This is a genomic window from Nonomuraea sp. NPDC003727, assembly GCF_053586935.1.
Map to the genome: position 1 here is coordinate 1 of NZ_JBSFNE010000017.1, position 53,768 is coordinate 53,768.

Below are 53,768 nucleotides of genomic sequence, written 5' to 3' on the forward strand. Positions count from 1 at the left end.
CTGCGCCGATGGTACTGCACTCGAAGGGGTGTGGGAGAGTAGGTCGCCGCCGCGCAATCTTTACAGTAAGGGCCATCCCGGTTGGGGTGGCCCTTACTGCTTTTCCGGGCCGTTTCGAGGGCGCGCCGTACCGGTCGCTCGAGCACCGGCACGGGCCAGTGAAGGGAGCGCGGCGCGCTCCAGGCGACCGCTCGGCGTCCGCAGGGTGCCGGCCGACCGGCCAGGTCAGGAGGCCGGCGGTTCGCGGTCGGTGAGGAGCGGCTCGATGCGGTACGGGATCTGGGTGGACAGCGCGATGGTGGTGTCCGTGCGCTGGACGCCTGGCGAGGCGAGGACGCGCGCGATGACCTCCTGCAGGTGGTCGGTGCTGCGGGCGACGACGCGGCAGAGCAGGTCGTGCTGGCCGCTGGTGCCGTACACCTCGAGGATCTGCGGGACGTCCCGCAGGGCCTGTACGGCCTCGGTGAGGCGGCCCTGGGCGATCTGCAGGGAGACGAACGCGAGGATCGGGTAGCCGGCTCCGGCGGCGGAGACCGTGGGGCCGAAGTCGAGGATCACCCCGCGCGCGGTCAGCTTCTCGACGCGGGCCTGCACGGTGCCTCTGGCCACGCCGAGCAGGCGGGCCAGCTCGGTCAGGCCGACGCGTGGGTGGGCACGCATGGTCACCAGGAGTCTGGCGTCGAGCTCGTCCATGGCCCCTCCGGGTGATCTGTGCGATTCGCCTAGCTTGAGGCCAGTATGGCAGTGCGATAGTGCGCGGATCGACCAGGAAAATTGGTCACTCTTGCCAAGGAAAGCCGGAATTGCTGTCATTCAGGCATGTTCGAGGAAGCGCAGTACTTCGCGCCCGTCGCCGAGCAGGGCGACGGGTCCGTGGTGGTCGAGTTGGCGGCGTCGCACCCCGGGTTCGCCGACCAGGTCTACCGGGCCAGGCGTAACGCCATCGCCGCCCTGGCCGTCAACTACCGGCGGGGCGAGCCCATCCCCGCGGCGGAGTACACCGAGCAGGAGCACGAGATCTGGGCCCTGGTCGCCGGCGAGCTGGCGATCAAGCACAGGAAGTACGCCACGGCGGAGTACCTCGACGGCGCGGCCCGGCTGGGCCTGCCCGCCGAGCGGATCCCGCAGCTGGAGGAGGTCAGCGAGCTGCTGGAGCCGCTGACCGGGTTCAGGTACCTCCCCGCGGCCGGTCTGGTGCCGCTGAGGGACTTCTACGGGGTGCTGGCCGACGGCTACTTCCACTCCACGCAGTACATCCGCCACCACTCGGTGCCGTTCTACACGCCGGAGCCCGACGTCATCCACGAGGTGATCGGCCACGCGAACGCGCTGGCCAACGACAGGTTCGCGGCGCTCTACCGGCTGGCGGGCGCCGCGGCGCGGCGCGTGGAGAGCGAGGAGGCGCTGGAGTTCGTCTCCAAGGTCTTCTGGTTCACCCTGGAGTTCGGCGTCATGGCCGAGAGCGGCGAGCTGCGCGCGTACGGGGCGGGCATCCTGTCCTCGTACGGCGAGGTCGAGGAGTTCAGGGGAATGGACATCCGGCCGCTGGACCTGAAGATGATGGGCCAGACCCAGTACGACATCACGAAGTACCAGGACGTGCTGTTCCGGGCCGAGTCCATGCAGCACCTGGAGGACGTGGTCGGCGCCTTCTGGGAGACCTGCGACGACGAGTCCATCGCCGCTCTGGCGTGAGCGGGAGCGAGCCGGGAGACGAGAACGAGCCGGGAGAAACGGTGGCGCCCGGGAACGCGGGCCGCGGCGCCACCCGACGGCCGGCCCTCACCGTCAGCCGACGGCCGAGGAGGGGCCCTCGACCGGCGTGATGAGCCGGTAACCCACCCCGCGCACCGTCTGGATCAGCCGGTCGTCGTCGTCACCCAGCCGCGCCCTCAACCGCTTGACGTGCACGGCGATGGTGTTGGTCGAGGTCCCGTCGGCCGAGTTCCACACATGCTTCATGATCTGCTCGCGCGTGACCGTCCGGTCGGCGTTGCGCATCAGGTAGTGGAGCAGCTCGAACTCCCGCAACGGCAGATGCACGGCCCTGCCGCCGACCCGCACCTGGTAGGCGTTGACGTCGAGCTCGACGCCGCCCACGGTCAGCACCTTGCGGTTCTCGACGCCGCCGTGGGAGGCCGCCTGGATGAACGGCAGCAGCTCGAGCACCCGGTACGGCCTGGCCACGCACGCCGACGCGCCCGCGGCCAGCGCCTGGACCGCCTGTTCGGCATGCCCCTCGCCGACGCCGAGCAGAACGGGTACCGACCGCGAGAGCCGTACGGCACGCACGAAGTCCACCGCGTCGATGGTCGGCAGCGTGGCGCCGACGAGCACGACGTCAGGCTGGAGCGCGCCCGCCTGCAGCAGCGCCTGGGCTCCGTCGGTCACCCCGGTGACCACGACGCCCTCGCGCCCCAGCGCGACCGCCAGCTCGTGGATGACGTCCTGGTCGGGATCGGCCACCAGCAGGGTGGGAACTGTCGGGGCGTCCCCGTTCGCCGCGACGACCATCAGCCGAAACGCCCCGTGATGTAGTCCTCGGTGGCCTTCTGGGAGGGGTTGGTGAACATCCGGGAGGTGTCGTCCATCTCGACCACCTTGCCGGGCTGCCCCTGGGCGGCGAGGTTGAAGAACGCCGTGCGGTCGCTCACCCGGGCGGCCTGCTGCATGTTGTGGGTGACGATGACGATCGTGTACTCGTCCTTGAGCTTGGTCATGAGGTCCTCGATCGCCAGCGTGGAGATCGGGTCGAGCGCGGAGCAGGGCTCGTCCATGAGCAGCACCTGGGGCTTGACCGCGATCGCGCGGGCGATGCAGAGACGCTGCTGCTGGCCGCCCGACAGGCCGGCGCCGGGCTTGTTGAGGCGGTCCTTGACCTCGTTCCAGAGGTTGGCGCCCTTGAGCGACTCCTCGACGATGCCGTCGGTCTGCGACTTGGAGACGCGGCCGTTGAGCCTGAGGCCCGCGGCCACGTTCTCGTAGATCGACATGGTGGGGAACGGGTTGGGCCGCTGGAAGACCATGCCGATGGAGCGGCGCACCGAGACGGGCTCGACGCCGGGGCCGTAGAGGTCCTCGCCGTCGAGCAGCACCTTGCCCTCGACACGCGCGCCGGGGATGACCTCGTGCATGCGGTTGAGCGTGCGGAGGAAGGTGGACTTCCCGCATCCGGACGGCCCGATGAACGCGGTGATCGAACGCGGCTCGATGGTCATCGAGACGTCCTCGATGGCCTTGTGCGATCCGTAGTACGCGTCGAGGCCCGAGACCTGGATCTGCTTGGACATGGGAGCGGATACCTCCTATCGGGCCCTGGAAGGCGAGCGCCACCAGGCGATGAGGCGCGCGACCAGGTTCAGCAGCATGACGATCAGGATGAGCGTGAGGGCTCCGGCCCACGCGCGGTCGATGGCGGTGTCGTTGGGGCGCGCCGCCTGGTCGAACACGTAGAGGGGAAGCCCCATCTGCGGCCCGTTGAACGGATCGTTGTTGATGGAGTCGGTGAAGAACACGGTCAGCAGCAGCGGCGCGGTCTCACCTGTCACGCGGGCGATGGCGAGCATGACACCGGTGACGATGCCCGTGAACGCGGTGGGCAGCACGACCTTCACGATCGTCCGCCACTTGGGGACGCCCAGGGCGTAGGAGGCTTCGCGCAGGTCGTTCGGGACCAGCTTGAGCATCTCCTCGGCCGCGCGGACCACTGTGGGCATCATCAGGATCGACAGCGCGAGCGCGCCGGCGAACCCGGAGAACGGCATGCCGAGGAAGAGGATCCAGAAGGCGAAGACGAACAGGCCGGAAACGATCGAGGGGACGCCGGTCATGACGTCCACGAAGAAGCTGATCGTACGGCTGAGCCGCCCGCCGTTGCCGTACTCGACCAGGTAGATGGCGGTGAGAACGCCGATGGGCACCGCGATGACCGAGGCCAGCAGGACCTGCTCAAGGGTGCCGATGATGGCGTGGTAGGCGCCGCCGTTCGCGTCGCGGGCGCCGATGCCGCGCATCGAGTGGGTCAGGAAGTCGAGGTCGAGACGGGCCAGGCCGTTCTTGATGACCAGCCACAGGACGGAGATCAGCGGCACGACGGCCAGCGCGAAGGCCAGATACACAAGACCCTGGACGACGCGGTCCTTGACCCGCCGTCCAGTGGAGATGTGCTGGATCGTGGTCATTCGACCTCCTCCGTCGGTCGGTTGGCCACGACGTGGCTGTGGGTGATGGGGGCGCTCATGCCGCTGCCCCCGCGTATTCCTTGCGGCGGGCGATCACCATGCGGGCGCCCATGTTGACCAGCAGCGTGATGACGAACAGCACCAGGCCCGAGGCGATGAGCGCGCCGCGGCCGACGGGGGTGGCCTCGCCGAAGCCGTTGGCGATGTTGGCCGCGATGCTGTTGGCGTGCGGGGTGAGGATCTGGAAGCTGATGTCGAAGGTGGCGGGGAAGATCAGCGCGACCGCGATGGTCTCGCCCATCGCCCGGCCGAGGCCGAGCATCGCCGCGCTGATGACGCCGGGGCGGCCGAACGGCAGCACCGCCATCCTGATCATCTCCCAGCGGGTCGCGCCGAGCGCGAGTGCCGCCTCCTCGTGCATCTTGGGCGCCTGCAGGAAGACCTCACGGGAGATCGCCGCGATGATCGGCAGGATCATGATCGCCAGGACGATGCCGCCCGCCAGCATGGTCTTGCCGCCGATGACGCCCTCGCCGGCGAACAGCGGGAACCAGCCGAGGTGCTCGTTGAGCCACTCGGACGGCGTCTTGAGGATGGGGACGAGGAAGACCAGGCCCCACAGGCCGTAGATGACGCTGGGCACCGCGGCGAGCAGGTCGACGAGGTAGCCGAGGGGCCCCGCGAGCCGGCGGGGCGCGTAGTGGGAGATGAACAGCGCGACGCCCACCGCGACCGGGGTCGCGATGACCAGCGCGAGGGCCGAGCTGAGCACGGTCCCGAACGCCAGGGCGGCGATGCCGAAGACCTGGCTGCTGTTGGGCTCCCAGATGAGCTCGGTGAAGAAGTTCCCCTTGTTCGCCTGCAACGCGGGGATCGCCTCGCTGATCAGGAAGACGGCGATGGCCGCCATGATCGCCAGCAGGACGATGCCCGCACCGGTGGAGGCGTAGCGGAAGGGTCCCTCACCATGGGTGCGCCGGGAGGCGGCCCGGCGCATGGCCGGGTCGCCTCCTCGGGTGCGAACGTCGGTGGACATGGGTTAGGAGATCGCCTCGACGGCCGCGCGAACCTTGGTGAGCAGAGCCGCGGGCAGCGGGGCGTAGCCCAGGTCCTTCAGGGAGGCCTGGCCCTCGTCGCTCGCGGTGTAGCCGAGGAAGGACTTGACCAGCGGCACCTGGTCGGCGGGCAGGCCCTTCTCGCAGGTGATCTCGTAGGTCACCAGGACGATCGGGTAGGCGCCCGCGGCCTTGGTGGCGTAGTCGATGCTCAGCTTGAGGTCGTTGCCGGTGCCCTTGATCTCGGCGGCCTCGACGGTCTTGGCGGCGCTGTCGGCGGTCAGCTCGACGAACTCACCCGAGCCGTTGGCGACCTTGGCCTTCTGCAACTGGGAGTTGTCGGCGTAGGAGAGCTCGACGTAGCCGATGGCGCCCTCGGCGCCCTTCACCGAGGCGGCGACCTGGTCGGAGCCCTTGGCGCCCTGGCCCTTGGCCTCGGCGGGCCACGCCTTGGCCGGCTCGTACGGCCACTCGGCGGTGGCCTTGAGGAACTTGGTGAAGTTGTCGCTGGTGCCGGACTCGTCCGAGCGGTGGAAAGCCTGGATGGGGGTGGACGGCAGCTTCGCGTCGGGGTTGTCGGCCTTGATGGCGGCGTCGTCCCACTTGGTGATCTGGCTGTTGAAGATGCCGGCGATCGTCTTGGGCGACAGCTGCAGGCCGTCGACACCGGGCAGGTTGTAGACCACGGCGACGGGGCCGGTCACCATCGGGAGGTTGATGGCCTTGCCGGTCTTGCAGCGGGCGTCGGCCTGGGCGGGCTCGCCCTTGTCGTCCTTCAGCGCCGAGTCGGAACCGGCGAAGGAGATCGTGCCCTGGATGAACGCCTGGACACCAGCGCCGGAGCCGCTCGGCTGGTAGTTCAGGTTGACGTTCGCGTTCTTGGCCTGGAAGTCCTTCTTCCACTGGTCGATCGCGTTGGCCTGAGCCGAGGACCCAGCCGCGTTGATCGTGCCGGAAAGGGCGTTGTCGTTGCCCGGGGCGGCGGCGGACGCGGACGCGGTGCCCGCGGGGGCACCAGTGTTGTTATCGGTGCCGCACGCAGCGAGCGAGAGCGCGCCGACGACGGCGACGGCGGCGAGCCGGCCTGCATACTTCACGGTTGGGTTTCCTCCCACTTGGTCCTTAGTCGCCTCAGACGTTAAGCAGTGAAGGTGACTCGACTCCCGAATCGGGGTGAACGTTCGGTGAACGACCCAGGTCAGCATCATGATGGGATGCATGACGTATCGCGTATCTCTGGTGTGTATGGGCAACATCTGCCGCTCCCCGATGGCCGAGGTCGTGGTCAGGCAGGCCCTTGAGGAGCACGGACTGTCCGGCAAGGTGGCGCTGGACAGCGCCGGAACGGGCGGCTGGCACGTCGGCAACCCGATGGACGAGCGCGCCGCCGAGATGCTCGCCCAGCACGGCTACGACGGTTCTCTCCACCGTGCCAGGCAGTTCGACTTCGACCGCTATGACCTGGTCCTCGCCATGGACAAGGAGAACCTCAGGGCGCTGCGCAGGGTCGTTCCCGCCGGGACGGACCTGCGGCTGTTCCGCTCGTTCGACCCCGCGGCGCCCGAGGGCGCCGAGGTGCCCGACCCCTACTACGGCGGCCGCGACGGCTTCGAGATCGTGCTCGGCCAGGTGAAGGCGGCCGCCGAAGGGCTGGCGAAGTACCTTGTCGATCGTCTGGACTGAGGACCTGGGCTCCTCGCACGCCTGGCGGCTGCGCAAGGGGACGCTGGACGGCAGGCCGGTGTTCGGCAAGTACGGTCCCGTTTCCCCGCTGTTCACCTCCGAGGCGGCGGGGCTACGGTGGCTGGGCCCGATCGCCGCCACCGTGGTGGCGTCGGGCGACGACGGCCTGGTGCTCGACTGGGTGGACACCGAGCCGCCCACCCGTGCCGCCGCCGAGCGTTTCGGCCGCGAGCTCGCCCGGACGCACCTGCGTGGCGCCGACGGCTTCGGCGCCCCCTGGCCGGGGTTCATCGCCGACCTGCCCATGCCCAACGAGCCGGCCGCCGACTGGCCGTCCTTCTACGCCGCCGACCGCGTGCTGCCCTTCGTACGGCAGGCGCGGCTGGCGGCCGGCGACGTGCGGCTGATCGAGAGGGCGGTCGCCAGGTTCCCCGAGATCGCGGGGCCCGCCGAGCCGCCGTCCCGGATCCACGGCGACCTGTGGGGCGGGAACGTGCTCTGGGCGGACGGCCGCGCGGTGCTCATCGACCCCGCGGCGCACGGCGGGCACAGGGAGACCGACCTGGCGATGCTGGCGCTGTTCGGCGCGCCGTACCTGGACACGATCCTCGGCGCCTACCGCGAGGAGGCGCCGCCGGCCGAGGGCTGGCGCGAACGCGTGCCGCTGCACCAGCTCCACCCGCTGCTCGTGCACGTCTGCCTCTACGGCACCGCCTACCGCGACGCGTTGATGACCGCGGTCTCCCGGGTGCTGGCCCTCTGAGCGCAGCCGGGTCGCTCGGCGGGTGAGGCCTTGTGGGGTCGGGTGGGGTCGGGTGGGGTCGGGTGGGGTCAGCGGGTGGTGAGGCGGGTGAGGACCTCGTCGTGCAGCGTGCCGTTGGTGCACACCAGCCCGCCCGCGTCCAGGCCGCGGCCGCCGTCGAGGCCGCTCCACCGGCCGCCCGCCTCCTCGACGATCACCGTCAGCGCGGCGATGTCCCACGGGGACAGCTCGGGCTCCGCCGACAGGTCCACGGACCCCTCGGCGACCATCATGTGCGACCAGAAGTCGCCGTAGGCCCGGGTACGCCAGCACGCCCGGCCCAGGTCGAGGAACGGCTCGAGGCGCCCGGCCTTCTCCCATTCCTCGATGTCGGAGTAGGAGAAGGAGGCGTCCTCCAGCTTGCCGACCGCCGAGACCCGCATGCGGGTGGCCTTGGTCAGGCTCTTGCCGGTCCACGCGCCGCTGTCGCGGGCCGCCCACCAGCGGCGGCCGAGCGCGGGCGCCGACACGAGGCCCACCACGACCTCGCCCTGGTCCATGAGCGCGATCAGGGTCGCCCACACCGGGACCCCGCGCACGTAGTTCTTGGTGCCGTCGATCGGGTCGACGATCCACGACCGGGCGCCGTGACCGGTGGTGCCGAACTCCTCGCCCACGATCGCGTCACGGGGCCTGGCCCTGCGCAGCGTGCCCCTGATCGCCTCCTCCACCGCTCGGTCGGCGTCGCTGACCGGGGTGAGGTCGGGCTTGGTCTCGACCTTGAGGTCGACCGCCTTGAACCGGCGCATGGTCAGGTCGTCGGCGGCGTCCGCCATGACATGCGCGAGGCGCAGATCGTCGCTGTAACCCGTCACGAAGAGCCACGCTATCGCGTCGGACATCGCTTCCATCAAACGGCTGCATCCCAATTGTGGGTTACTCGCCAGTAGCATGGCGGCATGTCATTCGACACCGGCGAGTTCCTGCTGCAGACCGTGCCGTTCGCCCGCACGCTGGACATCTCATTCGACAAGGTGGAGGAGGGGCTGGCCCTCTGCCGCCTGCCCGACCGCCCCGATCTGCACAACCACGTCGGCGGTCCGCACGCGGGCGCGCTGTTCACCCTCGCCGAGACGGCCTCGGGGGCGGCGACGCTGTCGGCGTTCGGCGACCAGCTGTCGCGGGCGGTGCCGCTGCCCACCACCTCGACGATCCGCTATCGCAAGGTGGCGATGGGGGAGGTGGTGGCCGAGGCGCGGTTGCAGGCCTCCAGAGAGGAGGTCGTCGCCCTGCTGGACGCGGGACAGCGGCCCGAGTTCGACGTCGCGGTCGAGATCCGCAACGCGGAGGGCGTCATCGTCGCGGAACTGACCGTCCGCTGGACCCTCCGCCCCAACCGGTAGCCGTCCGCCGGTCAGTCGTCGGAGTCGGGGGCGCCTTCCCGGCTGGCGAGCAGCCGTCTGAGCGACTTCAGCCGGACCGGATCGGCGTGGCCGTCGGCGACCCACGCGTCCAGCGCGCACTCCTCGCCCCGGTGGGTGCAGCCCTTGGGGCAGTGGACGGTGCCCTCGACCAGGTCGGGGAAGCCGGCCAGCACGGTCTCGACGGACACGTGGGCCAGCCCGAAGCTGCGCACCCCCGGCGTGTCGATGATCCAGCCGCCCTCGGGCAGCTCCAGCGCCACCGCCGAGGTGGAGGTGTGGCGGCCGCGCCCGGTGACCGCGTTGACGTGGGAGACCGCCCGGTTGGCGTCCGGGACCAGCGCGTTGACCAGCGTGGACTTGCCGACGCCCGAATGGCCGACGAGGACGCTGACGCGGCCGGTCAGCCGCTCGCGCAGCTCGTCGAGCTCGCCGCCCTTCTGGACGACCGTGTAGGGGACCCCGAGCGGCTCGTAGAGCGAGACCAGCTCGTCGGGCGGGGCGAGGTCGCGCTTGGTCAGGCACAGCAGCGGGTCGATCTCGGCGTCGAAGGCCGCGACCAGCATCCTGTCGATCATCCTGGGTCGCGGCGGCGGGTCGGCCAGCGCGGTGACGATGACGAGCTGCTCGGCGTTGGCGACGACCGGACGCTCGATGCCGTCGGTGTCGTCGGTGTCGTCGGCGCTGCGCCGCAGCATCGAGGAGCGCGGCTCGACCCTGACCACCCTGGCGAGGGTGTCGGCCCGGCCCGAGACGTCGCCGACCAACGCGACCCTGTCACCCACGATGATGCCCTTGCGGCCCAGCTCGCGGGCCTTCATCGCAGTGACGAGCCGGCGCTCGCGCTTCTTCCTGCGGCCCTCGGTCTCGACCAGGCAGGTGTAGCGGCCCCGGTCGACGGCGATCACGAAGCCTTCGACGGCGTCCTCGTGGGCAGGACGGATCCTGGTCCGCGGCCGGGAGCCCTTGCCCGGTCTGACCCTGACGTCGTCCTCGTCGTACTCCCGCTTTCTCAGCGGTCCGCTCCTTGCCCCGAGAAGCCGGTCACGACTGCTCACTTCCCAGCATCTGCGCCCACATCCGGGCGAACTCCGGAAGCGTCTTTCCGGTCGTCGCGATGTCCTCCACCTCGACTCCGGGGACCGCGAGGCCGACGACGGCGCCCGCGGTGGCCATGCGGTGGTCGGCGTAGCTGTGGAAGGTGCCGCCGTGAAGCGTGGCGGGGCGGACGAGGATGCCGTCGGCCGTCTCCTCCGCGTCGCCGCCCAGCCGGTTGATCTCGGTGACGAGGGCGGCGAGCCGGTCGGTCTCGTGGCCCCGCAGGTGGGCGATGCCGCGCAGCGTGCTCGGCGAGGTGGCCAGGGCGGCGAGGGCGGCGATCGTGGGGGTGAGCTCGCCCACCTCGTGGAGGTCGGCGTCGATGCCCGCGATCTCGCCCGTGCCCGTGACCGTCAGGCCGTCCTCTGTCAGCGACACGGTGGCGCCCATCGCGGCGAGCAGCGGGCGGAGGTGGTCGCCCGGCTGGGTGGTCACGGCCGGCCAGCCGGGGATGGTGACCGTGCCGCCGGTGATGAGGGCGGCCGCCAGGAACGGCGCGGCGTTGGACAGGTCGGGCTCGACGACCAGGTCGGTGGCGGTGATCGGCCCCGGCTCGACGCGCCACACGTCGGGCTCGCCGTCGTCGATCCGCACGCCCGCGGCGCGCAGCATCTGGACGGTCATCTCGATGTGCGGCATGGACGGCACGGGCGGGCCCTCGTGGCGGATCGTGACGCCCTTCTCGAACCTGGCGGCCGTCAGCAGCAGACCCGAGATCAGCTGGGAGGAGGCGGAGGCGTCGATCGTGACCTCGCCCCCGGTGATCGGGCCCCTGATCGTGAACGGCAGGGCGTCGTTGTCGACCTCGGCGCCGAGCGCGCGCAGGGCGGCGAGGATCGGGCCCATGGGCCGGGTGCGGGCGTGGGGGTCGCCGTCGAAGAAGACCTCGCCGTCGGCCAGCGCCGCCATGGGCGGCACGAAGCGCATCACCGTGCCGGCCAGGCCGACGTCGATGCGCGCGCCGCCGCGGACGGGGCCGGGCGTGACCTGCCAGTCGACGCCGGAGGCGCTCTCGTTGGACGGGGTCAGGTCGGTGCCGAGCGCGCGCATGGCCGCGGCCATGAGGTCGGCGTCGCGGCTGCGCAGCGCCTGCCGTACGGTGCCCGGGCCGTCGGCGAGCGCGGCCAGCAGCAGCGCCCTGTTGGTCACGGACTTGGAGCCGGGCAGGGGGACGGTCGCGGAGACCGGAGCGGACGCCGTCGGGGCCGGCCAGAGCGGAGCGGGCATGGTGCAAGCCTATCGGCAGCCGGCGCCTGACCCGCAGAGCGCACGACCAGGGAGCTCGGGGCCCGGCCTCGCGTGGTGTGCGGGGCAAGATGGGTGCCGGGCGGTGTGGGGTGCGGGGCGACATGGTGGGCGAATCGGCCGATCGCGTGGCAGGGTGGAGGCATGTGCGGCAGATACGCCTCAGCGCGCAAGAAGCACGAGCTTCTGGAGGAGTTCCAGGTCGAGCAGGACGCCTCGCCCGACGAGGAGTTGTCGCCCGACTACAACGTGGCGCCGACCAAACGGGTCTACGCGGTGCTCAGCCGGGTGCCCAAGGACACCGAGCGCGGCGACTCGGGCGGGGAGAGCGAGGCGCGAGCCGCCAACCGGGCGGTGCGCCAGCTGCGCGTCCTGCGGTGGGGCCTGGTGCCGGTGTGGGCCAAGGACCCCTCCATCGGCTCCCGCATGATCAACGCCAGGCTCGAGACGGTCGCGGAGAAGCCGGCCTTCAAGAAGGCGTTCGCCTCCCGCAGGTGCCTGCTGCCTGCCGACGGCTACTTCGAGTGGATGCCCGTCGAAGGCGAAAAGAAGAAGAAGCAGCCCTTCTACATCCACCCCGAGGACGGCGGGGTGCTCGCGATGGCCGGGCTGTACGAGTTCTGGAAGGACCCGACCAGGGCCGCCGACGATCCGCTGAAGTGGCTGGTGACCTGCACGGTGATCACCACGCAGGCCGAGGACGACCTCGGGCACATCCACGACCGGATGCCGATGATGATCGAGCGGGAGCGCTGGGCCGAATGGCTCGACCCCAAGCTCACCGACACCGAGCAGGCCTCCAGGCTGCTGGTGCCCGCCGACTCCGGCAGGCTGGTCGCCTATCCCGTCTCCACCGACGTCAACAACGTCCGCAACAACGGCCCGCACCTGATCGAGCCGCAACAACCGGAGGAAGAAAGCGCACTTTTCTAGCGGGTCGGTGTAAGAACCTCGCCTGATGGGCATCCGGTGAGGAAAGCGATGCTCTTCGTCAACTGCGAGTCATCGCTCCATTCACCACCCCCCGAACGCGCCGGGCGGGACCTCCGGGGAGTTCCGCTGCCGGCTGCCCCCGCCTACCCGGAGGTGCGGACGTGGACGACACGACCGCTCGCGAGCGCCTGGAAGGCATGCTCGCCGAGCTCGACAGGTCGATCGGCGTGCTGCGTGGAGACCCGGTGGCCGTGGCCGACCGCTCGGCGGCCGACGCGGGCTCCGACCTGACCGACTCCGACCGCGCCCAGGCCATGCTGTCCGTGGCGACCGCCCATCGTGGCGCGATCGTGGCCGCGCTCAAGCGGCTCGACGAGGGCACCTACGGCGACTGCGTCGACTGCGGCAGGCCGGTGCCCGAAGGAAGGCTGGAGGCCCGTCCGGAAGCCGCCAGATGCGTCCAGTGCCAGGCGAAGCGGGAGAGAAGGCGCTGACCCTCACTTCTTGAGCGCGCTGGCCACCAGGTGGATGCCTACGGTGTCGTCGTCGTCGGGGTGGGCGTCGAGCTCCGTGCGCACCAGCCAGGCCAGCGCCCGGGTGTCGGTGGCCAGCACGTGGTCGACGGTGGAGGGGGACAGGACCGTGCGCGGCCTGATCCACTCCACCTCGAGGCCCGCTCCCGTGAGCAGCTCGCGCAGCTGGCCGCTGCTGAAGCAGCGGGTGATGCTGCCGTCGGGCCAGGGCACCAGCATGACCTCGCCGGTCTGGCGCAGGTGGGCCCAGTAGTTCTGCTCGGCGAGTATCGCCATGCCCAGCACCAGGGAGTCGACGCACACCAGGGCGCGACCACCGGGGCGCAGCACGCGGACCACGTCGTCCATCGCCGACTCGGCCATCAGCTCGATGGACAGCGCCCGCTCCTCCGCCACCACCGCGTCGACGCAGCCGTCAGGCAGGAACCCCAGGTCGTCGGCGCGGACCTGGCGCACCCGGTCGGCATCGCGCAGCAGCTGCTGCCCCTCCAGCGCCCGGCGGAAGTCGACGACCTCGATCACCTTGTGGCCCGCCTTGGCGGCGTGGCCCGACCAGCGCCCGCGGCCGCCGGAAAGATCGAGGATGGTGGAGGGACGACCGGGAAGCCAGCGATCGAGCTGCTCGGCGACGACTGCACGATAGAACGTCCAGTACGGCCCGAGCGTGCCTGAGCCGTTCAGTTCCTCGGCCGGAATGGGCAGCACACGCGTCTCCTGTGTTCCGGAAAAGGTACGTTTGTTTTTCCCCGTACCGAGTCGTTCGTCACCTCCATCTTGTGGGAACAGACGCGTGCGCGGGCGTGTTGCAGACGAACATGCTCACATTGCTCGAACCCGTCCCCGGTGGCCTGCCGGTCGCTGACGAGCGGGTATCCTCCCCTGAGTACGGTGTACCGGCACAGCAGGCCACCGGCGATCTTAGGGGGGTGGGTCCGGTGCCCGCGACAGGCACGGAGACTCTGGAGCAGCGCAGCGAGCGGTTCGAGCGTGACGTCATGCCGTACCTCGACCAGCTCTACTCCGCCGCGCTCCGGATGACCCGGAATCCGGCTGACGCCGAGGATCTGCTGCAGGAGACCTTCGCCAAGGCGTTCGCGTCCTTCCACCAGTTCCAGGAAGGCACCAACCTCAAGGCCTGGCTCTACCGGATCCTCACCAACACCTTCATCAACAGCTACCGCAAGAAGCAGCGGGAGCCGAAGCAGTCCGGCACCGAGGAGATCGAGGACTGGCAGCTGGCGCGCGCCGAGTCCCACACCTCGGGCGGGCTGAAGTCCGCCGAGGTCGAGGCCCTGGAGCACCTGCCCGACGGCGACATCAAGGAAGCGCTCGCCGCGCTGCCGGAGGAGTTCAGGATCGCGGTCTACCTGGCCGACGTCGAGGGCTTCCCGTACAAGGAGATCGCCGACATCATGGGCACGCCCATCGGCACGGTGATGTCGCGACTCCACCGCGGACGCAGGCAGCTGCGGACGCATCTCGAGGACTACGCACGCGAGCGTGGCCTGGTCCCGGCGGAGGGATCCAAATGAGCTGTGGTGAGCCGCACGAGACGGACTGTCGTGAGGTGCTCGACAAGGTCTACGCCTATCTCGACGGTGAGCTCGCAGAAGGCGAGTCCGTCGACATCAGGGTGCACCTCGACGAGTGCAGCCCCTGCCTGCAGGAATACGACCTCGACAAAGCGGTGAAGGCGCTGGTCGCCAAGCACTGCGGATGCGATCCGGTGCCCGACGACCTGCGCTCGAAGGTCCTCGACCGCATCGCCAGGGTGCGCGCGGAGCTGGGCGACTAGCATTGCGCGCATGCGCGTGTTGGTGACCGGGGGCGCCGGTTTCATCGGTTCTCATCTCGTCGACGCCCTGCTGGAGGCGGGGCACGAGGTCGCGGTCGTCGACGACCTGTCGTCGGGCCGCCAGGCCAACCTGAGCGGTGAGGCCTGGCTGCACACGCTCGACGTCAGGGATCCCGCCCTGGTCGAGCTGGCCGTCGCGTGGCGGCCCGAGGTCATCTGCCACCTGGCCGCCCAGATCAGCGTCCGGGCGAGCGTGGCCGATCCGATGCGCGACGCGCGGGTCAACGTGGAAGGCACGATCCAGGTGCTCACCGCCGCCCAGCGCGGCGGCACGCGCAAGGTGGTCTTCGCCTCCTCCGTCGCGGTGTACGGCAGGCCGCCGGTCATCCCCGTCCCCGGCGACGCGCCCACCGACCCGCGCTCGCCGTACGCGGCGAGCAAGCTCAGCGGGGAGACCTACCTGGCCGCCTTCAAGGCGCTCCACGGCATCGACCACACCTCGCTGGTGCTGTCCAACGTCTACGGCCCGCGCCAGTCGCCCGACGGCGAGGCGGGCGTCGTGGCCATCTTCACCGACGCGCTGCTGTCGGGCGCGCCGACCCTCCTGTACGGCGACGGCGACCAGACCCGCGACTACGTCTACGTCAAGGACGTCGTCGACGGCTTCGTCAGGGCCTGCGGCGAGGCCGGCGGCGGCGGGCGGTTCAACCTCGGCACCGGCATCCAGACCACCGACCGCCACCTGCACACGCTCGTCGCCGCCGCGGCGGGCGCTCCCGACCGGCCGGGTTTCGCACCGCCCCGTCCGGGGGACCTTCCCGCTATGGCCGTCGATCCGCTGCCCGCCTTCGAGGGTCTCGGCTGGCAGCCGCGCACGGATCTGACGACCGGTCTGAAGGAGACCGTGGAGTGGGCCAGAAGTCGCCGCCGGTAGTTGGTTGATTACGCTTTGCTTGCGATTCCCGAGTCCCCTCCCTGTCGCCTGACGACTTCTGTAGCGTGAGCCTCATGCGCATGTTGACAGCACTGGCGGCCCCGGTGATTCTCCTGGTCGGCGGCGGTGGGGCCGTCCCGCCGGGCGTCTCCTGGACCTGATCGCCCCGGGGGGCCGCAATGCGTGGACTGCCGTGGGCCGCGAAGGTCTATCTGGTCGTCGTCATCGGGGCGGCGGCCGTTCTCGTCGGGCACAGCCTGCTCGCCGGGCACCTCGTCCCATCCGGCGACTACGGCACGCTCCTCGTGCTCGCGTTGCTCTTCCTGGTGTGCGAGTCGATGCCGACGCTCCTCAACGTCGAGCAGTTCGCGGTGTCGGTCAGCTTCTCGGCCGCGCTGGCCGCGGTGGTGCTGGTCGGCCCCGAGGGCGCGGCGCTGGTGGGCCTGACGGCCGTGCTGAGCGTCCGGCCCGGCCTGCCGCTGGTGAAGCGGCTGTTCAACGGGGCGCAGTTCGCCATCTGCGGCTACGTGTCCGGCAAGGCCTACCTGTTCTTCGGCGGCGTGCCGAAGGTCCCGCAGGTCAACGCCTTCGAGGCGCTGATCGGGCCCTACGCCGCGGCCGCCGCGCTGTTCGTCCCGCTCAACATCGTGCTCACGCTGACCATGGTGTGGCTGGTGACCCAGGTGCGGGCCGAGGAGTTGCCGGTCAGCGGCATGACCCAGTTCCTGCTGTCCTACTTCGGCTACGCCACCTTCGGGCTGCTGGTGGCGGGCCTGTGGGCCACCGTCCAGTCGATCTCGGCCGTGCTGGTGCTGCTGCCGCTCTTCGTGGCGCGCTGGGCCCTCGGGCAGTACCACGCGCAGCAACGCTCCTACGACGCGACGATCGCGGCGCTGTGCCAGGCGGTCGAGACCAAGGACTACTACACCCGCGGGCACTGCACGCGCGTGTCGCTGGCCTCCACGATGATCGCGCAGGAGATCGGCATGGGGGTGGAACGGCTGCGCGCCATCCGCTACGCGGGCATGCTCCACGACGTGGGCAAGCTCGGCGTGCCGACGAAGGTGCTGCAGAAGGACGGGCCGCTGACCGAGGAGGAGTTCGCGGCGATCCAGCTGCACCCGATGCGCGGGCTGGAGATCGTGCGCGGCATCGACTTCCTCGACGAGGCGTTCGCGGGCATCATGCACCACCACGAGCGGCACGACGGCAGGGGCTACCCGATGGGGCTGGCCGGTGACGAGATCCCCGAGTTCGCGCGGATCATCGCGGTGGCCGACGCGTTCGACTCGATGACCTCCGACCGCTCCTACCGGGGGGCCCGCCCGGTCGAGGTGGCGGTGGCCGAGCTGCGCAAGGGGGCGGGCACGCAGTTCGACCCGGTGATGGTGGCGGCGTTCGTCAAGGCGCTGGAGCGGGAGCCGTGGCAGCCGCCGCGCAAGGTCGACGCGCCGCCGGCCGACGCGGCCCAGACGACGACCAAGGACCACGACGACCCGACGATGCCGATCGAGGTGGTGGGCGGATCATGACGGCCTGCCGCGGCCCGGCTGGGGGAAAGGCCGGGACATGATGACGGGGGACACGGTGACGGCCGGCAACGCTGTCCGGGGGGCCGGGGGGCCGGGGGAGCCCGCGGCGGCGGGCCGTACGAGGGGGACACGATGAACCGGGCCTTCCAGGGACTCGACTCGGGGCAGCTGCTGCTGATCGCGGGCGCCGGTCTGGTGGCCGTCGCCGGCGTCGCCCACACCGCGGCCGTCGGTCTGGTCCGCCCCGACATCGCGGTCGGGTTCGGCGCGCTCATCGCGATCGGCGAGCTCGCCAGGCTGACGATGCCCGGCAACAGGGAGGTGGCGCCCATCGGGGCGGCCGCGGCCCTCGGCTACACGCTGCTGCTCGACCTCAGCAACGTCCCGCTCGGCCACACCGCGCTGCAGGTGGTCGCGGTCATCGCGGTCGGGATGATCGCCGGTGCGCTGCCGCACCTGGCGGTGGGCCGCCCGCCCCGGCTGGACGCGATGGCCAGACGGCTGCTCACCGGCGCGCTCCTCGCCTTCGCCTTCCGGCCGCTCGCGCCCGCCCTCTACACCCTCACCCAGGAGCCGACCGAGACCTGGTGGCCCGCGCTCATGGTGATGGTGGTGCTGATCGCGATCACTCTCCTGGCCGACGTGCTGATCGCGGCCATGCTGAGGGCCGAGCAGGTGCGCACCGCGTTCAAGGTCGCCGTCAGGGACGAGCTCAGGATGGCCTTCCCGCTGGGCGCCGCCGTGGCCGCCTCCGGGGTGCTGCTCGCCCTCGCCTGCCACAGCATGGACCTCATGGCGCTGCTGGTGTTCGCCGCGCCCCTGCTGGTCACCCAGGTGGCCTTCCGCAAGTACGCCGGCATCAGGGCCACCTACCTGCAGACCGTGCGGGCGCTGTCGAGGGTCACCGAGGTCGGCGGTTACGTCGAGCCCGGCCACTCGCGCCGGGTGAGCAGGCTGGCGGTGGCGATCGGCAGGGAGCTCGGCATGGCCGAGCCCGAGCTGCTGGAGCTGGAGTACGCGGCGCTGATGCACGACATCGGGCAGCTGTCGCTGCGCGACCCCATCCCGGGCGGGGCCACCGTGCTCACCGATCCGGCGCAGGCCCGGCGCATCGCCGAGCTGGGCGCCGAGGTGATCAGGCAGACCGGCGTGCTCGACCGGGTGGCCGATCTGGTCAGGCGGCAGTGCGATTCGATCGCCGAGGATCCGCCGCGGGCCAGCCGTATCATCAAGGCCGCCAACGCCTACGACGACCTCGTCGGCGGATCCACCGACCGCGACCGGGCGGGGGCCGCTTTAGAACGGCTCAGGCTCGGCATCGGCGGCGAGTACGACCCCGAGGTGATCGAGGCGATGGCGCGCGTGGTGGACCGGCTCGCCCCTGTGCACCGGCTCTGAGCCCGCGTCGGCGGCGACCACGACGCCGGCCTGGCGTCCGCGCGCCCGGTGACCGTGACAGAGTTGCAAGCATGCAAGAGGGGAGTCCGCGTGGCTGAGGTGCGCGCCGAGATGGTGGCGAACGTGTGGCAGGTCGTCGTCACCGAGGGCGACACGGTCGTGGAGGGCGACACGCTCGTCATCCTCGAGTCCATGAAGATGGAGATCCCGGTGCTCGCCGAGGACGACGGTGTGGTCACGCGGCTGAAGGTGGCCGAGGGCGACGTGGTGCAGGCGGGCGACCTGATCGCCGTCATCGACTAGCCGGACGTCGTCCCTTCGGGGTTGAGCCGGCCGAGGAACTTCTCCCTGTCGACCACCGTCCGCTCGATCGTGCCCGTGCCCACCACCCGGGCGCGTTCGCGGGCGGTGAACGTGAACACCAGGCGCCTGCCGTCCACCGCGGTCAGTTCGGCGCCGATCTCGACGTGGGCGCCGACGGGGCTGGCGGCCAGGTGGTGGAGCTCGACCCGGGTGCCGACGGAGGTCTGCCCTGCCCCGAGGTGGTCTCTGACGGCCTGGACGGTCGCCATCTCCGCCAGCGCCAGCAGTCTCGGGGTGGCCAGCACGGGCACGTCACCGCTGCCGATCTTGGTGGCGAGGTCCTCCCTCTCGACCATGATGAGCAGCGACGCGTGGAGACCCGGGGCGAGTGTCATGCGGCCAGCCTACTGAGATCACATCTCGGGCACCGGACAGACAGAAAGCCTCACCAGGCACCAGGATAGGTTTGTACAGCTTGCGGCAATCTTGTGGTGACGTATTGGTACAAGCCGTACACTTCTCAGAATTCCGTGACCTCTGCGTTACCTCGCCGCGATACAAATCCGCTTTGTTGGAGAACCCTGGGGTCGGAGAGGTTGAAGACGACAGGGGGTAACGGGGGAGACATGGTGGCCCAAGGGACGACGCTTGCGGGGCGATATCGTCTGGACACCCGCATCGGCGCCGGCGGCATGGGTGAGGTATGGCGTGGAGAGGACATCGTCCTCGCCCGCACCGTCGCCGTCAAGGTGCTGCTTCCAGGCCGCACGGACGACCCGGGATTCGTCGCTCGCTTCCAGGGCGAGGCGAGGGCGATGGCGACGATCAACCATTCCGGTGTGGTCGACGTCTACGACTACGGGGTTCACCAGGTGGCGGGTGCGGGGGCGACCGTCTACCTGGTGATGAAGTTCGTCGACGGCGAGCCGCTCGACCGTTTACTGCAGCGCCTGGGGCGCATCGCGCCCGACCAGGCCATGGAGCTCATCGCCCAGGCGGCGGGGGCGCTGCAGGCCGTACATGACCAGGGCATCGTGCACCGCGACGTCAAGCCCGGCAACCTGATGGTGCAGCGCGACGGCACGCTGGTCCTGACCGACTTCGGCATCGCCCGCCAGGACGTGGCCAACCGGCTCACCGACGCCGGCATGGTGCTGGGCACCGCCGCCTACTGCGCGCCCGAGCAGGCGGAGGGCGCGCCGGTCACGCCCGCGGTCGACATCTACGCGCTCGGCGTGGTGGCCTACGAGTGCCTGGCGGGCATACGCCCGTTCGACGGCGACAGCCCTGTCACGATCGCGCTCAAGCACATCCGCGAGGCGCCGCCGCCGCTGCCCGCCGACATCCCGCCCGCGGTGCGGTCCGTGGTGGAGCGGGCGCTGTCGAAGGACCCCGCGCGACGCTGGCCCAGCGGCGCGGCCATGGCGGCGGCGGCCCGGCAGGCCGTGCGGGCGCCGCACGCCGCGCCGCCCGTCTCTCCGCCTCCGCCGTCGCTGACCGACCTGCCGGCGGCCCACCAGGGCGCGCCGGCCACGCCCTCTCCGGCCACGGGCGCCATCCCGCCGCCCGACCAGTCCACGGTCGCCACCCAGGGCCCGCGGCGCGGCGCCCGCAGGGCCGCCAAGGCCGGCGGCGGCAGGGGCGTGCTCGTGGCGGGCATCGCCGCGGTGGCGGTGCTGGGCGTCGGCGCGGGCGCCGTCGCGCTCACCGGCATGGACGGGCCGGAGCCGGCCCCTGTGGTCACCTCGCCCGTCGCAGTCGGCGGCAAGACGAAGGCGATCAAGCCCAAGCCGCCGAAGTCGACCGAACCCACCGACCAGCCCGAGCCGTCCGAGGAGCCCGAGCCGACCGAGGAGGAGCCCACCAGGCCGCCCACCACGCAGCCGCCGACGAGGAAGACGACGGTCACGTCCACCGGCTCGCCCACGCCGACTCATCAGAAGCAGCCGATGGTGCCGGATGTCGTCGACCTGTTCGTCGACCAGGCCACCGCGAAGCTGCAGAAGGCGGGCTACAAGATCCGGGTCAAGGCCGTCATGGTCATGGAGCCGGAGAGTTGCCCGAAGGTGTCGGCGCAGGTGCCCGCCGCCGGCAAGCCGCTGGCCAAGGGCATGACGGTGACGGTGTCGACGGTGAGCGACCAGTGCCCGCCAGGCAAGTCGCCCAGCCCGTCGCCGTCGCCGTCCCCGACGCCCAGCGGCGGCTCGCCCTCCCCGACGGGCAGCGCCAAACCTTAGCCGTTCAGACCCCCGTGGTGTTGCGGGGGTAGGCGACCTGCGGGTCGGTGGCGATGTTCACCAGGTACGGCACGCCGGAGTCGAACGCCCGCCGCAGCGCGGGCCCGATCTCCGACGGCTTGGTCACCAGCTCCCCGCCGCCGCCGAGCGCGGTCACCACCTGGTCGTAGCGCGTCTCGGGGCGCAACTCGGCGGCCACGTCGTAGCCGTACAGCAGCTGCATGGGGTGCTTCTCCAGGCCCCACATGCCGTTGTTGCCGCACACCATGACGACCGGCAGCCGGTGCCTGACCAGGGTGTCGACGTCCATCAGCGAGAAGCCCGCGGCGCCGTCGCCGAGCAGCAGCACCACCTGCGAGGAGGGGCGGGCCAGGCGGGCGGCGATGGAGTAGCCGAGGCCCGTGCCGAGGCAGCCGTAGGGGCCGGGGTCGAGCCAGTTGCCCGGCCGGCGGGGCTCGACGTACTTGCCCGCGTAGGAGACGAAGTCGCCGCCGTCGCCGATCACGACCGCGTCGTCGTCGAGCACCTTGGCCAGCTCGCCGTAGATGCGCATGGGATGGATCGGGTCGGCGGAGGCCGCCAGCAGGTCGGCGTCGCCGGCGATGGCCTTGGCGGCCGCCTGGGAGAGCGTGTCGAGCCAGGAGGAGTAGCGCGAGGGCTTCACGCCCGCGTCGCCGCATGCCGTACCGAGGCTCCAGAACACCAGCGACAGGTCGCCGGCGGCCGAGGCGGCGGGCTGCATGTGGGTGGCCAGCTGTGACGGCGCGTCGGCGAGGTGGACGACGCGGGCCAGCGGGGCGCCCTCCTTGCCGCCGAACCAGCCGTAGCCGAGGCGGAAGTCGAGCGGCGTGCCGATCACGACCACCAGGTCGGCCTGGCCGAAGGCCAGCCCGCGGGCGCGGGTGACCAGCAGCTCGTGCCCCGCGGGCAGGATGCCGCGGCCCTGGCCGTTGGGGATGACGGGCAGCCGCCACGCCTCCACGAAGTCGCGGGCGGCCTCCTCGGCGCGGTCCATCCACACGTCGGAGCCGAGCACCACCACGGGGCGTTCGGCCTCGGCCAGCAGGGCCGCGACGCGGGCGATCGCGTCAGGATCGGGCTCGAGCGGGGAGGGCGTCTGGGTCTCGGCCTGGTGCATGGGCGAGGGCGAGAACAGGTGGTCCATGAAGAAGTCGATGAACACCGGCCCCCGGTGCGGGGCGATGGCCGTGCGGAAGGCGAGCTCGACGTCCTGGCCGATCGAGTCGGCCGCGGTGGCGGTGAAGGACAGCTTGGTGATCGGCTCGAGCAGCGGAGGATGGTCCATCTCCTGCAGCGCCCCGCTGCCCCAGCGCGACTGCGGCGCCCGGCCGCCCATGACCACGACGGGCGAACCGTTGAAGTGCGCGGTGGCGACGCCGCTGACGCCGTTGGTGATGCCGGGCCCCGCGGTCAGGACGGCGAGGCCGGGCTTCCTGGTCAGCCTGGCCGTCGCCTCGGCGGCGAACACGGCGCTCTGCTCGTGTCGGACGTCGAGGATGCGCATCTCCTCGTGCACGGCGCCGTCGTAGAGGGGGAAGACGTGCCCGCCGGACAGGGTGAACATGGTCTCGATGCCGTAGGCCTTGGCGACGGCGACTGCGGCGTCGCCGGCGTGCTTCGCAGACTCCATGGCCGGGAACCTACCAGCCGCTCACCGTTCCAAACAGGTTCCACAACAGCCCCTTGGGTCAGGGCTTACGACCGACCGCGCCGTATCCGTCGACCTCCGGCGGCGTGATCCCCTCCGGACGCCACCTCGACACCGACACCAGCCCCGGCTCCACCAGCTCCAGCCCGTCGAAGAACCGGGCGATCTGCTCGGGACTGCGCTGGATGTACGGCAGCGCCCCGCTCTCGTTGTACTGCTGGTGGGCCTGCCTGTTGGCCGCGCTGTGCACGTTGCTGCCGTCGTTGAGCGCCAGATAGCTGCCGGAGGGAAGGGCGTCGAGCAGCCTGCGGACGATGGACAGCGCCGCCTCGTCGTCGACCACGTGACCCATGATCCCGCTCAGGTTGAGCGCGATCGGCGTGCCGAAGTCGAGCGTCTTGGCGGCGCCCGTGAGGATCGTGTCGGGGTCGCGTACGTCGGCGTCGATGTAGTCGGTGGCGCCCTCCGGCGTGCCGGTCAGCAACGCGCGGGCGTGGGCCAGGACGAGCGGGTCGTTGTCGACGTAGACGACGCGGGACTCGGGCGCGATGCGCTGGGCGATCTGATGGGTGTTGTCCGCGGTGGGCAATCCGGTGCCGATGTCGAGGAACTGCCGGATCCCGGCCTCGGCCGCCAGCCAGGTGATCGTCCGCCCCAGGAACGCCCGTGACGCCCGGGCGCCCGCCGCCATGCCAGGGAAGATCTTCAGGAACTCGTCGCCGGCGGCCCTGTCGACCTCGTAGTTGTCCTTGCCGCCGAGCCAGTAGTTCCAGATCCTGGCCGAGTGCGGCACGCTGGTGTCGATCTCTCGCATCGCCCCAATCTAGCCATCGCCGCCCGTTTCCCGGGTGACGGTCCTGATACCTGTTGGTCGCGAACTTCCGTCGTGACCCCCGCGTCTACCAGGCATGGGGATGATGACGGGGGCGGCGGTCATGACCGCCGCGAGCATGCTGCTGGGAAGCACGGGGGCGACGCTGCCGAAGGACTTCCTGCTGTGGGAGAACCGGTCGAGCGGCTGGGACATCTGGGAGGTGTCGGACCGGCCCTCGATGCCGCTCATGGTCGACGCCTGCCACGACAGCTACTGGAACAGGCGCGGGGGCGTCGAGAAGGGGCGCGTGGCGGCCAGGACGATCTACCGGCAGCAGGAGATCGACCTCGGCGGCGAGCAGCTGGCGCTCTACCGGGACGAGGCGGGCGCCCGCGCGGCCATGGACGCGATGCGCGCCGAGCTGAAGACGTGCGCCTCGCGGGGCGCCGGCATCGAGCGGATCACCTACTACAGCAAGCCGCTCAAGCTCGGCGACGAGGCCATCAGGGTGGGGGCCAGGTACTGGGAGGGCGGGCTCAGGCAGGTCGCGGTCCGCAGGGGCGCGGCGGTCATGGTCTACACCGAGACGGCGTGGCCGACTCCCTCGCTGCCCATGAAGGAGTTCGGGACGCTGCTGAAGGACGCCAGGGAGATGGCGGGCAAGGTCTGCTGGCTGCCGGAGGCGGCCTGCTAGGTCCTAGGGCGAGGGGGCCCGTCCGCGACAGCGGCATCGGACACCCTCGCCACCGCACCCCGGGCCGAGATCCACGACATGCTGATCGCGGCCCCACTCCGGCGACCGGCGCCACGCATGACAGGCCAGGTCGCGGTCTGCCCGCGCGGCCTTCCGCACGCCCGCGAGCACCATCGCCGCCCCACCGCACGGCGAGGCGACCTGAGGCGCCGGTCCCACCTCGCCCACGTGCCGGGGCGCCGAGAGGGGGCGGGAGCCCCCGGGGAGGGCCGGAGGAGAGACCTCGCCTTTCAGGGGCGGCGCAGGCGGGTGACGAACTTGTAGCGGTCGCCGCGGTAGAGGGACTGGGCCCACTCCACCGGGTTGCCGTCGGCGTCGAAGGCGTGCCTGGTCAGCAGCAGCATCGGCAGGCCCACGTCGACGCCCAGCATCTGCGCGTCGTACGGCGTCGCCAGGACGGTCTCGATGACCTCCTCGGCGTCTGTCAGCCGCACGTTGTAGGCGTTGTGCAGCGTCTCGTACAGCGACGAGTGCACCTCGAGCTCCCGCCGCAGCCGGGGGAAGCGGCGCGCCGACAGGTGGGTGGTGTCGATGGAGACCGGTTCGCCGTTGGCCAGGCGGAGCCGGTGGATGCGCAGCACCCGGCCGCCCGGGTTGATCGCCAGCCGCCTGGCCAGCGCCTCGTCGGCGGTGATGTAGCTGATGTCCAGGATCTTCGTGTCCGGTTCCAACCCCGCGGTGCGCAGGTCGCCGATGTAGGAGGTGAGCTGCAGCACCTGGGCCACCTTCGGCTGGGCGACGAAGGTGCCCTTGCCCTGGATGCGTACCAGCCTGCCTTCCACCACCAGCTCGGTCAGCGCCTGGCGGACCGTCGTGCGGGAGGTCTCGAAGCGCACGGCCAGCGTCCGCTCGGGCGGCAGCGAACTGCCCGGCGTGAGGCTCTTGGTGAGCTCCAGCAGACTCCGTTTGACGTCGTAGTACTTGGGTACGCGAGGGGACTCTTCTGTCACGCGCTCACCTTCACTCCAGCCACGGCGGTGAGGGCGTGTCTGATCACCGCGAGATCATCGGAACTCAGATTGGCCCGAGTGGTCAACCACAAGCAAGAGGGGCTTGCGGGCACCCGGAACAGTTCGGCCTTCGCACGCGCACGTATGGGCAGCTCGGGCTGATTGTGAAGGATATCCGTGGCCAAGCGTGCGGTGACAACCGCCTCTGCTGTGGCACGCCGGATCAAGGCCTCGAACACTTTCCTGGGCTCCGCGGTGTGATGGTTCTCACAATGTGAGATGCCCCGAAACAGCACCAACTGCACTTTGCCCGGGGCGAGTTGGTTGTTGTGGCCGAAAGCACGCATGATGCACTCGTGCCGACTCTCAGCGACCTCGTCGTCCGCCACACCGCTCTCGACGCGGCGGACCTCGACTGGCTGCACTCGCTGGTCTCCGACTGGCAGCTGCTCGCCGACCTGTCGTTCGCCGACCTCATCCTGTGGGCCCCGCTGCTCGACCGCGCGGGCTCCGGTGAGGCGCGCGCGGGCTCCGGTGAAGGGCGCGCGGGCTCCGGTGAGGCGCGCGCGGACGAGCCGGGCCAGCCGCTCGGCGACAGCGGCTGGATCGCCATCGCGCAGATGCGGCCGACCACCGGCCCCACGGTCTACCACGACGACATCGTCGGCACCATCGTGGCCAAGGGCGAGCGCGGCCTGATCGACACCGCGTGGAACGAGCGGCGCATCTGCCGCGAGGGCGACCCCGACTGGTCCACCGGCGTGCCGGTCCGCGAGGAGACCATCCCGGTACGGCGGGCCATGCCCGGCGGCGAGGGCCGCTTCCTCGGCGTGATCCAGCGCTCCACGAACCTGTCGTCGGCCCGCACCCCTTCGCGCCTGGAGCTCACCTACCTGCAGAGCGCCTCCGACCTGGCCCAGATGGTGGCGGAGGGCCGCTTCCCGTTCTCCGGCGAGGAGCCGATCCTCGTCCGTTCCCCCCGCGTCGGCGACGGCCTGCTGCGGCTCGACCGCGCGGGCCGGGTCACCTACGCCTCGCCGAACGCGCTGTCGGCCTACCGCCGCCTGGGCCTGCACGCCGACCTGGTGGGCGCCGAGCTCGGCCGGCTGACGGCGGCGCTGTGCTACAGCGACGAGCCGATCAACGAAGACCTGATGATCGTGGCCAGTGGTCGCGCGGCCAAGGAGACCGAGGTCGAATCGGGCGGCACGATCGTCCAGCTGCGGGCCATCCCGCTGATCGTCGGCGGCGGCCGCATCGGCGCCCTGGTGCTCATCCGCGACGTCACCGAGCTGCGGCGGCGCGAGCGCGAGCTCATGACCAAGGACGCGACGATCCGCGAGATCCACCACCGCGTCAAGAACAACCTGCAGACCGTCGCGGCGCTGCTGCGCCTGCAGGCGCGCCGCCTGCAGCTCCCCGAGGGCCGCGAGGCGCTGGAGGAGGCGGTACGGCGGGTCGGCTCGATCGCCATCGTCCACGAGACGCTGTCGATGGCGCCTGAGGAGTTCGTCGACTTCGACGAGATCGCCGACAGGGTCATCGCGATGGCCGGCGAGGTGTCGGCCGCCGAGGCGGCGGTGACACCGCGCAGGGTCGGCACCTTCGGGGTGCTGCCCTCGCTCATCGCCACGCCGCTGGCGATGGCGCTGACCGAGCTGCTCCAGAACGCCCTCCAGCACGGCCGGCCCCGGCGGCTGCAGGTGGTCGTGTCGGCAGGGGGCGAGCGGCTGCACGTCGTGGTGTGGGACGACGGCACGGGGCTGCCGGAGGACTTCGACCTGGACAGCTCGACCAGCCTCGGCCTGCAGATCGTGCGGACCCTGGTGGAGGGGGAGCTGTCGGGCAAGCTGGCGATCGAACCGCGTCAGGGCGGGGGGACCGAGGTCACGCTGTCGATCCCGCTGCCGTCCTCGTGACGTCGGCTGCCCGGCATCCCGGCGGTCGTGCGCCAACTCGGGGGTCTCGTCGCGGGAGGCTGCGGGCGGCCGTGCACCTGCCGGGGTCTCGTCGCGGGAGGCTGCGGGTGGTCGGGCTCCGGCCTGTGGCGTCGCGGGAGAGTGCGGGTTCGCGCTCCGGCCGGGGCGTTGCTGGAGACTGCGGGTTCGTGCTCCCGCCAGGGCGTTGCTGGGGACTCCGGGCGCTCGGGCACACTCGCGGGGCGCGGTGCGCTCGCCCTCCGGAGGGCACCGGGCCAGGAAGGACCTCAGTCCGCGCCCGTCGTGCGGGGCGCGGACTCGGGTCTCGGATACCGCGACCCCTCGGGGCCGCAGGCCTGGCGGGAAAGTCTCACGCGCCAGGCGTCAGGGGAGACGGGTGGTTCGAAGGTCAGGCGGACGCGCGAGCGCGGGCGCGGGCGGTGCGGCGCTTGAGGGCGCGGCGCTCGTCCTCGCTGAGGCCGCCCCACACACCGGCGTCCTGTCCGGATTCCAGGGCCCACTTCAGGCAGGCGTCGACGGCCGAGCAGGAACGGCACACCTGCTTGGCCTCCTCGATCTGCATCAGGGCCGGGCCCGTGTTGCCGATCGGGAAGAACAGCTCGGGGTCCACGTCACGGCAGGCAGCTCGGTGGCGCCAGTCCATGCGTCCACTCCTTCGTAGATGGAGTCCGCCGATCGCCGACTCCGTGCGGTCTACTTTGTGAAGACTTTCACTAACTAGCGCGAACCTTTACCCGAATCCTGGTGGGACCCGGGGGAGGTCGCGCCGCTCTCGGGGTAGGACCCTTGGGTGGGTTAAAGGTCCTACGTTCCGACTACTGCTGAGACTTCCAGCCACGCAGAGTGCACGCAAGAGGTTTGGGGCGAAGTTTTGGGGGATATGGATGTCGGATGCATCACACAATGACCGAATGTAACCAGCTAGACCAGCACGTGTAATGCGTTCGGGATAGACCGGAACGTTACGGACTCGCGTTCCCCCAGGTAGTCACCATCGAGCTGGAAGGCGACAGGACGCTCCGCGGAGATCGTGAACTCCGGCTCGTCGTGGAGCTGGACCAGGTGCCTGCCGTGCGGAAGGCTGTCACGTTCCGTGAGGATCTGGTGGATGATCCCGACCACCGACGGCAGCCCCATCCGCTGGAGTCCCAGCAGGTCGATCCCGGTTTCGAAACTCGCCCACGGCGTCGGCGAGACCGGGCGGGGACCGACGTAGGTCCACGGCGAGGTGTTGCAGATGATCGCCATGAAGACGCCCTCGGCGGTCGGGATGCCCGGGCCCTTGACGGTCATCGCGGGATGCCGCTTGTCCGTGGACAGGTAGTGGCGCAGCGCGGTGATCACGTAGCGTGCGGGGGTCGCCTTGCGGCCCGCCCCGCGCAGGCCCTCGACCGCGCGCACCACCTCGGCGTCGTAGCCGAGCCCCGAGCAGAAGGTGAAGTAGCGGCTCTCGTCCTCCCAGAGGGCCTGGCCCAAACCCACCGACCTCCGGCGTCCCTCCCGCAGTGCCTCCAGGACCGCGCCGGTGGCCTCGACCGGGTCGTTGGGCAGGCCGAGCGCGCGGGCGAAGACGTTGGCGCTGCCTCCCGGGATCACCATGAGCGACGGGCGCTCGGCCTGGTCGTGACCCTCGCCCTCGAGCAGGCCGTTGACCGCCTCGTTGACCGTGCCGTCGCCGCCGAGCACCGCGACGGCGTCGTAGCCCTTGGCGTGCGCGGTGCCGGCCAGCGCGGCGGCGTGGCCTCGATACCCGGTCTCCTCGACGGTCAGGTCGACGGCCGCGCCGAGCGCGCGGATGAGCACGTCACGCGTGCGGTGGTTCGTCGTCGTGGCCTTGGGGTTGACCAGGAGCATCGCGCGCATACGGCCAGCGTAGCCAATGATCGATGTCCGTCTTGTCCGGATAAGGGCAATGAGTGGGCTACATATCGCTTTGATGGGCTTTCGGGGGGTCGTCGGGTGGCCGGTTGGGAGACCGGCGGACCAGGACGGGATGATGGGTCGGGCCCGTTCCGGCCCGCGGGCCGACGTGACGGCGGCCGGCCGAAGTCCTGCTGGAGTAGCGTGGAAGACGGCCGGTCACCGGTGACCGCCTTGGCCTTGACCCCGCTTGCCGTACGGAGAGAAACAGAACCATGCGCCCTTGGAGTTTGGTGGTGGCGGCCGTGATCGTGGCGCTCGAAGGGCTGGTGGCGCTCGGGCTCGGGGTCTACGCGGCGGTCGGCACGCTCACGGGCCAGGCGACCGAGACCCTCGCGGGCGTCGCCGAGGCCGCCTTCGGGCTGCTCATCGGCGCCGGGCTGATCTGGGTGGCATGGGGCGGACTGCTCAGGGCCGAGCGCTGGGGGCGGGCGCCCGGCGTGCTGACCCAGATCTTCATGATCCCCGTGTCGGTGACGGTGATCCAGTCGGGCCAGCCCGCCATCGGCGTACCGCTGCTGGTCGTCGCCATCGCGGGACTGGCCACGCTGCTCGCGCCGCCGACCACGAAGGCGTTGTACGGCGACTAGTCTTCGGCCGTCAGGCCCTCGCGCAGCTGCGCGAGCGTGCGTGCCAGCAGGCGCGAGACGTGCATCTGCGAGATCCCGAGCTCGGTGGCGATCTGCGACTGCGTCATGTTGCCGAAGAACCGCAGCAGCAGGATGCGCTTCTCACGCGGGGGCAGCCGCTCCAGCAACGGCTTGAGCGACTCGCGGTACTCGACGCCCTCGAGCGACTCGTCCACGATGCCCAGAGAGTCGGACACCGCCGGCGCGTCGTCGTCGCCCGAGTCGGGGGCGTCGAGCGAGACGGTGGAGTAGGCGTTGGCCGACTCCAGGCCCTCGAGCACCTCCTCCTCGGTCATCTTCAGGTAGGCGGCCAGCTCGGCCACCGTCGGCGCGCGCCCCTCCCGCTGCGACAGCTCGCTTATCGCCTTGGTCAGCGACAGCTTGAGCTCCTGGAGCCGGCGCGGCACCCGCACCGCCCAGCCCTTGTCGCGGAAGTGACGCTTGATCTCGCCGACGATCGTCGGGGTCGCGTACGTGGAGAACTCCACCCCGCGCGCCAGATCGAACCTGTCGATCGACTTGATCAGGCCGATGGTGGCGACCTGGGTCAGGTCGTCGAGCCACTCGCCCCTGTTGCGGAAGCGACGGGCCAGGTATTCCACCAGGGGGAGATGAAGCTCGACCAGCTCGTCCCTGATGCGCTGCCGGCGCGGATCGTCGGGGCCCAGCTCGGCCAGCTCGGCGAAGAGCATGCGGGCGCGCACCCTGTCGGGCACGGCGTGGTCGCTGGCGGCCATGGCTCCAGTCCTTTCCGTCACGCCGGCCTCGCCGCGCCTCGGCGCTTACGCAGGACGATCGCCATACGGTCGGGGGAATCGGTCACCGCGTCGACGTCGTCGGCCAGGGCGGTCAGCACCATCCACGCGAAGTCATCGCGCTTCGGCGCCGAGCTGCCCACGGTCGCGACCTCTACTCTGACCTGCATCTCCTGCCCGGTCAGCTCGAATTCGGCCGTCAGGTCGGTGCCAGGCACGGCCTCGTTCAGCAACATGGCGCAGGCCTCGTCGACGGCGATGCGCAGGTCCTCGATCTCGTCGAGCGTGAAGTCAAGCCGTGCGGCCAGGCCGGCAGTGGCCGTGCGCAGCACGGACAAGTACGCGCTCGCGGCGGGCAGCCTGACGCTCACCACATCACGGATCACGCGCGCCTCGGTGTCCTCGGTCACGTTCCTCCTCGCGTATAGGACGCTCTCTGCAACTTACCGCCACCTGGAGGCGATTGGTGTCCTCAGACGCGCCAACCAACGAAAAAGGCCCCGCAGGTGCGGGGCCCTTCGGCGCTGTTCAGGCCGCCTTCGTCTCCCAGAAGATCTTGGCGATCTCGTCGATCTTGCCGAGGAGCTCGTCGGCCTTGTCCACGTCGACCGTGCCCTTGCCGCCGGCGGCGCCGGCGAGCTTGGTGGCCTCCCAGAACAGCTGGTGCAGCTGCGGGTAGGTCTCCAGGTGCGGGGGCTTGAAGTAGTCGGTCCACAGGACCCACAGGTGGTGCTTGACGAGCTCGGCGCGCTCCTCCTTGATGGTGAGGGCGCGAGCGCGGAAGACCGGGTCCTCGTTGGCCGCGTACTTCTCCATGATCGCCTTGACCGACTCGGCCTCGATACGGGCCTGGGCAGGGTCGTAGACGCCGCAAGGGAGATCGCAGTGCGCCGAAGCGACGTGCTTGGGTCGCATCAGTCGTGCGAGCATCAGAAAGTCCTTCCTTGATGCTGTATCAGCTTGGTCCGGTTACTGACCTTACTCGGGTCTGCCCGATCGCCCTTGTATCAGGGGCCGCTCTGCACGCGCCGGTGAGCGAAAAGGCCCCTCACCGATCGCCCTTCCGGCGTCTCGTCGTAGCGGAATCGGTAGCACTCCCGCGATGACGCCGGGCAGTCCGGGCGGCTACGTTGACGCACGGGAGGATTCCATCGCGTAGGGAGATCACCAGCCCATGAGGGTGCGTGTCGAAGGAGACTCCATGCGGCCGGCGCTCCGGCCCGGAGACTGGCTGCTGGTACGGCGCGGCGCCGCCGTGCACCCCGGCGACCTGGTCGTCGCCAGGTTGCCCGGAGACCCGTCACAGCTGATCGTCAAACGGGCCCAGTGGCGTGGCGCGGACGGGTGGTGGCTGGAGAGCGACAACCAGCGCGCCTCGGGACGCAAGGACAGCTGGGACTTCGGCCCCGTCGACGACATCGTGGGCCGCGTCGTCCTCCGCTACTGGCCGCTCCTGCGCCGCGCTCGGTAGGCGGCCCCTCGGGGCAGGGGCGTTCCTGCGCCGCGCTCGGTAGGCGGCCCCTCGGGTGGGTCAGGGGGCGTTCCTGCGGCGGGCGCGATAGGCGGCCACGTTCGCCCTGCTGGCGCAGCGCTCGGAGCAGTAGCGGCGCGAACGGTTGGACGAGGTGTCGACGAACACGTTCGCGCACCGCGCCGCCCTGCACACGCCCAGCCGGTCGACGCCCAGGTCGGTCACGACGGCGGCCAGACCCATCACCAGGCCGCCCTCCGCCAGGTGGAGATGCCAGCCCTGCCCGTCGTGGGCGGAGATGTGCGGATGGACGGGGTGCCGCGCGAGCAAAGCGTTGAGCAGCCCGACCGCCTCCTCGTGCTTCCCCGCGTCGGCGAGCGCGAAGACGGACGTGAGCTCCTCGCGCAGGCCGTTCTCATCAGGAAGCTCGCCGTTGACCAGAAGGACGGCCAACTCCGCGTATGAGGTCAGATCCAACCTGTTAACACTCCTTACACATGCGCGCGTCTCAGTATGTGGCAGAATCAAAAAACGGGTGACCCCCGTACCCCCTCACGAAGACGCCTGCTGCTTCACACCTCTCGTGCGGCGTCTGGTTCGTGTCCATTCCGATGACTACTGGGGTCGCTGTGGCTGTCACGCCCGCTTCTGCATCTCTCGAATCCCTCGACCTGGATCCGGCTTTCGCCCTGCACCGCGGGGGCAAGCTCGAGGTCCGCTCCACCATCCCCGTCCGCGACGCGGACGACCTGTCCCTCGCCTACACGCCGGGGGTGGCCAAGGTCTGCACGGCCATCGCCGAGTCCCCCGAGCTCGCCATGGACTACACCTGGGTGTCCAACGTCGTCGCGGTCGTCTCCGACGGCACCGCCGTCCTCGGGCTCGGCGACATCGGGCCCGCGGCCGCCATGCCCGTCATGGAGGGCAAGGCGCTGCTGTTCAAGGAGTTCGGCGGGGTCGACGCGGTGCCCATCTGCCTCGACTGCACCTCGGTCGACGCCCTCGTCGAGACCGTCGCCAGGCTCGCGCCGTCCTTCGGCGGCATCAACCTCGAGGACATCAGCGCCCCTCGCTGCTTCGAGGTCGAGGAGCGGCTGCGCGCCATGCTCGACATCCCGGTCTTCCACGACGACCAGCACGGCACGGCCATCGTCGTCACGGCCGCGCTCCAGAACGCCGCCCGGCTGACGGGCCGTCCGCTGAGCGCGCTGCGCGCCGTCGTGGCCGGTGCCGGCGCCTCCGGCGTCGCCGTCACGCGCATGCTGCTCAACGCGGGCATCGGCGACATCGCGGTGTCCGACTCCCGGGGCCTGATCTACGCGGGCCGTTCCCACCTGAACCCCTTCAAGCAGGCCCTGGCGGCCGACACCAACAAGGCCGGCCGCACCGGCTCGACCGAGGAGGCCCTGGCCGGCGCGGACGTGTTCGTCGGCCTGTCGGGCTCGACGGTGTCGGAGGAGGCCATCGCCTCCATGGCGGCCGACTCCATCGTGTTCGCGCTGTCCAACCCGACGCCCGAGGTGCACCCGTCGGTCGCCGGCCGCCACGCGCGGGTGGTGGCGACCGGGCGCTCCGACTTCCCCAACCAGATCAACAACGTGCTCGCCTTCCCCGGGGTGTTCAGGGGCGCACTGGACGTCCGCGCGACCACCATCACGGAGAACATGAAGGTGGCGGCGGCCGCGGCGCTCGCGGACGTGGTCGGCGACGCGCTGCGGGAGAACTACGTCATCCCCAGCCCGTTCGACCCGCGGGTCGCTCCGGCCGTCATCGCGGCCGTGGCCGCCCAGGCGCGTGAGGACGGCGTGGCCAGGCTCTGACGGCAGCCAAGCCCCCGGCGCCCGGCGCCGGGGGCTTGTCACGTGGGTTTACTCCCAAGAAAGTTTGCTGTTCCTTTTGGGAACGGCGATATTGGCGTTACGTTCCGTGCTACTACTAGAGCGCTCTGTAATGACGTGTGTGACTCTCCGCCGAGGGGGGCCCATGGAACGTGAGGCCAACCGGCTGCTCAAGGCGCTCATCGCCGAAGCGGGCTTCTCCCACAAAGGGCTCGCCCGCAGGCTCAACGATGTGGGGGCGGCCCGCGGCACGCCCGGACTGAAATACGACCACAGCTCCGTCCTTCGCTGGATCGGCGGGCAACGGCCACGCGACCCCGTCCCCGGCCTGCTGGCGGAGATCTTCGCGTTGCGCCTCGGCCGCCCGGTCACGCCGGAGGACCTCGGCATGCCGGCCATCACGACACCCCTCCACCTCGGGCAGGAGTTCACGCACACGTGGCAGGAGGGGGTCGCGACCGCGACGGCTCTGTGGCGGGCCGACGTCGAACGGCGCAAGTTCCTCGTCGACTCGACCTTCGCGATCGCGGCGGGCGCGGTCGGCGCCATCCGCTGGCTGACCTTCCCGCCCGAAGGCCATCCCTCGGCGGCCGGCGGGCGCAGGGTCGGAACGGCCGACATCTCCGCCATCCACGAGGTCACCCGGTCCTTCGGCGAGCTCGACAACAGGTTCGGCGGCGGCAGGGTCCGCTCGGCGGTGGTCAAGTACCTCGACACCGCGGTCACCCCGCTGCTGCGCGACGGCTCGTACGGCGAGAGCACCGGCAAGCGCCTGGCCTCCGCCGCCGCCGAACTGACCAGGCTGGCCGGCTGGATGGCCTACGACCTCGAACAGCACGGCCTCGCCCAGCGCTACCTCATCCAGGCCCTCCGCATGGCCCGCGGCGCCGACGACGACGGCCTCGGCGGCGAGATCCTGGCCGGGATGAGCCACCAGGCCCTCTACATGGGCCAGCCCGCCCACGCCCTCGACCTGTCCCGTGCCGCCCAGCAGTCCGCGCTGCGCTCCGGCATCCACACGCTCATGTCCTCCTGCCACGTCCTCGAGGCCCACGCGCACGCCGGGCTCGGCGACAAGCGGTCGTGCGCCGCCTCACTCGCCGCGGCCTCGCGCGCCTTCGACCGGCGGACGCCGGGGGAGGAGCCGGCCTGGCTGGCGTACTTCGACGAGGCCTACCTGGCGGCCAAGTTCGCCCACTGCTACCGGGATCTGGGGGAAGGGGCGCGGACCGTCCAGTACGCGCGCCGATCGCTGGACATGGACGGGCGGTACGTGCGCGGGCGGATGTTCAACCTCTCGCTGCTGTCGGCCGGGCTGCTGCAGTGCGGCGAGCTGGAGGAGGCGTGCACGACGGCGACGGAGGCGCTGGGGCTGGCCGGCGAACTGCAGTCGGTACGGACGCGCTCGTACGCGCTGGACCTTCGCCGGCGGCTGGAGCCGTACCGGTCGGAGCCGTCGGTCGTCACGCTGAACGAGCGGGTCGCGGAACTGAGCTCCTTCTAGGGCTGGGCCGTCTGAGTCCCGGCCCTCACAGGGGTCGGCCCTCTGCGTCCGGCTCTCAGGGCCCGGCCCTCCTCTGGGGTCGGCTCTCAGGGCCCGGCCGCTCTCCTGGGGTCGGCTCTCTGGGCCCGGTTCCCGGGGTCCGGGCCCTCGCTGGGTCCGGCTCGCTGGGGCCGGCCCTCCAGGACTGGGTCGTCGTGGAGCCCGGCGCCGGTGCGGCGGGCCGGCTCGTTCCTTTCCGAGCCGGGCCCGCCGTCCCGGAGGTCTCAGCTCAGCATCTCGCCCTTGGGGCCGATGATGCTCTTGGTCTCCGCGTACTGCGCCTTGTTGTAGACGTCCGCGGTCTCACCGTCGAAGAGCGGCGAACTGATCATGTCGACCCGGTCGTTGCCGTCCTGGTCGATGAACACGCTGGTCACGCCGTTGACGTAGCCGAGGCGCTTGCTGTTGCTGTACTTCAGCAGCCACGGACCGCCGTCCGCGCCGCCGGTCATCGAGCACTTGAGAACCTGGTGCGTCTCCGCCCTGACCGTGTTGATCTGGTAGGACTTCGTGCCGGTCTTGCCGTAGCAGTACTTGGGGGTGACGCCGGTGTACGGCTTGCTGCCGTCGGGGTGCTCGTCGCCGGGGTAGCCGAAGGCGAAGACGGGCTGGTTCAGCGGCTGGTTCCACGCCATGCCCTGACCACCCACGGCGTCACCGAGCTTGCCGGTGTCCTTGGCGACGCCGACGTAGTAGTGGTCGCGGAAGTAGCGGACCGTCTTGCCCGCCTTCACCCACTGCTTGACGTAGTAGTGGGTCTCGTACCAGGCGATCTCGGCACCGTTGCTGACATCGGCGTCGAGCTGGCCGAGGAACTTGCCGTCGGCCTTGAGCTTGCTCAGCTCCTGGTACTTCTCCTTGCTGATCGCCGTGGGGCCGACCTTCTCGTACTGCTCGCCGTTCACGTTGGCCGCGGTGCCGATGGCGGCGTCCTCGTACTGCTTCTTGGTCACCTCGACCTTGGTGAGGATCTTCTCGCCCGTGTAGTCGTGACCGACCTTCTCAGGGGTGACGTCGAAGTCCTTCGACCAGTACGGCCCGGCCGCGCCGTACTTGTCGAAACCGGTCTTGTATTCGTCTTCCTTGATCTCCTCGTGCTTGGTCCACTTGTCGCCGGCCCACGAGGAGAACTCGCCCTTGGTGACCTCGCGGCTCCCGGTCAGCTCGAAGCCGTTGTGGACGGCGACGAAGGCGAAGTCGCCGTCGTAGTCGTCGTAGGTGTCGAGGTCGTAGGTGGTGAAGGCGTAGGCGCCGGAGAAGACGCCGTAGGGCGCCTTGCCCTGGTGGTAGCCGGGGACGAAGACCCACTTGGCGAACACGTCATGGCCCTGCTCGTACACGCAGTGGCCCGCGGTCGCGACCAGGTTGCGGTGCCTGGACTGGATCGAGGTGGCCGAGCACCAGCGGTAGTCGCCCTTGCGGTCGACGAAGAAGACCTTGCCGATCGTCTTCGGCAGGTTGACGTTCTTCACCTTGCCGCCGGTGGTCGCGGCGCCGATGGGGGCGACGATGCCGGGCTTGCCGTCATCGGGCTTGTCCGCGCTGACCCTGACGAGCTTGGCGACGTCCTTGCTGTCCCAGTGGAACTGGGTGGCCTTCTTGAGCGCGGCGCCGTTGGCGTCCAGCCAGAACAGGGCGGTGCTGTAGGCGTCGGCGGGCTTGGGGGCCAGCGGGTCGATGACCCAGTGCGGCGCGGCGGCGGCCGGAGCGGCGAGGGCGGCGCCGGCCAGACCGGCGGCCGCGAGGGGGATGAGCAGGCGCTTCAACGGGAGGCTCCACAGAGTTAACAAAAGGGGTGTTGAGACCCTATCGACCCGGTGATCACTCCCGTAAGGGAATCCGTCTGAGTGTTTGCTCCGGACCCGAAGCACTTCAGACCCAGGAAAAGGCCGAAGGGCCCGGCAGAAGCCGAGCCCTTCGGGTGAAGCAGGCGAGCTGAGGTTTGGACCCCCGAGCTCACGTCAAGCGTGTTACGGCTTCGGGAACGGGAACATCGGGCCCGAGGCGGTGTTCGCGGCAGCCTTGTAGACAGTCGCGGTCTCACCGTCGAAGTACGGGCTGGAGATGTAGTCCACGCGGTCGTTGCCGTCCTGGTCGTTGAAGGTGCTGGTGACACCGTTCACGTAACCGAGGCGCTTGGCGTTGCTGTACTTGAGCAGCCAGGGGCCACCGTCGTAACCGGGGGTCACCGGGCACTTCAGCGCCAGGTGCTCCTCGATCTTCTTGGCGGCCGAGCCCTGGAGCTTGGCGCTGGTCTTGCCGTAGCACCACTTCGGCGTCACACCGGTGTACGGCTTGGAGCCGTCGGGGTGCTCAGCGTAGGGGTAACCCCAGGTGCGGACGACCTGGCCGGTGGGCTGGTTGTACGCGAAGCCCTGGCCACCGACGACGTCGCCGAGGCGGCCGTTGTCGACGAACTTGTAGTCCTGGACGAAGTAGCTCTCGGCGAAGTAGAGGACCTTCGCGGTGGACTTCACCCAGAGGATCGTCCAGTACTCGGTCTTCTTCCAGCCAACAACGGTGTCACCGTTCTTGACTTCCTCGAGCTTGCCGTCGAACTTGCCGCTGGCCTTCTCGGCGAGCAGACGGTCGTAGGTCTCCTTGGAGATCGCCTCGGTCTTCGACTCCCACTTCGAGCCGTTGTCGAAGTCCTCACCCTTGGTGCCGGTGGCGACACCGCTGCCCTTGGCGGCGGTGTGGGCCGACTCGGTCACGGAGACCTTGACAGCCTTGATGCCGTTGCTGCCGTCAGCGTCGGTGTAGGCCTCGAACTCGGCCTTGGTGTCGACGCTGCTCGGGCGAGCAACGTGCTCGACCTTGTCGGCGTCGGCAACCTCGGACTGGAACGGGCCGTTGGGGCCGAACTTGTCGCGGCCCGCCTCCCACTCAGCCTTCTGCTTCGAGTCAGTGATGTCGAAGTACTTGCGCTCGGTCCACTTGGGGCCGACGTGCTTGTCGTACTCGCCCTTGCTGACCTGGGCCTTCGCGGCCGCACCGCCGCCAATGCCGTTGTAGACGGTGACGAACGCGTAGTCGCGGTCGAAGTCCTCGTAGACGTCGAAGTCGTAGTGCGTGAACGCCTGCTTGCCGACGTAGATGCCGTACGGAGCCTTGCCCTGGTAGTAACCGGGGACGAAGACCCAGCGGGACACGACCTCGTTGTTGGCGGCCAGGTCGTAGACGCAGTGACCAGCAGTCGCAACCAGGTTCTTGTAGTTGGACTGGATCGAGGTGCCGGAGCACCACTGCAGCTTGCCGTCACGGGTCTCGAAGAAGACCTTGCCGAGGGTCTTCGGCACGTTCACGTTGTGAACCTTGGCCGCGACCTTCTTCTCCTCGCCGATGGGCGCGACGACACCCGGCTTGGTGTCGGCGGTGTAGCCGCCCTTGGAGACGAGCTTCTTAACTTCCTTGTAGTCCCAGTGGTAGGCCGTGGCCGCCTTGAGAGCAGCGTTGTCGGACTTCGTCCAGAAGTTGATGATGTCCGAGACCTGCTGAGCGCTCTTGGCCAGGTACTCGTCGTTGGGGACGGGCGTGGCCGAGGCGGTGCCGGCGAGGCCGGCGGCCAGCAGACCGGTGGCCAGGATGGCCCCACCAGCCGGGAGGAGGATGCGCTTCAAGGTAACTCCTTGCGCTGTCGTGGAACGCCTCTTGCGTCCCATGCGTCAGTAAAGGGATAGCCAGGAACATACAGTGCCGATCTTGGAATCCGGTAGCCGCTTTGGCGGGAAAAGAGCGCACAAGTCGGGCGTGATCGTTCTGTGATGTTTAAGAGGCTGAAGCGCACACGCGGTGTCTGCGGGGGTTTGGGGATCGTTTCCGCAGATCATCATAAGGATGTTGTTAGTGTGACTGATGAGGTTGCTGCTCGGTCGTCACGGTGAGTTAGTGGTTGATGTGACGTACATCACATTGATCCGATGGCACCGATTCGGGCTCCGGTGCGTCGAAGGGGCCAGCAAATTTCGATCACACCTCCGAACCAGGCGCCAACACAGAGGGGCCCGACGGATGTCGGGCCCCTCTGGCATTGCTCGGTGAGCCGCGGAACCAGCCCTCAGCTCGGTCTTACGGCGACGCCGTTAGAAAATCTTGCCGGACCACACGTTCGCAGCGGCCTTGTAGACGGAGGCGGTCTCACCGTCGAAGTAGGGGCTGGAGATGTAGTCGACGCGGTCGTTGCCGTCCTGGTCGTTGAAGGTGCTGGTGACACCGTTCACGTAGCCGAGGCGCTTGGCGTTGCTGTACTTGAGCAGCCAGGGGCCACCGTCGGCGCCCTCGGTCATGGAGCACTTCAGTGCCACGTGCTCCTCGATCTTCTTGGCGGCCGAACCGACGGTCTTGGCCGTGGTCTTGCCGTAGCACCACTTGGGCGTGATGCCGGTGAAGTTCTTGTGACCGTCGGGGTGCGCCCCGGCCGGGTAGCCGAAGACGCGGACGTACTTGCCGGTGGGCTGGTTGTAGGCGAAGCCCTGACCGCCGACGTTGTCGCCGAGACGACCAGCGTCAGCAGCCTTCACGTCCTGGACGTAGTAGGTCTCGACCCAGTAGCGGATCCGCTCGGTGGTCTTGACCCACTTCTTGACGAAGAACTGCTGCTTGTACCAGGCGGTGGCCTGGCCGTTCTTGTCCTGGGTGGTGCTGAGCTCGCCGAGGAACTTGCCGTCGGCCTTGTCGGCCAGCAGCTTCTCGTACTCTTCCTTGCTGATCGGCAGCTTGACGCTCAGCCGCTCGAACTTGGCGTTGTTGTCCCAGCCGGTGGTCGCGTTCTCGTAGACCGACTTGACGACCTCGACACCGGTGAGCTGGACACCCTTGGTCGGGCCCTTGCCCAGGATGTAGTCCTCGATGTTCTTCGAGGAGACATCATCGGGCTTGGCGACCGTCTCGACCTGCGGGTCGAGGGCCTTGGACTGGAACGGGCCGTTGATGCCGTACTTCTCGACACCCGCGACGTACTCGTCCTTGGTGATGTCCTTCTCGTCGACCCACTTGGGACCGGAGTGCTTCTCGAACTCGCTCTTGGTGACCTTCGCCGGAGCCGAGCTGCTGAGGTTGATGCCGTTGTAGACGGTGACGAACGCGTAGTCGCGGTCGTAGTCCTCGTAGACGTCGAAGTCGTAGTGCGTGAAGGCCTGCTTGCCGACGTAGATGCCGAACGGAGCCTTGCCCTGGTAGTAGCCGGGGACGAAGACCCACTTGGACATGACGTCGGAGTTGCCGGCCGTGTCGTACACGCAGTGACCGGCCGTGGAGACCAGGTTGCGGTAGCGCGACTGGATCGAGGTGGCCGAGCACCAGCGGGGCTCGCCCTTGGAGTTGACGAAGAAGACCTTGCCGATGGTCTTCGGCATGTTGACGTTCTGCGACTTGGTCGCGGTCTTCTTCTCTTCGCCGATCGGCGCGACGACACCCGGCTTGGTGTCGGCGTTGTAACCGCCGGTCGACTTCAGCTTGGCGACATCCTTGCTGTCCCAGACGTTCGACTCCTTGGCCGCCCGGAGAGCAGCACCGTTGGAGGCGGCCCAGTACTCGGCGATCGACTTGGCGGCCGCGGCGTTCTTCGCCATCGGGTCGCTGGCGACGTCGGGGGCGGCGTGAGCGGTACCAGCCAGGCCGGCGGCCAGCAGACCGGTGGCGAGGATGGCGCCACCGGCGGGGAGGAGGATGCGCTTCAAGGGAACTGCTCCTTGCTCTGTCGTGGGTCGCAACATGCGTCCCATGCGTCAGTAAAGGGATAGCAAGGACCATAACGCGGTGATCTTCGCAGGTGGAAGCCGTTCTGCGGCATCTGAGAACCGCCCTTACCGGCGTGACCTTTCCGTTACCAGTCAGAGATGATCGCGAAGCGTGATCGTCGCGACACGTTTTCGCAGGGCCTCGCGGGGTTGTTGCGAATGGTGCTCATGAGGGGTGAGTGAGGGGATACGCTACGTGATCGGCTTGATGTGACTCAGATCACAGAAATTTGATGGCACCGAATTGGCTCTTGCTCCGTCTAATATCACTCGATCTTGCCAGGAAACCTTCAGGAAAGCGGCCTCGCGCCTACTTTCCGGTCGCCAGCGTGACGCTGAGTGCGGGCTCGCTGGATGTGTGAGGCGTGGTCGCGTCGCAGGGTTGACCGTCCGGAGTGCGCGACGAGTGCGGTCCAGCCCGCCGACGGTCGGCCGCGCGGCAGTCATCCGTGCGGCTGGCCGTGGCGATGCTGCCGGCGGCTGGGGGGAAGGAATCCGAGGGGGCGATCTCGCGCTCACCTCTTCGTCCCGTCCGCCGGACCTGGAAGCTCCCGAGGTGAGCGCCTTGAAGAGGGGTGGGAGCCGTCGGGCGCGTTGGGCCGCAGTCCTGGACAGCCGCCGGCTGGCTGCGCCAAGGACTTCGCGGGCGTGCCGTTCATGCGCGGGAAAAGGAAACGGGTGCGAGGGTCCGATGGACACCCGCACCCGCGGAAAGCTCTTCGGCGTGGTCGACGACCCGGCGGCTACCTGCTCCCGGGGCGAGCGGGTTCGTGACGACGGGCCGGGCGTGAGCACTCGGCCATGTGGACGGACGTCATTCCCTGTCGAACAGGTCCTCGACGCTGTCGGCCGTGATGGACTTCGGGAACCAGGTGTTCAGCTGGTCGGGGTCGGAGCAGTCGAGGATGCGCTTCTCGGCCTCAGGTGAGACGTCGATGCCTCGTGTGCGGAAGGCGAGGATGACGTCCTTGGCCCGGGCCTCGGCTGCGCCTTCGGCTTTCCCTTCGGCGACCCATTGGCGGACGTAGTCGCTCTTGTACTTGTGGATTCTGGCCGCCATGAGTCCCTCCACCAACTTCCGCGCCGATAGTTCAGGTAGCAGCGTCCGTGCGACACCCGCGAGAGGTCTTCGGTGCGGGCACTCGACCATGTGGGCGGATGTCATTCGCTGTCGAACAGGTCCTCGACGCTGTCGGCCGTGATGGACTTCGGGAACCATGCGCTCAGCTGGTCGGGGTCGGAGCAGTCGAGGATGCGCTTCTCGGCCTCGGGTGAGACGTCGATGCCTCGTGTGCGGAAGGCGAGGATGATGTCCTTGGCCCGAGCCTCGGCTGCGCCCTTGGCTGCGCCTTTGGCTTCTCCCTCGGCTAGGCCTTCGGCGACCCATTGGCGGACGTAGTCGCTCTTGTACTTGTCAGTTCCGACTGCCATGAGCCCCTCCACGAACCTCTGCGCCGCTACCTTCGATAGCAGCGCCAGTACGACATCAGCATAAGTCTCGCCCAGCCCGTCGGCCATGAGCGGCGCTGCCTTGAGGAAGGCGTCCATGACCTCTTGCCCGTCGGCTCCGGGCGTGCGCCCGTGTGCGACGACGGACAGCGCGGCCAGTTCGGGCTCGGCCACGGCCTGGGCCACGTCCGTGATTCTGGGCAGTTGATCGGGGCCCATCACCAGCGGGGCGAGCCTCCACCCTGGGTGTCCCATGTCGATCGGGGTGGCGCAGTGCCTGGCTGTCTTGCTGCTCAGGCACATCACCAGCAGCACGGTGTCGCACTGCAGGCGGGCGCGGAGGGTGGCCAGGTAGACCGGCCAGCTCCACTGCTTGTCCTCGTCGGGACGTAGCTGCACCTCCACGACCACACCGAGAACCGGCTTGCTACCGGCCCTGTGCACGACCACGGCGTCGGCTCGATATTCGGCGGGTTTGCAGTCGACGAGGTTCTCTGACTCCACGCGCACCTCGTCATGACCGGCGAGGGTGACGCCCTGCCCGTGGATGAGGGTCGCCGCGAGCGTGGGCCGCTTTCGGAAGAGATCGATGACGGTCTCGTGAGCGATCGAAGGCACGACGATCACTTTACTGAACGTGGTCATCTCGTGACTGTTGGTTTGGATCTTTGGAGGGCGTGACTGTGGGCCGTCTTATGCGGACGGCCCACGTCCCGTTCATTCTGGTTCCGGTACGGCCTCGGCCGAGGCGGCGAGGAAGTCGGGGGGCGACGCCTGCCACGCGGGGATGTTCAGCGTGTCGAGCGCCGCGATGATCTGGCGCTCCTCGAAGGCGAAGTGCGACTCCACGATGGCGGCCAGTCCGTCGAGCTCGCGCCGTACCCGTTGGGCGTCGGCCATGTCGGTGCCCACGTCGGCGGCGAGGGACTCGATCCTGCGGAGGATGCCGGCCACCAGGTGGTGGTCCTCCTGGAGCTTCGCCAGGACGGGGCGGAGGGTGGGGAACTCCTCGGCCAGGGCGGGGAAAGCGGTGCGGTCCTCGCCGGTGTGGTGGCGTTCGAGCGCCGAACAGAAGGTGAGGCAGTGGGCGCGCAGCTCGCGCGGGCGGTGGTCGCCGCCGTCGAGGAAGGCGTCGAAGCTGTCGCGCAGGGCGGCGAGCTCCTCACGGAGCCAGGAGTGGACGTCGATCAGCTGGGTGCCGAACGCCTGGAGGCGGCCGGTCGGATCGGTGGGTGTGGGCACATGATTCCCGTGTTTCGGCGCCTCCGTGCCCGCGACGGTCTCTTTGCCGGGTGCACTGCGACGCTGAGGCGGGATTCCAGCATTCTTCGCGGGGGGTGTCAAGAGCCCTGGGGTGAGGGAGGCGCTGGGGAACGCAAGGGCGCCCGAGGCAGGGATACCAAGAGCATGGCGGCGGGAGGCGTGACTGCATGACTTCCGGCGAGAGGGGCCAGGGCTCCCAGGGCGTGGACGCGGATCCGGTGGGAGGGGGCCGGGGGTTCCCAGGGCGTGGACGCGGATCCGGTGGGAGGGGGCCGGGGGTTCCCAGGGTGTGGGCGCGGATCCGGTGGGAGGGGGCGGGGGTCCCGGAGTGTGGGCGTGGATCACGCGGGAGGGCGCCAGGGCTCCAGGGCTCCAGGGTGAGGGCGCGGATTCGGCGTGAAGGACTGCTGCGCGGGGGCCGGGCGCAGTGCGGCTACGGGGAAATGCGGGGAAGGTCGAAGAGCGGAGCGTGGGCATGAGAAAGGGCCCGGGAGGGAGGTGCCGGGCCCTTTCTCTAACTGCTGGCCGTTAGCGGAGCAGCTCGCCGTTCGGGCCGACGATCCGGCCGGACGCCATGTTCTTGGCCGCGTTGTACACAGCGGCCGTCTCACCGTCGAAGTACGGCGAGGAGATGTAGTCCACGCGGTCGTTGCCGTCCTGGTCGGCGAAGGTGCTGGTGACACCGTTCACGTAGCCGAGACGCTTGCCGTTGCTGTAGTTCAGCAGCCAGGGGCCGCCGTCGTAGCCGGGGGTCACGGGGCACTTCAGCGCCACGTGCTCCTCGATCTTCTTCTCGGCCGAGCCGACGGTCTTGGCGGAGGTCGCGCCGTAGCAGTGCTTGGGCGTCACGCCCGTGTACGGCTTGCTGCCGTCGGGGTGGGGCGCGTACGGGTAGCCGAAGGTGCGCACGATCTTGCCGGTCGGCTGGTTGTAGGCGAAGCCCTGGCCACCGACGTTGTCGCCGAGCCGGCCCGCGTCCTCCGGCTTGGAGCCGTCGAACTTGATGCCGTTGTAGACGGTGACGAACGCGTAGTCGCGGTCGTAGTCCTCGTAGACGTCGAAGTCGTAGTGCGTGAAGGCCTGCTTGCCGACGTAGATGCCGAACGGAGCCTTGCCCTGGTAGTAGCCGGGGACGAACACCCACTTGGACATGGTGTCGGCGTTGCCGTCGGTGTCGTAGACGCAGTGGCCCGCGGTGGCGACCAGGTTGCGGTAGTTGCCCTGGATGGAGGTGGCCGAGCACCAGCGGGGCCTGCCGCTGGCGTCCAGGAAGAACACCTTGCCGATGGTGCGGGGGATGTTGATGTTCTGGGCCGTGCCGCTGCTGACGGAGTTACTGGTCGGGGCGACCATGCCGGGCTTGCCGTCAGGGGTGTAGCCACCCTTGCTGACGAGCTTCTTGACCTCGCTCGAGTCCCAGTAGTACGCGCTGGCCTGACGGAGGGCGGCGCCGTTCGACTTCCACCAGAAGCTCGCGATGGACGAGGCGTCCCTGGTGCTGGTCGCCATGGGGTCGGAGGCGATGTCGCGGGCGGCCTGGGCGGTGCCGGAAAGGCCGGCGGCCAGCAGGCCGGTCGCCAGGATCGCGCCACCAGCCGGGAGGAAGATGCGCTTCAAGGTATAACTCCAGGTTTCCTTTGCGCTGACTGTGACGCCTGTTGCGTCCCAAGAGTCAGCAAACGGATAGCGAGGAACCTACAGCGGAGGGTTTGGTCATGGGAATTTCCCGTTGATCATGTCAACGGACAAGTCGGACGAATCACACCGCTCGTGATCTGTCTGAGATGAAGTGACCTTGTGTGGTCTGTGCTGATCAGGAGGCTTCTGACGCCGAAGTGATCAATTGGTTGTCCCGGAGTTCGTGTGATCCGAGTCACATTTTGGGCGGGGAGTCAGGTGAGCGAGTCGTTCGCGGCGTGATCGTAGACCTCGAACGTCGTCGTCGTGAAGTACGGCGAGGACACCGCGTCGAACTTGCCGACCGCGTCGAGGTTCCACGTCAGGCTGTTGACCCCGTTGAGGTAGCCCAGGCGCGTCGACGACTTGTAGCCGAGCATCCACGGCCCGCCGCTGGCGCCGGTGCTGAAGTCGCAGCCCGGCAGCAGCACGCCCCACTGCAGGTTGCGTGTCGGGTTGACGGTCCGCTTGGTGGTGCCCTCACAGGTCTTGAGCGTGCGCCCGTCGAACGGGTGGGTGTTGTCCGGCTGGGCGCCCGCCGGGTAGCCGAAGGCGCTGATCTGGTTGCCGGTCTTCTTGCCGACCGTCAGGCCGAGGCCGCCGATGTTGTCCTCCAGACGGCCGACGTCCTTCATGGCGAGCTTGCCGTTCTCGGTCGTCCAGCGGAAGCCGCGGTGCACCGAGACGAAGGCGTAGTCGTAGTCGTAGTCGCCGATGGCGGCCCAGTCCTCGTGCATGTGGAGCGTCGAGCCGACGTAGATGCCGTCGGGGGCCTCGCCGTCCTTGCCGGGGTTGGGGACGAAGATCCAGTTGGTGCTCTTGCCGAGGCGCGGGTCCCAGGCGCAGTGGCCCGCGGTGGCGACGAGGCTGCGGTTCCTGGCGGCGACGGCGCTGGCCGAGCACCAGTACTCCTTGCCGCCCAGCTGGAAGTAGACCTTGCCGATCGTCCGGGCCGTACCGCCCTTGGCGGGCGTGGTGGGGGCGATGTCGCGCGGCGCGCGCGTCCTGGCGATGGTCTGGGGGCTCAGCGATCCGGCGGAGGTGGAGGGCGACGACGACGGCGAGGAGCTCTTGGTGCCGGGGGTGGCGGGGGAGTAGCTGTCGGCGTCCTTGAGCTTCTCGGGCTTCCAGTACTCGGCGACCTTGCGCATCTCGGCGTCGGAGGCGGCCAGCGGCTCGGAGTAGACGTAGTCGGGCGGCGCGGCGGCGGCGTGGGCGACCCCCGTGGTTCCGGGCAGCGTCCCCGTGATTCCGGGCAGCATCAGCAGAACGCCGCTGACAGCGGCGATCGCGAGTTGCCTCAGGCGGGGGATCATGAAATGCCTTCCTTAGACCGTAACGCGTGATTTTTCCAGATCGTAAGCGTTATTGCAGCCTGGATTGGCGATCGTTATGTGATCTAGAAAAACCCGATATCCCGCGCGTCGGTCGTTGTCCCAGGTCAGAGGCCCAAGAGAGGCTTCTCGTCATGAGAAGACTCGCATGTGTGGCCGTTGTTTGCGGTACGGCTTTCGCCGCATCTTCCGGGGCCGCGACGGCCGAGCCCGACCCCCTATCCGTGATGGCAGAAATGATCTTGAAGAAGGTCGACCAGAAGCGGATGCTCGTGCTGAGCAAGGGGTCGCGCCTGGTGCTCCTGACGTGCGAGCCGTACCGCGTCTCCACCCATCCGGCGCCACGGCAGGCGTGCGCGGAGCTCGAGGCGGCCGGCGGCGATCCCGCGGAGATCGAGCCCGACCCGCTCATCAGGTGCACCATGGACTACAAGCCTGTCAACGCCGCCGCCGTCGGCATCTGGGACGGCCGGATGGTCAGGTACCGGCACACGTTCGGCAACGCGTGCATGATGCGGCTCTCGACGCGGTCCCTCTTCTCCTTCGAGCCGGTTCCCCCGCGCTGACCTGCTCCGGCACGCCCTCACGCGCCGGACGGGCGTGTCCGGGCCGCGCCGCCCGTCACCACGGCGACGAGCGCCAGGCACCGGCGGTGACGCGGCGAGTACACCGTTCCCCGTGCGCACGGCCGAGCCGGAACACGCCAGGCACCGGCGGCCGAGGCGGCGAGTACGGCACGGCCGAGCCGGAACAGGCGCACCCCTCTCGACCTGTAGCGTCGAAGACGTGAAGTACATGCTCATGATCTACACGAACGCCGTCGCCGCGAAGGCCGTCAACGAGAACATCGACGACGCGATGGCCACGGTGGAGGATCTCATCGCCGAGCTCACCGCCAGGGGCGAGTGGGTGAGCGGCGAGGCGCTGGCCGACCAGGCGGGCTCCCGCACCATCAGGTTGAAGAACGGCGTGGTCGCCGTCACCGACGGCCCCTTCCTGGAGTCGAAGGAGTACCTGGCCGGCTACTGCATCATCGACTGCGAGACGCCCGAGCGGGCGCTCGAGATCGCCAGGCGCTGGCCCGACGTCGCCTACGGCGGCACGATCGAGCTCCGCCCCGTCTTCGAGGAATGACCAGGAACGGCGTGGAAAAGCGGGGCATGACGGTGGAGCCGGTGCCGATGAGGGAGGACCTGCTCAAGGAGCTGGCGCCGCAGGTGCTGGGCGTGCTCGTGCGACGGTACGGGCAGTTCGACGCGTGCGAGGACGCGGTGCAGGAGGCCCTGCTGGCCGGGGCGACCCAGTGGCCGAGGGACGGCCTGCCAGACAACCCGAAGGCCTGGCTGGTGACGGTCGCCTCGCGCCGGATGATCGACGAGATCCGCAGCGAGGAGGCGCGGCGGCGCAGGGAGGCGGAGGTCGCCCTGGAGGCGGAGCCGCCCGAGGTCCCCGACACCGACGACACGCTGACGCTGCTGTTCCTGTGCTGCCATCCGGCGCTGACGCCTGCCTCGCAGATCGCGCTGACGCTGCGCGCGGTCGGCGGCCTGACGACCGCCGAGATCGCGGGGGCGTTCCTGGTGCCGGAGGCGACGATGGCGCAGCGGGTCAGCAGGGCCAAGGCGACGATCAAGAAGGCGGGCGCCACCTTCGAGATGACGCCCGACCGGCTCGACGTGGTCCTGCACGTGCTCTACCTGATCTTCAACGAGGGCTACACCGCCACGTCCGGGCCTGACCTGCAGCGCGCCGACCTCACCGCCGAGGCCGTCCGGCTGACCAGGACCGTGCACCGGCTGCTGCCCGACGACGGCGAGGTGGCGGGGCTGCTGGCGTTGATGCTGCTGACCGACGCCCGCCGGGCGGCGCGCACGGACGCCGAGGGGGCGCTGATCACGCTGGACGAGCAGGACCGGACCCTGTGGGACAAGGACCTCGTCGCCGAGGGCGTGGACCTGGTGACGGCGGCGCTGTCGCGGGGGCCGCTCGGGCCGTACCAGTTGCAGGCGGCGATCGCGGCGGTGCACACCGAGGAGGGCGAGACCGACTGGCCGCAGATCATGGCGCTGTATGAGCTGCTGGCGCGGGTCGCGCCGGGGCCGATGGTGACGCTCAACCAGGCGGTGGCGGTGGCGATGGCGCGCGGTCCTCGCGAAGGGCTGGCCCTGCTCGACACCGTCGAGGGGCTGGAGGGGCACCACCGGCTGCACGCCGTACGGGGGCACCTGCTGGAGATGGCGGGGCAGGAGGATGCGGCGCGCGCGTCCTTCGTGAGGGCGGCGGCGCTGACGGCCAGCCTGCCCGAGCGGCGCTACCTGGAGGACAAGGGGAGGCCCCGGTCCTGAACGGACCGGGGCCGGTGGTGCTGCCCGCGACGGATCAGCCGGGCTGGTTGCCGCTCCAGCGGTTGGCGGCGGCCTTGTAGACCTTGTAGGTGTCGCCGTTGAAGTACGGCGAGGAGATGCGGTCGTAGCGGTCGTTGCCGTCGGTGTCCCAGGCGACGCTGTTGACGCCGATCAGGTAGCCGGTGCGGCTGGAGTTCTTGTAGTTGTAGAGGAACGGTCCGCCGCTGGCACCGGAGGTGAAGGAGCACTTGAAGCCGACGTGCTCCTCGATGCGGAACTTCGGCGCCGGCGGCATGGGGGCCGTCGTGCCGTAGCACCACTTCATGGTCTTGCCGGTGAAGGGCTTGTCGCCGTCGGGGTGCTCGCCGGCGGGGTAGCCGAAGGAGAACACCGTGGCCTTGGGGTTGCGGTTCCAGGTGAAGCCCTGACCGCCGACGTTGTCGCCGAGCCTGCCGACGTTCTTCTTGACCAGCTGCCAGGTGCCCTTGTCGTCCTTCTGCCACGTCGGCTTGAAGCCGTTGTAGACGTTGACGAAGGCGTAGTCGTAGTCGTAGTCCTCCTTCACCACGAAGTCGTCGTGCGCGTTGAAGGTCTTGGCGGCGTAAATGCCGTAGGGGGCCTTGCCGTCCCACTTGTTGTTGCCGTCCCAGTACGACGGGATGAACACCCAGTTGTCGTAGAAGACGTTGTGCTTGACGTCGTAGACGCAGTGGGCCGAGGTGGCGACGAGGTTGCGGTACTTGCCCTGCACCGAGGTGCCGGAGCAGTACTTCCAGCTCCTCCGGTCGTTCTCGTTGGCGCCGGGCAGCGTGAAGAAGATGCGGCCGACCGTGTTGGGCAGGTTGACCTGCTTGGTCTTGATGGCCTTGGCCTTCTCCTGGCCGATCGGGGGAACGGATCCGGGCGGGCCGTCGGGGGCGGAGTTGGCGCCCTTCGCGCCCCTCACGTCCATGGACAGATCGTCGTTGATGTCGGTGGCCGCGCGGAGCTTGTCCGGCGTCCAGAACGCGATGGCGCCGGCTGCTGAGGTGGCCGCGTCCTTGGAGACGACATCGCTGGGGGCCGCGGCCTGGGCCGCGGTCGCGCTCATCAGGCCCGCGGCCATGCCGATGGCCGCGACGCCGACGGTGAGGCGCCTTGCTCGGGAAAACATGGAGCTCCTTCCGGTTCTCGGCGGCCCAGAGCGGGGAACTGTGCCCCGGTGGGCCAGGAAAACGTTGAGGACGCTACTGAATGGCGCAAGGCGCGAGCCAGGAAACGACGTGAAAAAGTCTGGCCCGGTTCCATTCCGTTATTGAAATAACCATTCCGCATGTATTCAAGAATGGTATTTCCGCAGGTCGACGCCGCAGTTCGATATCGCCGGCAACATTGTCACCAGGTGTCTCCCGCTTTACATGCCGAACATTGCTCTCGTTATGTCGGCGTCATGTCGGAGCCGCTCGGCTCACCGTCCGTGACCAGCCGGGCCCCGAGTCGCTGTCCCTGTGGGAGACGGTGGCGCGGCAGGCGATCGCCACGCCCGTCGCGATCGTGCCCACGTACGCGGGCGAGGCGACGGTGGCCGGATACACGGTCGCGCACGAGCGTGACGGGTCACCCTCGAAGGGGCTGCTCGTGGCGGACCTGCCGGGCGGCGGGCGCGCCCACGCCCGGGTACGGCGGGCCGGCCTGCTCGCCGACGCCATGAGCACGCAGCTGGTGGGACGGCGGGTACACCTGACCACCGAGGGGAAGGTCAACACGGCCGTCTGGTGAAGCGATCATGCCCGGGGTCTTGCGTGGGGCGGGCCGAGGTCACCTCAATGGAGGTGTGCGCGATGTCATCGAGGCAGGCCCCCGGCGCAGGGGATGGGTCGGCATCGTGGTCCTGCTGGCCGTCCTCGCCGTCCCGGCGGTCAGCCTGCTGATCAGCAGGAGTCCGGACGGCCGGGCGCCCGTGGTGACCCCGTCGACGGCCGCGCCGACACCCGCGGCGGACCAGCGGGACCGCGCGCCCAACATCCTGCGCGCCTACCCGCGCAGCCTGGGCGACGAGGAGAGCATCGACGTGGTGTTCCCCGACGGCACCAAGGCCCAGGTTCGCTACCCGGTCGAGCTGCGCCTGGCCGCGCGCGGGTCCAGGCCCTACCAGGGGGCGTGGATCGGCGGCGAGCGGGCGATGTTCCGCAAGCTCTACGCGCCCCTCGGCGGGATGCCCGAGGGCGGCACGCGGATCAGGAGCATGACCCGCAACGTCTCTCTGTGGTCCGCCGGCGAGGGGCAGGTGCTGCTGTTCGCGTTCGGCAGGTGGCGGATCGCCCTGCAGGACCGCCGCGACGGGCTGACCTTCGAGCAGCGGATGGAGTGGGCTCGCGCGCTCAAGGGGAGGGTGACCCGCGACGGCTACCTCGTGCTGACGGCCAGGGAGCCCGTCCACCTGTCGAAACCGGGCGACCGGCTCGGCGGCGAGCCCGCCGGCCCCGGGTTGCTGTTCGGCGGCGAGCTGCTCGGCCGGCCGGACGAGCTGGTGTCGCTGGTGCTGACGCCCCATTGCGACCGCAACAGCGGCATCCCTCCCGAACTGCGACGCAACGCCACCTATGTCGACGGCGTGTGCAGGGGCGATGTCTTCGTCTCCGCTGCGGGCGCGGGAGTGTTCGTGCGGGCGGCACTGGAGGGGATCAAGGTGAAGCTCACCGAGTAGGGTGCGGCCATGTTCGCCGTTACCGCTACACAGACCGATCCCGACAACCCGCTGGCCGGGCTGACGCTCGGTGAGCATCCCGACCCCGAGCCCCGCGACGGCTGGACCACGGTGTCCGTGAAGGCCGCCGCCCTCAACCACCACGACCTGTGGACGCTCAAGGGCGTCGGCATCCGCCAGGACCGGCTCCCGATCGTGCTCGGCTGCGACGCGGCAGGCGTCGACGAGGACGGCAACGAGGTCATCGTGCACTCCGTCATCGGGCAGGGCGCCGACGAGACGCTCGACCCCAGGCGGTCGCTGCTGTCGGAGGTGCACGACGGCACGTTCGCCGACAAGGTGGCGGTGCCGCGCCGCAACCTGGTGCCCAAACCCGCCGCGCTGAGCTTCGAGGAAGCGGCCTGCCTGCCGACGGCGTGGCTGACCGCCTACCGGATGCTGTTCGACAAGGCGGGCATCGAGCCGGGGTCGACCGTGCTCGTGCAGGGCGCCGGCGGCGGCGTCGCCACCGCGCTGATCGCGCTGGGCCGGGCGGGCGGGTTCCGGGTGTGGGCCACCTCCCGCTCGGAGGAGAAGCGGGAGCGGGCCCTCCGGCTCGGCGCCGACCGGGTCTTCGAGCCGGGGGCCAGGCTGCCGGAGCGGGTCGACGCGGTGATGGAGACCGTCGGCCAGGCCACCTGGGACCACTCGCTGAAGGCGCTGCGTCCCGGGGGACGGATCGTCGTGTCGGGCGCGACCAGCGGGGCGGTGCCGCCCGCCGATCTCAACCGGGTCTTCTTCCTGCAGCTGTCGGTCGTCGGCTCGACGATGGGCACCCGCGACCAGCTCGCGCGGCTGGCGGTCTTCCTGGAGCAGACCGGCGTGCGCCCGCTCATCGACCGGTCGATGCCCCTGGACCAGGCACGCGACGGGTTCGCCGCGATGCTCCAGGGCGAGTTGTTCGGCAAGGTGGTGTTCACGCTCGACGATAAGTGAGGGGTTACTCCGTCGCGCTCCCGGGTGATACAAAGAAGGGGAAGGTGTGTCACCCGAGAGGTCATGACCCATGGAGCCCTTCCGTCCGGGCACGATTCACTGGGACACCGCAGGCGAGTACCGCAACCTTCTCGTGGCCGGCAGCGCGCTCGTCCTGCAGACCATGCACCCCGCGGTGGGCGCGGCCGTGGGCGAGCACTCGACCTACCGGCAGGACCCCTGGGGCCGGCTCGCCCGCACCCTGAACTCCGTCCAGACCTGGGTGTACGGCGGCGCCGAAGCCGAACGCGAGGGCAGGCGGCTGAGAGAGATCCACGCCTCGATCAGCGGCACCGACGACAAGGGCCGCCCCTACCACGCCCTGAACGGCGAAGCCTACGCCTGGGTCCACCTCACGCTCTTCGAGCGCTTCGTCACGCTCAACCGCTACTTCGGCACGCCGTACTCCAGGGAGATGGAGCGCCGCCTCTACGCCGAGTCGCGGCAGCTCGGCCGGATCCTGCGGGTGCCCGAGCGGGAGGTGCCGCCCACGCTGGACGACTTCTGGCTCTACTTCGACCGCATGGTGGCCGACCGGCTCGAACCGCATCCGACCGCGCTGGAGGTGCTGGCCACCATGCGCGGCACGCCGGCGCCGCCGATGGTGCCCAAGCCGCTGCGCGGGATCTGGCGGCCGGTGGGCATGGGATCGGGGGAGTTCAACCACTTCGTCACGGTGGGGACGCTGCCGCCTGCCGTACGGGGGGTGCTGGGGCTGGAGTGGTCGGAGAGGGACGAGCGCAGGCTGCGGCGGATCGGGCGGGCGGTGGCGGCGCTCACGCCGCGCCTGCCCGAACGGGTCCGCTACCTGCCGATCGCCTACCGGGCCAGGCGGGCCGCGCGCGAGCCCAACCGGCCGCTATCGGCGTAGCGCCGCAGCGAGAGGAAC

56 protein-coding genes are annotated in these 53,768 nt (G+C 69.6%); 26 read left to right on the plus strand and 30 right to left on the minus strand.

The window, feature by feature from the left end; translation table 11 throughout:
* Positions 1-225: 225 nt before the first annotated feature.
* Positions 226-693 carry an Lrp/AsnC family transcriptional regulator gene (locus tag ACWDLG_RS34720; protein ID WP_449928306.1) on the minus strand — a complete coding sequence of 156 codons (468 nt, stop codon included), beginning with the start codon at positions 691-693 and terminating at the stop codon, positions 226-228.
* A 126-nt stretch (positions 694-819) separates the two neighbouring features.
* Here ACWDLG_RS34720 and ACWDLG_RS34725 point away from each other — a divergent pair, with 126 nt between their 5' ends.
* A complete protein-coding gene (locus ACWDLG_RS34725) occupies positions 820-1,695 on the plus strand; it encodes a phenylalanine 4-monooxygenase (RefSeq protein WP_449928308.1) in 876 nt (291 codons plus the stop codon).
* A gap of 93 nt (positions 1,696-1,788) precedes the next feature.
* Here the strand turns inward: ACWDLG_RS34725 and ACWDLG_RS34730 are convergent, their stop codons facing one another.
* The 5 genes from ACWDLG_RS34730 to pstS are packed head-to-tail and all read right to left on the minus strand — an operon-like array spanning position 1,789 to position 6,333.
* Positions 1,789-2,514, minus strand: coding sequence for a response regulator transcription factor (locus ACWDLG_RS34730; RefSeq protein WP_449928310.1), 726 nt, complete (start codon positions 2,512-2,514; stop codon positions 1,789-1,791).
* Entirely contained in the window at positions 2,514-3,290 is a 777-nt protein-coding gene (pstB, locus tag ACWDLG_RS34735; RefSeq protein ID WP_354921745.1) for a phosphate ABC transporter ATP-binding protein PstB, read from the minus strand. The genes ACWDLG_RS34730 and pstB overlap by 1 nt, the downstream gene beginning before the upstream one ends.
* 15 nt (positions 3,291-3,305) lie before the next feature.
* Positions 3,306-4,181 (minus strand): phosphate ABC transporter permease PstA, encoded by an 876-nt coding sequence (gene pstA / locus ACWDLG_RS34740; RefSeq protein WP_354921742.1) that lies wholly within the window; start codon positions 4,179-4,181, stop codon positions 3,306-3,308.
* A gap of 55 nt (positions 4,182-4,236) precedes the next feature.
* The gene (gene pstC / locus ACWDLG_RS34745; RefSeq protein WP_354921739.1) at positions 4,237-5,217 is read right to left on the minus strand and encodes a phosphate ABC transporter permease subunit PstC; all 981 of its coding nucleotides are present in this window, start codon (positions 5,215-5,217) and stop codon (positions 4,237-4,239) included.
* 3 nt (positions 5,218-5,220) lie between these two features.
* Positions 5,221-6,333: a phosphate ABC transporter substrate-binding protein PstS gene (pstS, locus tag ACWDLG_RS34750; RefSeq protein ID WP_354921736.1), complete on the minus strand. Its 1,113-nt coding sequence runs from the start codon at positions 6,331-6,333 to the stop codon at positions 5,221-5,223.
* Between the two features lie 121 nt (positions 6,334-6,454).
* Here pstS and ACWDLG_RS34755 point away from each other — a divergent pair, with 121 nt between their 5' ends.
* On the plus strand, positions 6,455-6,919 hold the full coding sequence (locus tag ACWDLG_RS34755; protein WP_449928314.1) for a low molecular weight protein-tyrosine-phosphatase: 465 nt from the start codon (positions 6,455-6,457) through the stop codon (positions 6,917-6,919).
* Positions 6,900-7,682, plus strand: a complete 783-nt coding sequence (locus ACWDLG_RS34760; protein ID WP_354921730.1) for a fructosamine kinase family protein — start codon at positions 6,900-6,902, stop codon at positions 7,680-7,682. Before ACWDLG_RS34755 ends, ACWDLG_RS34760 begins: the two co-directional genes overlap by 20 nt.
* A 68-nt stretch (positions 7,683-7,750) precedes the next feature.
* On the opposite strand, the gene hisN is transcribed toward ACWDLG_RS34760, so the two are convergent.
* Positions 7,751-8,563, minus strand: coding sequence for a histidinol-phosphatase (hisN, locus tag ACWDLG_RS34765; RefSeq protein WP_449928317.1), 813 nt, complete (start codon positions 8,561-8,563; stop codon positions 7,751-7,753).
* Positions 8,564-8,620: 57 nt separating this feature from the next.
* Between hisN and ACWDLG_RS34770 the strand changes: the two genes are divergently transcribed.
* On the plus strand, positions 8,621-9,064 hold the full coding sequence (locus tag ACWDLG_RS34770; RefSeq protein WP_449928319.1) for a DUF4442 domain-containing protein: 444 nt from the start codon (positions 8,621-8,623) through the stop codon (positions 9,062-9,064).
* An 11-nt stretch (positions 9,065-9,075) separates the two neighbouring features.
* Here ACWDLG_RS34770 and rsgA read toward each other — a convergent pair whose 3' ends face one another.
* Positions 9,076-10,098, minus strand: a complete 1,023-nt coding sequence (rsgA, locus tag ACWDLG_RS34775) for a ribosome small subunit-dependent GTPase A (RefSeq protein WP_449928520.1) — start codon at positions 10,096-10,098, stop codon at positions 9,076-9,078.
* Positions 10,099-10,126: 28 nt separating this feature from the next.
* Positions 10,127-11,407 carry a 3-phosphoshikimate 1-carboxyvinyltransferase gene (aroA, locus tag ACWDLG_RS34780; RefSeq protein WP_449928321.1) on the minus strand — a complete coding sequence of 427 codons (1,281 nt, stop codon included), beginning with the start codon at positions 11,405-11,407 and terminating at the stop codon, positions 10,127-10,129.
* A 162-nt stretch (positions 11,408-11,569) separates the two neighbouring features.
* Here aroA and ACWDLG_RS34785 point away from each other — a divergent pair, with 162 nt between their 5' ends.
* Both ACWDLG_RS34785 and ACWDLG_RS34790 read left to right on the plus strand, forming a co-directional pair.
* The gene (locus tag ACWDLG_RS34785) at positions 11,570-12,358 is read left to right on the plus strand and encodes an SOS response-associated peptidase (protein ID WP_449928323.1); all 789 of its coding nucleotides are present in this window, start codon (positions 11,570-11,572) and stop codon (positions 12,356-12,358) included.
* A gap of 161 nt (positions 12,359-12,519) precedes the next feature.
* Positions 12,520-12,852: a TraR/DksA family transcriptional regulator gene (locus tag ACWDLG_RS34790; protein WP_449928325.1), complete on the plus strand. Its 333-nt coding sequence runs from the start codon at positions 12,520-12,522 to the stop codon at positions 12,850-12,852.
* 3 nt (positions 12,853-12,855) lie between these two features.
* On the opposite strand, the gene ACWDLG_RS34795 is transcribed toward ACWDLG_RS34790, so the two are convergent.
* A complete protein-coding gene (locus tag ACWDLG_RS34795; RefSeq protein ID WP_354921715.1) occupies positions 12,856-13,596 on the minus strand; it encodes a class I SAM-dependent methyltransferase in 741 nt (246 codons plus the stop codon).
* Positions 13,597-13,817: 221 nt separating this feature from the next.
* Between ACWDLG_RS34795 and ACWDLG_RS34800 the strand changes: the two genes are divergently transcribed.
* From ACWDLG_RS34800 to ACWDLG_RS34825, 6 genes are all read left to right on the plus strand, one after another.
* The gene (locus ACWDLG_RS34800) at positions 13,818-14,423 is read left to right on the plus strand and encodes a sigma-70 family RNA polymerase sigma factor (protein ID WP_354921712.1); all 606 of its coding nucleotides are present in this window, start codon (positions 13,818-13,820) and stop codon (positions 14,421-14,423) included.
* The gene (gene rsrA, locus ACWDLG_RS34805; RefSeq protein ID WP_354921708.1) at positions 14,420-14,686 is read left to right on the plus strand and encodes a mycothiol system anti-sigma-R factor; all 267 of its coding nucleotides are present in this window, start codon (positions 14,420-14,422) and stop codon (positions 14,684-14,686) included. Before ACWDLG_RS34800 ends, rsrA begins: the two co-directional genes overlap by 4 nt.
* Positions 14,687-14,696: 10 nt before the next feature.
* The gene (locus ACWDLG_RS34810) at positions 14,697-15,620 is read left to right on the plus strand and encodes an NAD-dependent epimerase/dehydratase family protein (protein WP_354921705.1); all 924 of its coding nucleotides are present in this window, start codon (positions 14,697-14,699) and stop codon (positions 15,618-15,620) included.
* Positions 15,621-15,799: 179 nt separating this feature from the next.
* Positions 15,800-17,152: an HD-GYP domain-containing protein gene (locus tag ACWDLG_RS34815; protein ID WP_354921702.1), complete on the plus strand. Its 1,353-nt coding sequence runs from the start codon at positions 15,800-15,802 to the stop codon at positions 17,150-17,152.
* A 132-nt stretch (positions 17,153-17,284) separates the two neighbouring features.
* Positions 17,285-18,550, plus strand: a complete 1,266-nt coding sequence (locus tag ACWDLG_RS34820; RefSeq protein ID WP_449928329.1) for an HD-GYP domain-containing protein — start codon at positions 17,285-17,287, stop codon at positions 18,548-18,550.
* A 90-nt stretch (positions 18,551-18,640) separates the two neighbouring features.
* Entirely contained in the window at positions 18,641-18,853 is a 213-nt protein-coding gene (locus ACWDLG_RS34825; RefSeq protein ID WP_449928331.1) for a biotin/lipoyl-binding carrier protein, read from the plus strand.
* On the opposite strand, the gene ACWDLG_RS34830 is transcribed toward ACWDLG_RS34825, so the two are convergent.
* Entirely contained in the window at positions 18,850-19,248 is a 399-nt protein-coding gene (locus ACWDLG_RS34830; RefSeq protein WP_449928333.1) for a thioesterase family protein, read from the minus strand. The genes ACWDLG_RS34825 and ACWDLG_RS34830 overlap by 4 nt on opposite strands.
* A gap of 231 nt (positions 19,249-19,479) precedes the next feature.
* Here ACWDLG_RS34830 and ACWDLG_RS34835 point away from each other — a divergent pair, with 231 nt between their 5' ends.
* Positions 19,480-21,090: a serine/threonine-protein kinase gene (locus ACWDLG_RS34835; RefSeq protein WP_449928335.1), complete on the plus strand. Its 1,611-nt coding sequence runs from the start codon at positions 19,480-19,482 to the stop codon at positions 21,088-21,090.
* 4 nt (positions 21,091-21,094) lie between these two features.
* Here ACWDLG_RS34835 and ACWDLG_RS34840 read toward each other — a convergent pair whose 3' ends face one another.
* Both ACWDLG_RS34840 and ACWDLG_RS34845 read right to left on the minus strand, forming a co-directional pair.
* Positions 21,095-22,741, minus strand: coding sequence for an acetolactate synthase (locus ACWDLG_RS34840; RefSeq protein WP_449928337.1), 1,647 nt, complete (start codon positions 22,739-22,741; stop codon positions 21,095-21,097).
* Between the two features lie 58 nt (positions 22,742-22,799).
* The gene (locus tag ACWDLG_RS34845; RefSeq protein ID WP_449928339.1) at positions 22,800-23,573 is read right to left on the minus strand and encodes an SAM-dependent methyltransferase; all 774 of its coding nucleotides are present in this window, start codon (positions 23,571-23,573) and stop codon (positions 22,800-22,802) included.
* 94 nt (positions 23,574-23,667) lie between these two features.
* On the opposite strand from ACWDLG_RS34845, the gene ACWDLG_RS34850 reads away from it, so the two are divergent.
* Positions 23,668-24,267, plus strand: a complete 600-nt coding sequence (locus tag ACWDLG_RS34850; protein WP_449928341.1) for a hypothetical protein — start codon at positions 23,668-23,670, stop codon at positions 24,265-24,267.
* A gap of 290 nt (positions 24,268-24,557) precedes the next feature.
* Here ACWDLG_RS34850 and ACWDLG_RS34855 read toward each other — a convergent pair whose 3' ends face one another.
* Both ACWDLG_RS34855 and ACWDLG_RS34860 read right to left on the minus strand, forming a co-directional pair.
* Positions 24,558-25,277: a GntR family transcriptional regulator gene (locus tag ACWDLG_RS34855; RefSeq protein WP_354921679.1), complete on the minus strand. Its 720-nt coding sequence runs from the start codon at positions 25,275-25,277 to the stop codon at positions 24,558-24,560.
* The gene (locus tag ACWDLG_RS34860) at positions 25,274-25,624 is read right to left on the minus strand and encodes a hypothetical protein (protein WP_449928343.1); all 351 of its coding nucleotides are present in this window, start codon (positions 25,622-25,624) and stop codon (positions 25,274-25,276) included. Before ACWDLG_RS34860 ends, ACWDLG_RS34855 begins: the two co-directional genes overlap by 4 nt.
* A gap of 9 nt (positions 25,625-25,633) precedes the next feature.
* Here ACWDLG_RS34860 and ACWDLG_RS34865 point away from each other — a divergent pair, with 9 nt between their 5' ends.
* Positions 25,634-27,196 (plus strand): sensor histidine kinase, encoded by a 1,563-nt coding sequence (locus ACWDLG_RS34865; RefSeq protein ID WP_449928345.1) that lies wholly within the window; start codon positions 25,634-25,636, stop codon positions 27,194-27,196.
* Between the two features lie 409 nt (positions 27,197-27,605).
* Here the strand turns inward: ACWDLG_RS34865 and ACWDLG_RS34870 are convergent, their stop codons facing one another.
* On the minus strand, positions 27,606-27,860 hold the full coding sequence (locus tag ACWDLG_RS34870) for a WhiB family transcriptional regulator (protein ID WP_354921669.1): 255 nt from the start codon (positions 27,858-27,860) through the stop codon (positions 27,606-27,608).
* A 278-nt stretch (positions 27,861-28,138) separates the two neighbouring features.
* Positions 28,139-29,080 carry a diacylglycerol/lipid kinase family protein gene (locus ACWDLG_RS34875; RefSeq protein ID WP_354921666.1) on the minus strand — a complete coding sequence of 314 codons (942 nt, stop codon included), beginning with the start codon at positions 29,078-29,080 and terminating at the stop codon, positions 28,139-28,141.
* Between the two features lie 293 nt (positions 29,081-29,373).
* Between ACWDLG_RS34875 and ACWDLG_RS34880 the strand changes: the two genes are divergently transcribed.
* Positions 29,374-29,727 carry a hypothetical protein gene (locus ACWDLG_RS34880; protein WP_354921663.1) on the plus strand — a complete coding sequence of 118 codons (354 nt, stop codon included), beginning with the start codon at positions 29,374-29,376 and terminating at the stop codon, positions 29,725-29,727.
* Here ACWDLG_RS34880 and ACWDLG_RS34885 read toward each other — a convergent pair.
* From ACWDLG_RS34885 to sodN, 3 genes are all read right to left on the minus strand, one after another.
* Entirely contained in the window at positions 29,724-30,503 is a 780-nt protein-coding gene (locus ACWDLG_RS34885) for an RNA polymerase sigma factor SigF (RefSeq protein ID WP_354921660.1), read from the minus strand. The two genes, ACWDLG_RS34880 and ACWDLG_RS34885, sit on opposite strands and share 4 nt — an antisense overlap.
* 17 nt (positions 30,504-30,520) lie before the next feature.
* Positions 30,521-30,931 carry an ATP-binding protein gene (locus ACWDLG_RS34890; RefSeq protein ID WP_183655876.1) on the minus strand — a complete coding sequence of 137 codons (411 nt, stop codon included), beginning with the start codon at positions 30,929-30,931 and terminating at the stop codon, positions 30,521-30,523.
* A 118-nt stretch (positions 30,932-31,049) separates the two neighbouring features.
* Complete coding sequence (gene sodN / locus ACWDLG_RS34895; protein WP_354921657.1) at positions 31,050-31,451, minus strand: superoxide dismutase, Ni; 402 nt, start codon at positions 31,449-31,451, stop codon at positions 31,050-31,052.
* Between the two features lie 244 nt (positions 31,452-31,695).
* Between sodN and ACWDLG_RS34900 the strand changes: the two genes are divergently transcribed.
* Positions 31,696-31,992 (plus strand): S24 family peptidase, encoded by a 297-nt coding sequence (locus ACWDLG_RS34900; protein WP_354921654.1) that lies wholly within the window; start codon positions 31,696-31,698, stop codon positions 31,990-31,992.
* A 60-nt stretch (positions 31,993-32,052) separates the two neighbouring features.
* On the opposite strand, the gene ACWDLG_RS34905 is transcribed toward ACWDLG_RS34900, so the two are convergent.
* Entirely contained in the window at positions 32,053-32,469 is a 417-nt protein-coding gene (locus ACWDLG_RS34905; RefSeq protein ID WP_449928350.1) for a CGNR zinc finger domain-containing protein, read from the minus strand.
* 134 nt (positions 32,470-32,603) lie between these two features.
* On the opposite strand from ACWDLG_RS34905, the gene ACWDLG_RS34910 reads away from it, so the two are divergent.
* Entirely contained in the window at positions 32,604-33,812 is a 1,209-nt protein-coding gene (locus ACWDLG_RS34910; protein WP_449928352.1) for an NAD(P)-dependent malic enzyme, read from the plus strand.
* Positions 33,813-33,975: 163 nt separating this feature from the next.
* Entirely contained in the window at positions 33,976-35,334 is a 1,359-nt protein-coding gene (locus ACWDLG_RS34915; RefSeq protein ID WP_449928354.1) for a hypothetical protein, read from the plus strand.
* A 263-nt stretch (positions 35,335-35,597) separates the two neighbouring features.
* Here ACWDLG_RS34915 and ACWDLG_RS34920 read toward each other — a convergent pair whose 3' ends face one another.
* From ACWDLG_RS34920 to ACWDLG_RS34955, 8 genes are all read right to left on the minus strand, one after another.
* Positions 35,598-37,139 carry a hypothetical protein gene (locus ACWDLG_RS34920; protein ID WP_449928356.1) on the minus strand — a complete coding sequence of 514 codons (1,542 nt, stop codon included), beginning with the start codon at positions 37,137-37,139 and terminating at the stop codon, positions 35,598-35,600.
* A gap of 204 nt (positions 37,140-37,343) precedes the next feature.
* Entirely contained in the window at positions 37,344-38,993 is a 1,650-nt protein-coding gene (locus tag ACWDLG_RS34925; RefSeq protein WP_449928358.1) for a hypothetical protein, read from the minus strand.
* 462 nt (positions 38,994-39,455) lie between these two features.
* On the minus strand, positions 39,456-41,051 hold the full coding sequence (locus tag ACWDLG_RS34930; protein WP_449928360.1) for a trypsin-like serine peptidase: 1,596 nt from the start codon (positions 41,049-41,051) through the stop codon (positions 39,456-39,458).
* An 874-nt stretch (positions 41,052-41,925) separates the two neighbouring features.
* A complete protein-coding gene (locus ACWDLG_RS34935) occupies positions 41,926-42,171 on the minus strand; it encodes a hypothetical protein (protein ID WP_449928362.1) in 246 nt (81 codons plus the stop codon).
* 101 nt (positions 42,172-42,272) lie between these two features.
* Positions 42,273-43,205 carry a hypothetical protein gene (locus ACWDLG_RS34940; protein WP_449928364.1) on the minus strand — a complete coding sequence of 311 codons (933 nt, stop codon included), beginning with the start codon at positions 43,203-43,205 and terminating at the stop codon, positions 42,273-42,275.
* Between the two features lie 72 nt (positions 43,206-43,277).
* Positions 43,278-43,802: a hemerythrin domain-containing protein gene (locus tag ACWDLG_RS34945; protein ID WP_449928366.1), complete on the minus strand. Its 525-nt coding sequence runs from the start codon at positions 43,800-43,802 to the stop codon at positions 43,278-43,280.
* A 549-nt stretch (positions 43,803-44,351) separates the two neighbouring features.
* Positions 44,352-45,440: a trypsin-like serine peptidase gene (locus tag ACWDLG_RS34950; RefSeq protein ID WP_449928368.1), complete on the minus strand. Its 1,089-nt coding sequence runs from the start codon at positions 45,438-45,440 to the stop codon at positions 44,352-44,354.
* A 275-nt stretch (positions 45,441-45,715) separates the two neighbouring features.
* The gene (locus tag ACWDLG_RS34955) at positions 45,716-46,816 is read right to left on the minus strand and encodes a trypsin-like serine peptidase (RefSeq protein WP_449928370.1); all 1,101 of its coding nucleotides are present in this window, start codon (positions 46,814-46,816) and stop codon (positions 45,716-45,718) included.
* A gap of 254 nt (positions 46,817-47,070) precedes the next feature.
* Here ACWDLG_RS34955 and ACWDLG_RS34960 point away from each other — a divergent pair, with 254 nt between their 5' ends.
* The 3 genes from ACWDLG_RS34960 to ACWDLG_RS34970 all read left to right on the plus strand — a co-directional run bounded on the left by ACWDLG_RS34960 (position 47,071) and on the right by ACWDLG_RS34970 (position 49,179).
* Entirely contained in the window at positions 47,071-47,400 is a 330-nt protein-coding gene (locus ACWDLG_RS34960) for an SSI family serine proteinase inhibitor (RefSeq protein WP_449928372.1), read from the plus strand.
* 229 nt (positions 47,401-47,629) lie between these two features.
* Positions 47,630-47,968: a YciI family protein gene (locus ACWDLG_RS34965; RefSeq protein WP_449928521.1), complete on the plus strand. Its 339-nt coding sequence runs from the start codon at positions 47,630-47,632 to the stop codon at positions 47,966-47,968.
* 26 nt (positions 47,969-47,994) lie between these two features.
* Positions 47,995-49,179 (plus strand): RNA polymerase sigma factor, encoded by a 1,185-nt coding sequence (locus ACWDLG_RS34970; RefSeq protein ID WP_449928374.1) that lies wholly within the window; start codon positions 47,995-47,997, stop codon positions 49,177-49,179.
* A gap of 34 nt (positions 49,180-49,213) precedes the next feature.
* Here the strand turns inward: ACWDLG_RS34970 and ACWDLG_RS34975 are convergent, their stop codons facing one another.
* A complete protein-coding gene (locus ACWDLG_RS34975; protein ID WP_449928376.1) occupies positions 49,214-50,332 on the minus strand; it encodes a trypsin-like serine peptidase in 1,119 nt (372 codons plus the stop codon).
* Between the two features lie 254 nt (positions 50,333-50,586).
* Here ACWDLG_RS34975 and ACWDLG_RS34980 point away from each other — a divergent pair, with 254 nt between their 5' ends.
* The 4 genes from ACWDLG_RS34980 (at position 50,587) to ACWDLG_RS34995 (ending at position 53,750) form a co-directional block, all read left to right on the plus strand.
* Positions 50,587-50,937, plus strand: a complete 351-nt coding sequence (locus ACWDLG_RS34980) for a hypothetical protein (RefSeq protein ID WP_449928378.1) — start codon at positions 50,587-50,589, stop codon at positions 50,935-50,937.
* 55 nt (positions 50,938-50,992) lie between these two features.
* Positions 50,993-51,865, plus strand: coding sequence for a hypothetical protein (locus ACWDLG_RS34985; RefSeq protein WP_449928380.1), 873 nt, complete (start codon positions 50,993-50,995; stop codon positions 51,863-51,865).
* Positions 51,866-51,874: 9 nt separating this feature from the next.
* Positions 51,875-52,840 (plus strand): zinc-binding dehydrogenase, encoded by a 966-nt coding sequence (locus ACWDLG_RS34990; protein ID WP_449928382.1) that lies wholly within the window; start codon positions 51,875-51,877, stop codon positions 52,838-52,840.
* A 70-nt stretch (positions 52,841-52,910) separates the two neighbouring features.
* Positions 52,911-53,750: an oxygenase MpaB family protein gene (locus ACWDLG_RS34995; RefSeq protein WP_449928384.1), complete on the plus strand. Its 840-nt coding sequence runs from the start codon at positions 52,911-52,913 to the stop codon at positions 53,748-53,750.
* Positions 53,751-53,768 lie beyond the last annotated feature (18 nt).

Coding starts and splice junctions, on each gene's coding strand:
- ACWDLG_RS34990 (WP_449928382.1), top strand. CDS start 51,875: ATGTTCGCCGTTACCGCTACACAGACCGATCCCGACAACCCGCTGGCC.
- ACWDLG_RS34885 (WP_354921660.1), bottom strand. CDS start 30,503: ATGGCCGCCAGCGACCACGCCGTGCCCGACAGGGTGCGCGCCCGCATG.
- ACWDLG_RS34755 (WP_449928314.1), top strand. CDS start 6,455: ATGACGTATCGCGTATCTCTGGTGTGTATGGGCAACATCTGCCGCTCC.
- ACWDLG_RS34870 (WP_354921669.1), bottom strand. CDS start 27,860: ATGGACTGGCGCCACCGAGCTGCCTGCCGTGACGTGGACCCCGAGCTG.
- rsrA (WP_354921708.1), top strand. CDS start 14,420: ATGAGCTGTGGTGAGCCGCACGAGACGGACTGTCGTGAGGTGCTCGAC.
- ACWDLG_RS34810 (WP_354921705.1), top strand. CDS start 14,697: ATGCGCGTGTTGGTGACCGGGGGCGCCGGTTTCATCGGTTCTCATCTC.
- ACWDLG_RS34720 (WP_449928306.1), bottom strand. CDS start 693: ATGGACGAGCTCGACGCCAGACTCCTGGTGACCATGCGTGCCCACCCA.
- ACWDLG_RS34830 (WP_449928333.1), bottom strand. CDS start 19,248: ATGACACTCGCCCCGGGTCTCCACGCGTCGCTGCTCATCATGGTCGAG.
- ACWDLG_RS34970 (WP_449928374.1), top strand. CDS start 47,995: ATGACGGTGGAGCCGGTGCCGATGAGGGAGGACCTGCTCAAGGAGCTG.
- ACWDLG_RS34875 (WP_354921666.1), bottom strand. CDS start 29,080: ATGCGCGCGATGCTCCTGGTCAACCCCAAGGCCACGACGACGAACCAC.
- ACWDLG_RS34940 (WP_449928364.1), bottom strand. CDS start 43,205: ATGACCACGTTCAGTAAAGTGATCGTCGTGCCTTCGATCGCTCACGAG.
- ACWDLG_RS34965 (WP_449928521.1), top strand. CDS start 47,630: ATGCTCATGATCTACACGAACGCCGTCGCCGCGAAGGCCGTCAACGAG.
- ACWDLG_RS34815 (WP_354921702.1), top strand. CDS start 15,800: ATGCGTGGACTGCCGTGGGCCGCGAAGGTCTATCTGGTCGTCGTCATC.
- ACWDLG_RS34975 (WP_449928376.1), bottom strand. CDS start 50,332: ATGTTTTCCCGAGCAAGGCGCCTCACCGTCGGCGTCGCGGCCATCGGC.
- ACWDLG_RS34725 (WP_449928308.1), top strand. CDS start 820: ATGTTCGAGGAAGCGCAGTACTTCGCGCCCGTCGCCGAGCAGGGCGAC.
- ACWDLG_RS34960 (WP_449928372.1), top strand. CDS start 47,071: ATGATCTTGAAGAAGGTCGACCAGAAGCGGATGCTCGTGCTGAGCAAG.
- sodN (WP_354921657.1), bottom strand. CDS start 31,451: ATGCTCGCACGACTGATGCGACCCAAGCACGTCGCTTCGGCGCACTGC.
- pstB (WP_354921745.1), bottom strand. CDS start 3,290: ATGTCCAAGCAGATCCAGGTCTCGGGCCTCGACGCGTACTACGGATCG.
- ACWDLG_RS34910 (WP_449928352.1), top strand. CDS start 32,604: ATGACTACTGGGGTCGCTGTGGCTGTCACGCCCGCTTCTGCATCTCTC.
- hisN (WP_449928317.1), bottom strand. CDS start 8,563: ATGTCCGACGCGATAGCGTGGCTCTTCGTGACGGGTTACAGCGACGAT.
- ACWDLG_RS34840 (WP_449928337.1), bottom strand. CDS start 22,741: ATGGAGTCTGCGAAGCACGCCGGCGACGCCGCAGTCGCCGTCGCCAAG.
- ACWDLG_RS34995 (WP_449928384.1), top strand. CDS start 52,911: ATGGAGCCCTTCCGTCCGGGCACGATTCACTGGGACACCGCAGGCGAG.
- ACWDLG_RS34850 (WP_449928341.1), top strand. CDS start 23,668: ATGGGGATGATGACGGGGGCGGCGGTCATGACCGCCGCGAGCATGCTG.
- pstA (WP_354921742.1), bottom strand. CDS start 4,181: ATGACCACGATCCAGCACATCTCCACTGGACGGCGGGTCAAGGACCGC.
- ACWDLG_RS34955 (WP_449928370.1), bottom strand. CDS start 46,816: ATGATCCCCCGCCTGAGGCAACTCGCGATCGCCGCTGTCAGCGGCGTT.
- ACWDLG_RS34935 (WP_449928362.1), bottom strand. CDS start 42,171: ATGGCGGCCAGAATCCACAAGTACAAGAGCGACTACGTCCGCCAATGG.
- ACWDLG_RS34845 (WP_449928339.1), bottom strand. CDS start 23,573: ATGCGAGAGATCGACACCAGCGTGCCGCACTCGGCCAGGATCTGGAAC.
- pstC (WP_354921739.1), bottom strand. CDS start 5,217: ATGTCCACCGACGTTCGCACCCGAGGAGGCGACCCGGCCATGCGCCGG.
- ACWDLG_RS34730 (WP_449928310.1), bottom strand. CDS start 2,514: ATGGTCGTCGCGGCGAACGGGGACGCCCCGACAGTTCCCACCCTGCTG.
- ACWDLG_RS34915 (WP_449928354.1), top strand. CDS start 33,976: ATGGAACGTGAGGCCAACCGGCTGCTCAAGGCGCTCATCGCCGAAGCG.
- ACWDLG_RS34770 (WP_449928319.1), top strand. CDS start 8,621: ATGTCATTCGACACCGGCGAGTTCCTGCTGCAGACCGTGCCGTTCGCC.
- ACWDLG_RS34820 (WP_449928329.1), top strand. CDS start 17,285: ATGAACCGGGCCTTCCAGGGACTCGACTCGGGGCAGCTGCTGCTGATC.
- ACWDLG_RS34835 (WP_449928335.1), top strand. CDS start 19,480: ATGGTGGCCCAAGGGACGACGCTTGCGGGGCGATATCGTCTGGACACC.
- ACWDLG_RS34900 (WP_354921654.1), top strand. CDS start 31,696: ATGAGGGTGCGTGTCGAAGGAGACTCCATGCGGCCGGCGCTCCGGCCC.
- aroA (WP_449928321.1), bottom strand. CDS start 11,407: ATGCCCGCTCCGCTCTGGCCGGCCCCGACGGCGTCCGCTCCGGTCTCC.
- ACWDLG_RS34860 (WP_449928343.1), bottom strand. CDS start 25,624: ATGCGTGCTTTCGGCCACAACAACCAACTCGCCCCGGGCAAAGTGCAG.
- ACWDLG_RS34785 (WP_449928323.1), top strand. CDS start 11,570: ATGTGCGGCAGATACGCCTCAGCGCGCAAGAAGCACGAGCTTCTGGAG.